Annotated in this window: 54 protein-coding genes (2 of these 54 only partly in view); 25 read left to right on the top strand and 29 right to left on the bottom strand. The window is 68.0% G+C overall.

Annotated elements, in window-relative coordinates; translation table 11 throughout:
• Positions 1–959 carry the 3' portion of an adenylosuccinate lyase gene (gene purB / locus JW364_RS07770; protein ID WP_058251227.1) on the top strand. The gene continues 469 nt to the left of window position 1, outside the view, so the window shows 959 of its 1,428 coding nt (coding positions 470–1,428); its start codon lies beyond the left edge, outside the window; its stop codon occupies positions 957–959.
• A gap of 257 nt (positions 960–1,216) precedes the next feature.
• Here purB and JW364_RS07775 read toward each other — a convergent pair whose 3' ends face one another.
• Positions 1,217–1,504 carry a SelT/SelW/SelH family protein gene (locus JW364_RS07775; RefSeq protein WP_065629099.1) on the bottom strand — a complete coding sequence of 96 codons (288 nt, stop codon included), beginning with the start codon at positions 1,502–1,504 and terminating at the stop codon, positions 1,217–1,219.
• Between the two features lie 89 nt (positions 1,505–1,593).
• Between JW364_RS07775 and JW364_RS07780 the strand changes: the two genes are divergently transcribed.
• Together JW364_RS07780 and JW364_RS07785 are read left to right on the top strand one after the other, a co-directional pair.
• Complete coding sequence (locus JW364_RS07780; RefSeq protein ID WP_205333415.1) at positions 1,594–2,490, top strand: phosphoribosylaminoimidazolesuccinocarboxamide synthase; 897 nt, start codon at positions 1,594–1,596, stop codon at positions 2,488–2,490.
• Entirely contained in the window at positions 2,490–4,658 is a 2,169-nt protein-coding gene (locus JW364_RS07785) for a S9 family peptidase (protein WP_165630584.1), read from the top strand. The genes JW364_RS07780 and JW364_RS07785 overlap by 1 nt, the downstream gene beginning before the upstream one ends.
• 173 nt (positions 4,659–4,831) lie before the next feature.
• Here JW364_RS07785 and JW364_RS07790 read toward each other — a convergent pair whose 3' ends face one another.
• Both JW364_RS07790 and JW364_RS07795 read right to left on the bottom strand, forming a co-directional pair.
• Positions 4,832–6,379 (bottom strand): DHA2 family efflux MFS transporter permease subunit, encoded by a 1,548-nt coding sequence (locus JW364_RS07790; RefSeq protein WP_165630583.1) that lies wholly within the window; start codon positions 6,377–6,379, stop codon positions 4,832–4,834.
• 132 nt (positions 6,380–6,511) lie between these two features.
• On the bottom strand, positions 6,512–7,018 hold the full coding sequence (locus tag JW364_RS07795) for a MarR family winged helix-turn-helix transcriptional regulator (protein ID WP_165630582.1): 507 nt from the start codon (positions 7,016–7,018) through the stop codon (positions 6,512–6,514).
• Between the two features lie 126 nt (positions 7,019–7,144).
• Between JW364_RS07795 and JW364_RS07800 the strand changes: the two genes are divergently transcribed.
• The 4 genes from JW364_RS07800 (at position 7,145) to JW364_RS07815 (ending at position 9,960) form a co-directional block, all read left to right on the top strand.
• Positions 7,145–7,627 (top strand): glutathione peroxidase, encoded by a 483-nt coding sequence (locus tag JW364_RS07800; protein ID WP_137810230.1) that lies wholly within the window; start codon positions 7,145–7,147, stop codon positions 7,625–7,627.
• A 95-nt stretch (positions 7,628–7,722) separates the two neighbouring features.
• On the top strand, positions 7,723–7,962 hold the full coding sequence (gene purS, locus JW364_RS07805; protein WP_010844201.1) for a phosphoribosylformylglycinamidine synthase subunit PurS: 240 nt from the start codon (positions 7,723–7,725) through the stop codon (positions 7,960–7,962).
• A gap of 10 nt (positions 7,963–7,972) precedes the next feature.
• Entirely contained in the window at positions 7,973–8,653 is a 681-nt protein-coding gene (purQ, locus tag JW364_RS07810; protein WP_058251220.1) for a phosphoribosylformylglycinamidine synthase subunit PurQ, read from the top strand.
• 14 nt (positions 8,654–8,667) lie between these two features.
• The gene (locus JW364_RS07815; RefSeq protein ID WP_165630581.1) at positions 8,668–9,960 is read left to right on the top strand and encodes a M18 family aminopeptidase; all 1,293 of its coding nucleotides are present in this window, start codon (positions 8,668–8,670) and stop codon (positions 9,958–9,960) included.
• A gap of 135 nt (positions 9,961–10,095) precedes the next feature.
• Here the strand turns inward: JW364_RS07815 and JW364_RS07820 are convergent, their stop codons facing one another.
• Together JW364_RS07820 and JW364_RS07825 are read right to left on the bottom strand one after the other, a co-directional pair.
• Positions 10,096–10,860 (bottom strand): lytic transglycosylase domain-containing protein, encoded by a 765-nt coding sequence (locus tag JW364_RS07820; protein ID WP_165630919.1) that lies wholly within the window; start codon positions 10,858–10,860, stop codon positions 10,096–10,098.
• A gap of 218 nt (positions 10,861–11,078) precedes the next feature.
• On the bottom strand, positions 11,079–12,389 hold the full coding sequence (locus JW364_RS07825; RefSeq protein ID WP_137810228.1) for a PQQ-binding-like beta-propeller repeat protein: 1,311 nt from the start codon (positions 12,387–12,389) through the stop codon (positions 11,079–11,081).
• Positions 12,390–12,506: 117 nt separating this feature from the next.
• Here JW364_RS07825 and JW364_RS07830 point away from each other — a divergent pair, with 117 nt between their 5' ends.
• On the top strand, positions 12,507–12,980 hold the full coding sequence (locus JW364_RS07830; RefSeq protein ID WP_165630580.1) for a DUF1772 domain-containing protein: 474 nt from the start codon (positions 12,507–12,509) through the stop codon (positions 12,978–12,980).
• Between the two features lies 1 nt (position 12,981).
• On the opposite strand, the gene JW364_RS07835 is transcribed toward JW364_RS07830, so the two are convergent.
• The 3 genes from JW364_RS07835 to JW364_RS07845 form a co-directional block, all read right to left on the bottom strand.
• The gene (locus JW364_RS07835) at positions 12,982–14,313 is read right to left on the bottom strand and encodes a VOC family protein (protein WP_165630579.1); all 1,332 of its coding nucleotides are present in this window, start codon (positions 14,311–14,313) and stop codon (positions 12,982–12,984) included.
• Complete coding sequence (locus JW364_RS07840) at positions 14,310–14,804, bottom strand: RNA polymerase sigma factor (protein WP_058251215.1); 495 nt, start codon at positions 14,802–14,804, stop codon at positions 14,310–14,312. Before JW364_RS07840 ends, JW364_RS07835 begins: the two co-directional genes overlap by 4 nt.
• A 118-nt stretch (positions 14,805–14,922) precedes the next feature.
• Positions 14,923–15,792: an alpha/beta fold hydrolase gene (locus JW364_RS07845; RefSeq protein ID WP_165630578.1), complete on the bottom strand. Its 870-nt coding sequence runs from the start codon at positions 15,790–15,792 to the stop codon at positions 14,923–14,925.
• A gap of 68 nt (positions 15,793–15,860) precedes the next feature.
• Here JW364_RS07845 and JW364_RS07850 point away from each other — a divergent pair, with 68 nt between their 5' ends.
• Positions 15,861–16,463, top strand: coding sequence for a TetR/AcrR family transcriptional regulator (locus tag JW364_RS07850; RefSeq protein WP_165630577.1), 603 nt, complete (start codon positions 15,861–15,863; stop codon positions 16,461–16,463).
• A gap of 13 nt (positions 16,464–16,476) precedes the next feature.
• Here JW364_RS07850 and JW364_RS07855 read toward each other — a convergent pair whose 3' ends face one another.
• From JW364_RS07855 to JW364_RS07870, 4 genes are all read right to left on the bottom strand, one after another.
• The gene (locus tag JW364_RS07855) at positions 16,477–18,045 is read right to left on the bottom strand and encodes a GMC family oxidoreductase (RefSeq protein WP_159370090.1); all 1,569 of its coding nucleotides are present in this window, start codon (positions 18,043–18,045) and stop codon (positions 16,477–16,479) included.
• On the bottom strand, positions 18,042–19,568 hold the full coding sequence (locus JW364_RS07860; protein ID WP_068970472.1) for an aldehyde dehydrogenase family protein: 1,527 nt from the start codon (positions 19,566–19,568) through the stop codon (positions 18,042–18,044). The genes JW364_RS07855 and JW364_RS07860 overlap by 4 nt, the downstream gene beginning before the upstream one ends.
• Positions 19,565–21,754, bottom strand: a complete 2,190-nt coding sequence (betT, locus tag JW364_RS07865; protein WP_068970473.1) for a choline BCCT transporter BetT — start codon at positions 21,752–21,754, stop codon at positions 19,565–19,567. The genes JW364_RS07860 and betT overlap by 4 nt, the downstream gene beginning before the upstream one ends.
• Before the next feature lie 73 nt (positions 21,755–21,827).
• Positions 21,828–23,450, bottom strand: coding sequence for an HNH endonuclease signature motif containing protein (locus JW364_RS07870; protein ID WP_068970500.1), 1,623 nt, complete (start codon positions 23,448–23,450; stop codon positions 21,828–21,830).
• A 632-nt stretch (positions 23,451–24,082) separates the two neighbouring features.
• Between JW364_RS07870 and JW364_RS07875 the strand changes: the two genes are divergently transcribed.
• Positions 24,083–26,623 carry an ATP-dependent Clp protease ATP-binding subunit gene (locus JW364_RS07875; protein WP_058251205.1) on the top strand — a complete coding sequence of 847 codons (2,541 nt, stop codon included), beginning with the start codon at positions 24,083–24,085 and terminating at the stop codon, positions 26,621–26,623.
• Positions 26,624–26,772: 149 nt separating this feature from the next.
• Entirely contained in the window at positions 26,773–27,639 is an 867-nt protein-coding gene (locus JW364_RS07880) for an enoyl-CoA hydratase-related protein (RefSeq protein WP_068970474.1), read from the top strand.
• A gap of 4 nt (positions 27,640–27,643) precedes the next feature.
• Here the strand turns inward: JW364_RS07880 and JW364_RS07885 are convergent, their stop codons facing one another.
• Positions 27,644–28,018, bottom strand: coding sequence for a hypothetical protein (locus JW364_RS07885; RefSeq protein ID WP_058251203.1), 375 nt, complete (start codon positions 28,016–28,018; stop codon positions 27,644–27,646).
• A gap of 356 nt (positions 28,019–28,374) precedes the next feature.
• Between JW364_RS07885 and JW364_RS07890 the strand changes: the two genes are divergently transcribed.
• Positions 28,375–28,872: an HNH endonuclease gene (locus JW364_RS07890; protein ID WP_058251202.1), complete on the top strand. Its 498-nt coding sequence runs from the start codon at positions 28,375–28,377 to the stop codon at positions 28,870–28,872.
• Positions 28,873–28,899: 27 nt separating this feature from the next.
• On the opposite strand, the gene JW364_RS07895 is transcribed toward JW364_RS07890, so the two are convergent.
• From JW364_RS07895 to JW364_RS07905, 3 genes are all read right to left on the bottom strand, one after another.
• A complete protein-coding gene (locus tag JW364_RS07895; protein WP_068970475.1) occupies positions 28,900–29,562 on the bottom strand; it encodes a DUF305 domain-containing protein in 663 nt (220 codons plus the stop codon).
• Entirely contained in the window at positions 29,559–31,034 is a 1,476-nt protein-coding gene (locus JW364_RS07900; RefSeq protein WP_189340055.1) for an LVIVD repeat-containing protein, read from the bottom strand. The genes JW364_RS07895 and JW364_RS07900 overlap by 4 nt, the downstream gene beginning before the upstream one ends.
• A gap of 250 nt (positions 31,035–31,284) precedes the next feature.
• Positions 31,285–31,611 (bottom strand): hypothetical protein, encoded by a 327-nt coding sequence (locus tag JW364_RS07905; protein WP_068970477.1) that lies wholly within the window; start codon positions 31,609–31,611, stop codon positions 31,285–31,287.
• Between the two features lie 160 nt (positions 31,612–31,771).
• Between JW364_RS07905 and JW364_RS07910 the strand changes: the two genes are divergently transcribed.
• Both JW364_RS07910 and JW364_RS07915 read left to right on the top strand, forming a co-directional pair.
• Positions 31,772–32,617 (top strand): 3-hydroxybutyryl-CoA dehydrogenase, encoded by an 846-nt coding sequence (locus JW364_RS07910; protein ID WP_068970478.1) that lies wholly within the window; start codon positions 31,772–31,774, stop codon positions 32,615–32,617.
• Positions 32,618–32,759: 142 nt separating this feature from the next.
• Complete coding sequence (locus tag JW364_RS07915) at positions 32,760–33,626, top strand: oxygenase MpaB family protein (RefSeq protein ID WP_068970479.1); 867 nt, start codon at positions 32,760–32,762, stop codon at positions 33,624–33,626.
• On the opposite strand, the gene JW364_RS07920 is transcribed toward JW364_RS07915, so the two are convergent.
• The gene (locus JW364_RS07920) at positions 33,623–34,909 is read right to left on the bottom strand and encodes an MFS transporter (protein ID WP_068970480.1); all 1,287 of its coding nucleotides are present in this window, start codon (positions 34,907–34,909) and stop codon (positions 33,623–33,625) included. The genes JW364_RS07915 and JW364_RS07920 overlap by 4 nt on opposite strands.
• A gap of 62 nt (positions 34,910–34,971) precedes the next feature.
• Here JW364_RS07920 and JW364_RS07925 point away from each other — a divergent pair, with 62 nt between their 5' ends.
• Positions 34,972–35,664 (top strand): SDR family NAD(P)-dependent oxidoreductase, encoded by a 693-nt coding sequence (locus tag JW364_RS07925; RefSeq protein WP_159370094.1) that lies wholly within the window; start codon positions 34,972–34,974, stop codon positions 35,662–35,664.
• Positions 35,665–35,778: 114 nt separating this feature from the next.
• On the opposite strand, the gene JW364_RS07930 is transcribed toward JW364_RS07925, so the two are convergent.
• Together JW364_RS07930 and JW364_RS07935 are read right to left on the bottom strand one after the other, a co-directional pair.
• Positions 35,779–36,327, bottom strand: coding sequence for a DUF2716 domain-containing protein (locus JW364_RS07930; protein ID WP_159370095.1), 549 nt, complete (start codon positions 36,325–36,327; stop codon positions 35,779–35,781).
• A gap of 61 nt (positions 36,328–36,388) precedes the next feature.
• Positions 36,389–36,793, bottom strand: a complete 405-nt coding sequence (locus JW364_RS07935; protein WP_159370096.1) for a hypothetical protein — start codon at positions 36,791–36,793, stop codon at positions 36,389–36,391.
• A gap of 163 nt (positions 36,794–36,956) precedes the next feature.
• On the opposite strand from JW364_RS07935, the gene JW364_RS07940 reads away from it, so the two are divergent.
• Positions 36,957–37,235 (top strand): hypothetical protein, encoded by a 279-nt coding sequence (locus JW364_RS07940; protein ID WP_139114201.1) that lies wholly within the window; start codon positions 36,957–36,959, stop codon positions 37,233–37,235.
• 68 nt (positions 37,236–37,303) lie between these two features.
• Here JW364_RS07940 and JW364_RS07945 read toward each other — a convergent pair whose 3' ends face one another.
• The 3 genes from JW364_RS07945 to kstR form a co-directional block, all read right to left on the bottom strand.
• Positions 37,304–37,765 carry a MaoC/PaaZ C-terminal domain-containing protein gene (locus JW364_RS07945; protein WP_058251191.1) on the bottom strand — a complete coding sequence of 154 codons (462 nt, stop codon included), beginning with the start codon at positions 37,763–37,765 and terminating at the stop codon, positions 37,304–37,306.
• Positions 37,762–38,772 carry an alpha/beta hydrolase family protein gene (locus tag JW364_RS07950; RefSeq protein ID WP_065629288.1) on the bottom strand — a complete coding sequence of 337 codons (1,011 nt, stop codon included), beginning with the start codon at positions 38,770–38,772 and terminating at the stop codon, positions 37,762–37,764. The genes JW364_RS07945 and JW364_RS07950 overlap by 4 nt, the downstream gene beginning before the upstream one ends.
• A 124-nt stretch (positions 38,773–38,896) precedes the next feature.
• Complete coding sequence (gene kstR / locus JW364_RS07955; protein WP_065629124.1) at positions 38,897–39,547, bottom strand: cholesterol catabolism transcriptional regulator KstR; 651 nt, start codon at positions 39,545–39,547, stop codon at positions 38,897–38,899.
• Between the two features lie 134 nt (positions 39,548–39,681).
• Between kstR and JW364_RS07960 the strand changes: the two genes are divergently transcribed.
• From JW364_RS07960 to JW364_RS07990, 7 genes are all read left to right on the top strand, one after another.
• Complete coding sequence (locus JW364_RS07960) at positions 39,682–41,889, top strand: acyl-CoA dehydrogenase (RefSeq protein ID WP_165630576.1); 2,208 nt, start codon at positions 39,682–39,684, stop codon at positions 41,887–41,889.
• 123 nt (positions 41,890–42,012) lie between these two features.
• Positions 42,013–43,167: an acyl-CoA dehydrogenase family protein gene (locus tag JW364_RS07965; protein ID WP_165630575.1), complete on the top strand. Its 1,155-nt coding sequence runs from the start codon at positions 42,013–42,015 to the stop codon at positions 43,165–43,167.
• Entirely contained in the window at positions 43,157–44,320 is a 1,164-nt protein-coding gene (locus JW364_RS07970) for an acyl-CoA dehydrogenase family protein (RefSeq protein WP_068970485.1), read from the top strand. The genes JW364_RS07965 and JW364_RS07970 overlap by 11 nt, the downstream gene beginning before the upstream one ends.
• Complete coding sequence (locus JW364_RS07975; protein ID WP_205333416.1) at positions 44,317–45,378, top strand: bifunctional MaoC family dehydratase N-terminal/OB-fold nucleic acid binding domain-containing protein; 1,062 nt, start codon at positions 44,317–44,319, stop codon at positions 45,376–45,378. Before JW364_RS07970 ends, JW364_RS07975 begins: the two co-directional genes overlap by 4 nt.
• A complete protein-coding gene (locus JW364_RS07980; RefSeq protein ID WP_240198815.1) occupies positions 45,375–45,830 on the top strand; it encodes a MaoC family dehydratase in 456 nt (151 codons plus the stop codon). Before JW364_RS07975 ends, JW364_RS07980 begins: the two co-directional genes overlap by 4 nt.
• Positions 45,830–47,002, top strand: a complete 1,173-nt coding sequence (locus JW364_RS07985; RefSeq protein WP_205333417.1) for a lipid-transfer protein — start codon at positions 45,830–45,832, stop codon at positions 47,000–47,002. The genes JW364_RS07980 and JW364_RS07985 overlap by 1 nt, the downstream gene beginning before the upstream one ends.
• 64 nt (positions 47,003–47,066) lie before the next feature.
• Positions 47,067–48,701, top strand: a complete 1,635-nt coding sequence (locus JW364_RS07990) for an AMP-binding protein (protein WP_205333418.1) — start codon at positions 47,067–47,069, stop codon at positions 48,699–48,701.
• On the opposite strand, the gene JW364_RS07995 is transcribed toward JW364_RS07990, so the two are convergent.
• Together JW364_RS07995 and JW364_RS08000 are read right to left on the bottom strand one after the other, a co-directional pair.
• Positions 48,702–49,346 carry a LysE family translocator gene (locus JW364_RS07995; RefSeq protein WP_205333419.1) on the bottom strand — a complete coding sequence of 215 codons (645 nt, stop codon included), beginning with the start codon at positions 49,344–49,346 and terminating at the stop codon, positions 48,702–48,704. It abuts the gene before it with no gap.
• A gap of 184 nt (positions 49,347–49,530) precedes the next feature.
• Entirely contained in the window at positions 49,531–49,875 is a 345-nt protein-coding gene (locus JW364_RS08000) for a nuclear transport factor 2 family protein (RefSeq protein ID WP_065629130.1), read from the bottom strand.
• A gap of 124 nt (positions 49,876–49,999) precedes the next feature.
• On the opposite strand from JW364_RS08000, the gene JW364_RS08005 reads away from it, so the two are divergent.
• A complete protein-coding gene (locus tag JW364_RS08005) occupies positions 50,000–50,827 on the top strand; it encodes a MerR family transcriptional regulator (RefSeq protein WP_205333420.1) in 828 nt (275 codons plus the stop codon).
• A gap of 34 nt (positions 50,828–50,861) precedes the next feature.
• On the opposite strand, the gene JW364_RS08010 is transcribed toward JW364_RS08005, so the two are convergent.
• Complete coding sequence (locus JW364_RS08010; protein WP_205333421.1) at positions 50,862–52,157, bottom strand: SLC13 family permease; 1,296 nt, start codon at positions 52,155–52,157, stop codon at positions 50,862–50,864.
• A gap of 13 nt (positions 52,158–52,170) precedes the next feature.
• Complete coding sequence (locus JW364_RS08015; protein WP_205333422.1) at positions 52,171–53,829, bottom strand: MFS transporter; 1,659 nt, start codon at positions 53,827–53,829, stop codon at positions 52,171–52,173.
• A 219-nt stretch (positions 53,830–54,048) separates the two neighbouring features.
• Here JW364_RS08015 and JW364_RS08020 point away from each other — a divergent pair, with 219 nt between their 5' ends.
• The gene (locus JW364_RS08020) at positions 54,049–54,246 is read left to right on the top strand and encodes a hypothetical protein (RefSeq protein WP_065629132.1); all 198 of its coding nucleotides are present in this window, start codon (positions 54,049–54,051) and stop codon (positions 54,244–54,246) included.
• A 52-nt stretch (positions 54,247–54,298) separates the two neighbouring features.
• Here JW364_RS08020 and JW364_RS08025 read toward each other — a convergent pair whose 3' ends face one another.
• The 3 genes from JW364_RS08025 to kstD all read right to left on the bottom strand — a co-directional run.
• Complete coding sequence (locus tag JW364_RS08025) at positions 54,299–54,730, bottom strand: hypothetical protein (protein ID WP_058251180.1); 432 nt, start codon at positions 54,728–54,730, stop codon at positions 54,299–54,301.
• Between the two features lie 125 nt (positions 54,731–54,855).
• Positions 54,856–55,719, bottom strand: a complete 864-nt coding sequence (locus JW364_RS08030; protein WP_068970491.1) for a MaoC/PaaZ C-terminal domain-containing protein — start codon at positions 55,717–55,719, stop codon at positions 54,856–54,858.
• Positions 55,720–55,723: 4 nt separating this feature from the next.
• Positions 55,724–56,430, bottom strand: partial view of a 3-oxosteroid 1-dehydrogenase gene (kstD, locus tag JW364_RS08035; RefSeq protein WP_068970492.1) — the 3' portion only. It continues 1,033 nt past the right edge of the window; 707 of the gene's 1,740 nt are visible here — the last part of the coding sequence; its start codon lies off the right edge, out of view — the gene reads right to left on this strand; its stop codon occupies positions 55,724–55,726.

Raw genomic sequence — 56,430 nt, forward strand, 5'->3', positions numbered from 1 at the left:
CCACGCTCGGCAAGCGGTTCGCCTCGGCCGCCGACGAGCTGATGATCGCGCTCACCCGGTTGCGCGAACTCATCGACCGCTACCCGCTGCGCGGGATCAAGGGGCCGATGGGCACCTCGCAGGACATGCTCGACCTGCTCGGCGGCGACGCGGTGAAGCTCGCCGACCTCGAGGGCCGGGTCGCCGATCACCTCGGGTTCGCCCGCTCGTTCACCTCGGTCGGCCAGATCTATCCGCGGTCGCTCGACCACGACGTGGTGTCGGCACTCGTGCAGCTGGCGGCCGCGCCGTCGTCGCTGGCCCACACCATCCGGCTGATGGCGGGCCACGAGCTGGTCACCGAGGGCTTCCAGCCCGGTCAGGTCGGCAGCTCGGCGATGCCGCACAAGATGAACACCCGCAGCTGCGAACGCGTCAACGGGCTCGCGGTCGTACTCCGCGGATACGGCTCGATGGCCGCCGAACTGGCGGGCGCGCAGTGGAACGAAGGCGACGTCTTCTGCTCGGTCGTCCGTCGTGTGGCCCTGCCCGACGCGTTCTTCGCGATCGACGGACTGATGGAGACCTTCTTGACCGTTCTCGACGAGTTCGGTGCCTACCCGGCCGTGATCGCCAACGAACTCGACCGTTATCTGCCGTTCCTCGCGACCACCAAGGTCCTGATGGCCGCGGTGCGCGCCGGCGTCGGGCGGGAGACCGCGCACGAGGCGATCAAGGAGAACGCGGTCGCGGTCGCGCTCGCCATGCGGGAGGAGGGACGCGAACCCGACCTCCTCGACCGGCTCGCCGCCGACGACCGCATCCCGCTCGACCGCGCGCAGCTCGACGCGTTGCTGGCCGACAAGACGGCCTTCGTCGGTGCCGCCGAACAGCAGGTCGCCGACGTCATCGCGGCCGCGGAGAAGATCATCGGGCAGTACCCCGACGCCGCGGGCTACTCGCCGGCGCCGATTCTGTAGCTCTCCGCCATCTCACTCCGGCGCGCTGACGTCGGAGTGCCTGCTACCCCCTGCTCCCTGAGGAGCGCGACCCCGTCTGCTCCCTGAGGTGCGAGGAAAGCGACCCCATCTGCTCCCTGAGGTGCGAGCGAAGCGAGCCACGAAGGGCTCCGCAACGTGTCTCACCAGGCCCTTCGTGGCTCGTCGCTATCGCTCCTCACACCTCAGGGAGCAATGGGGTCGCTCCTTTCGGATTAGGGAGCAGAAGGTCGGCTCTGTCACTCGGGGGTCGAGACGTCGGAGTGCCCGAGGTTCCAATCCGGGAGCGCGGTGTCGCGCACGCGACGCTTGAGTTCGGGAGCACCGGGGAAGCCGCCGTCGCGCTTGCGTTCCCAGATCTGGGTGCCGTCGACGTCGATGGCGAACACCCCGCCCGTGCCAGGGACGAGGGTCACCGAGCCGATCTCGGTGCCGAAGGTGTTCAGCAGTTCCGAGGCCATCCAGGACGCTCGCAGCAGCCAGTTGCACTGCGTGCAGTAGGTGATGGTGATGTGCGGCTCGCTCATCGGTCCAGGATCGCAGACCCCGGGGCCCACGGCCGGACGGGTGGTCCCTGCCGCCCCGCGGGGTCACCTCACCCTCTAGGGTCGAGTCCATGCGTCCTGAACTGCAGTCCTACCGTCATCTGGCGTCGGGGAAGGTCCGCGAGATCTACGAGATCGACGCCGACACCCTGCTGCTGGTGGCGTCCGACCGGATCTCGGCCTACGACCACATCCTCAGTCCCGCGATCCCCGACAAGGGGCGCATCCTGACCGCGATGAGCTTCTACTGGTTCGACGAGCTAGGCGTGCCCAACCACCTGGCCGGCGGACCCACCGACGAACGGATCCCGGCGTCGGTCGTAGGCCGGTCGATGGTGGTCCGTCGACTGCCGATGGTGCAGGTCGAATGCGTTGCCCGCGGCTACCTGACCGGCTCGGGCCTGCTCGACTACCAGGCGACCGGGTCGGTGTGCGGCGTCGAACTGCCGGCGGGACTGGCGGAGGCGAGCAAGCTCCCCGAACCGATCTTCACGCCGGCCACCAAGGCCGAGCAGGGTGAGCACGACGAGAACATCAGTTTCGAGCGGGTCGTCGAGCAGGAGGGGGAGGAGTTGGCGCAGGCGCTACGATCGGCCACCCTCGACATCTACGCCCGCGGCGCCGCCGTCGCCGCCGAGCGCGGAATCATCCTGGCCGACACCAAATTCGAGTTCGGCCGCGGGGCCGACGGTGAACTCGTCCTGGCCGATGAGGTGCTCACCCCCGACTCGTCGCGGTACTGGGAGGCCGCCACCTACGAGGCCGGCAAGGTGCAGCCCAGCTTCGACAAGCAGATCGTGCGAAACTGGCTCACCGGTGCCGAATCCGGGTGGGACCGGGCCTCCGATGTCGCGCCGCCGCCGTTGCCCGACGACGTCGTCGACCGCACGCGGCAGCGCTATATCGATGCCTACGAATGGATCTCGCGAAAGTCCTTCGCGGACTGGCCCGACGCAGAGGTGATCTGATGACCGACGAGAAGACCATCATGAACGCAGCGCCGGTCACCGCGCCGGTGGCCAAGAAGGTGCCCACCGAACGCACCCACCACGGCGACACCTTCGTCGACGACTACGAATGGTTGCGCGACAAGGACGATCCGGAGGTCATCGCCTACCTGGAGGCGCAGAACGCCTTCACCGAATCACACACCGCGCAGCTGGCGGACCTGCGCACGCAGATCTTCGGTGAGATCAAGAGCCGCACCAAGGAAACCGACATGTCGGTGCCCAACCGGCGCGGGCGGCATTGGTACTACGGGCGAACCCATGAGGGCAAGCAGTACTCGACGTCGTGCCGGTGCCCGATCCGGTCCGAGGACGACTGGACCCCGCCAGAGGTGGGCGACGACCCGCTGCCCGGCGAGGAGATCCTGCTCGACGCCAACGTCGAGGCGGAGGGTCACGATTTCTTCAGTCTCGGGGCGCTGACCGTCAGCGACGACGGCAACTGGCTCGCCTACAGCATCGACATCGTCGGGGACGAGCGATACACCCTGCGCGTCAAGGACCTTCGCACCGGGGAGCTCCTCCCCGACGAGGTTCGCGACACCTCGGGGGGTGCGGTGTGGTCGGCGGACGCCCGGCACGTGTTCTACTCGACGGTCGACGCCGCCTGGCGCCCGGACACGGTGTGGCGTCACGACATCGGTGCCGGGACGGCCGACGTCAAGGTCTTTCACGAGCCCGACGAGCGGTTCTGGGTCGGGATGGGCACCACCCGGAGCGACAAGTACCTCGTCATCGGCGTCGGGTCCAAGATCACCTCGGAGAGCTACCTGCTCGCCGCCGACGATCCGACGGGTGAATTCCGCAGCGTCACACCGCGGGTCGACGGGGTCGAGTACAGCGTCGAGCACGCCGTCATCGGCGGCGAGGACTATCTGGTCATCGTGCACAACGAAGTCCGCGACGGGCAGAAGGCGGAGAACTTCGCCATCGACCTCGCGCCGGTCGCCGACCCGTCGGACCGTCGTCCGCTGATCGCGCACGACCCGCAGCGACGGATCGAGGACCTCGACGCCTTCGCCGACTACCTGGTCCTGTCCTACCGCCGAGATGCGTTGCCGCGTCTCGCGATCGCCGATCTGCGGCAGATCGACGGCATCCCGGTCGAATCGGATTTCCGCGAGGTGACCTTCGACCAGGAACTCGGCTCCGCGGGCCTCGGCGCCAACCCGGAATGGCGTGCCCCGAGGCTCCGCATCGGATATGGCAGTTTCATCGAACCGGCGGAACTGTTCGAGCTCGACGTCGCCTCCGGCGAGCGGACCCTGCTCAAGCGGCAGCCGGTGCTCGGCGGTTACGACCCGGCCGACTACGTGCAGTCGCGGGAGTGGGCCGTCGCCGAGGACGGCACCCGGATCCCGCTGTCGGTGGTGCGGCGCAAGGAAACCGACGCCGCCAAGCCGGCGCCCCTGCTCCTCTACGGCTACGGCTCCTACGAGGCGAGTATCGACCCGTACTTCTCGGTGGCGCGACTGTCGATGCTCGATCGCGGCATGGTCTTCGTCCTGGCGCACATCCGCGGTGGCGGGGAGATGGGGCGCTACTGGTACGAGAACGGCAAGGAACTCAGCAAGCGGAACACCTTCACCGACTTCGTGGCCGCGGGACGGCATCTCGTCGACACCGGGTGGACGACACCGCAGCAGATGGTCGCGGAGGGCGGGTCCGCGGGCGGTTTGCTGATGGGTGCGGTCGCGAACCTCGCGCCCGAGTTGTTCAACGGGATGCTGGCGTCGGTGCCGTTCGTCGACGCGCTGAACTCGATCCTCGATCCGTCGTTGCCCCTCACGGTGATCGAGTGGGACGAGTGGGGTGACCCGCTGCACGACCCGAAGGTCTACGAGTACATGAAGACCTACACGCCGTACGAGAACGTCGACGCGAAGCCGTATCCGCCGATCCTCGCCTTGACCTCGCTCAACGACACCCGGGTGCTGTTCACCGAGGCGGCGAAATGGGTTGCGCGACTGCAGGAGAAGACCACCTCGGACAACCCGGTACTGCTCAAGACCGAGATGTCCGCCGGCCACGGCGGCGTCAGCGGACGCTACAAGCAGTGGGAAGAGGTCGCGTTCGAGATCGCGTGGATCCTGCAGCAGTCGGGCGCGCTCGATACTCCCGCTGGTTGAGCTCACCCTTCCGCTGGTTGAGCTCACCTTCCGCTGGTTGAGCTCACCTTCCGCTGGTTGAGCTCACCTTCCGCTGGTTGAGCTCACCTTCCGCTGGTTGAGCTTGTCGAAACCACAAAGCCCCACCGACCCGGGAGTCGGTGGGGCTTTGGTTTGCGATCAGCAAGAGATGATCAGTGCATCATGATCGGACCGCGGTCCATGTCCTCTTCGGTGAGAGGCGACGCGATCTTTTTGCGGGGCAGGAAGAACGCGGGGATCAGGGTGAGGACGATCAGGACCACCGAGATGGTGAACGTACTCGAGAACACGTCCGCGGCCGTCTCGAAGAACGACTCCGGCAACGGGTTCGGCACGCCCGGCGGCAGCGGATCGTCGGAGGTGTTCGCCATGATCGCCAGTCCCGCCTCGGGTCGGCTCGCCAGACTGCTGGCCAGGATCACCGAGATGACGGCCGTACCGATCGACGTGGCCGACTGCTGGATGACGTTCAGCAGCGTCGAACCGTCCGGGACCTGCGGGTTGCTGAGTGTCGCGAGAGCCGCGGACATGATCGGCATCATCGTCATGCCCATGCCGAGACCCTGCACGAACAGCGAACCGCAGATCAGCCAGTACGAGGTCTCGGCGCCGAGGAACATGAACGTAATCAGACCCAGCACGATCAGGACGATGCCGGCGAGCACGAACTTGCCCGGACCCATCTTGTCGGTGAGACGGCCGGCGATCGGCATGGTGAGCATGGCGCCGATGCCCTGCGGGGCCAGCAGCAGACCGGCGGTCAACGTGGACTCGCCGCGCACGCCGATGAAGTACTGCGGGAACAGCAGCGCCGCACCGAAGAACGCGACCATGAACAGCACCATCGTGATGACGGAGATGCTCAGTGTGCGGTTCGCGAAGAGCCGCAGGTCGAGCAGCGGGTTCTTCTTGCGCAGGGCATGCACGATGAAGGCCACGATCAGCAGTGCACCGATGATGGTCGGCACCAGAACCGATGCGGTGACGAAGGTGCGGTGCTCGGCGCTCGAGGAGATACCGAACAGGAACAACGCGAGACCCGGCGACAAGAGCAACAGACCGACGACGTCGATCGAGGGGCGGCTGGTCTCCGCGTCGTCGCGCAGGACGATCCACGAGTAGACCAGCGCGATGATGCCGATCGGGACGTTGATCAGGAAGATCCAGTGCCAGCTCAGCTGCTCGATGAGGACGCCGCCGAGGATCGGGCCCGAGATCGGACCCAGGAGCATCGGGATACCGAGAACGGCCATGACCGAACCGACGCGCTCGGGGCCGGCGGCCTTGGTCAGCATCATCATGCCGATCGGCATCAGCATGCCGCCGCCGAGTCCCTGGATGACGCGGAAGGCCACGAGCATGCCGATGTTCGGCGCCAGCGCGCACAACACCGAACCCACCGTGAACAGGACCAGCGAGACGAGGTAGACGCGCTTGGTGCCGAAACGCGATGCCGCCCAACTCGACAACGGGATCACCGCCGCCAGTGCCAGGGTGTAGCCGGTCGCGGTCCAGGCGGCGCCCGCGGCGTCGGTGCCGAACTCCTGCTGGAAGGTGTTCTGGGCGACCGCCACCACGGTGACGTCGAGGATCGACATGATCGCGCCGAGCACGACCACGCCCGCGACCAGCAGGACGTGACGGTCCAGCTTGGTGTCGGGTGGGCCGTCGTGCAGATGGCCACCTGTGGATGAGGTCATTCGCGTGTTCCTATCGGTCGGGCGAGAAATGGGCGTGCCGCGGCCATCCGCGGCAGAGAAGTCTGTGGGGCTCGTTCGACCCGTGAGGGTCGGTGGTCAGAGATCAGGGAGCGACGAGGTAGGAGAGGGGAGTCACGAGGCCTGCCGTCCGTCGGTGGGCAGACAGAAATGGTCGACGCCGTCGTCGACGATGGGACGCAGTGCCGCGCAGAGGTTGTCGCGCATGTCTGCGGGCAGGTTGGCGACGAAGTGCCGGATGGTCCCGCGCTTCACGGCCAGATGGGTCTCGAGGTAGCGCCGGCCCGCGTCGGTGAGGGAGATGCGCTTGACCCGACGGTCGGACGGGTCCTCTCGACGGTCGACGAGACCTCCGGTCACCAGCTTGTCCACCGTTCGGCCGGCGGCCGCGAGGGACAGCTGAACGTGATCGGCGATCGCGTTGACCGGCATCGGCCCGGGTTGACATGCAAGCGTGGAGAGGATCCGGAGCTGCGAGAACGTGACCTCGCTTGCCGCCAGACTCTCCAGCGCCTCGGGCCGGCTCAGATCGAGGAGCCGCTCGAGGAAGGTGTTGAGCGCCGACGACGCAGCGTTCACCGACTCGTCGGCGCCGCTGTTCGACCTGCATTCTCCGGACACCGAAAGATGCTAACCCGAATGCAACTATTGCCGAAACGCAATTAACGGTGACCTTGCGCATACCGTGGCGGCACCTGTGACCCGGGTCTCCCGAAGGCGGCGCGGGCGCCGTCTAATCTGGCAGCCATGGCCAACATCAAGGACATCCCCGTTACCGCTCTGGACGGCTCCGACGTCTCGCTGAAGGACTTCGGCGGACCGCTGCTCGTGGTGAACGTCGCCAGCAAGTGCGGCCTCACGCCGCAGTACGCCGGCCTGGAGGAACTCGCCAAGACGTATGGAGACAAGGGACTCACCGTCGTCGGGGTCCCCTGCAACCAGTTCATGGGGCAGGAGCCGGGTACCGCCGAGGAGATCGCGACCTTCTGCTCGGCGACCTACGGGGTGACCTTCCCGCTGCTGGAGAAGACCGATGTCAACGGCGAGGCGCGTCACCCGCTCTACGCCGAACTCACCCAGCACGCCGACGCCGACGGGGAAGCCGGCGACATCCAGTGGAACTTCGAGAAGTTTCTCGTCAACGCCGACGGTGAGGTGGTCAACCGCTTCCGTCCGCGCACCGAGCCGACCGATCCGACGGTCGTCGCCGCCATCGAATCCGTGCTCTGAGCCGATTTGGTGCACCCGGTAAGCTGACCGGCGTGAACTGATCGGGAGAACACCGGTCAGGCGACAACCGACCAGCAGACATTGAGGAGCGGTCCATGGCGCGAGTGGTGGTCGACGTGATGCCCAAAGCCGAGATTCTCGACCCGCAGGGGCAGGCCATCGTCGGCGCCCTGGGCCGGCTCGGGTTCAGCGGGATCGGCGACGTCCGTCAGGGCAAGCGCTTCGAGCTCGAGGTCGACGACACGGTCGACGACACGACGCTGGAGCGCATCGCCGAGGAGTTGCTGACCAACACCGTCATCGAGAACTTCAACGTCTCGCGCGTCGCGGAGTAGAGAGCAGCACATGACAGCACGCATCGGGGTCATCACCTTCCCCGGCACCCTCGACGACGTCGACGCCGCCCGCGCGGTCCGGCTGGCCGGCGCCGAGCCGGTCGCGCTGTGGCACGGCGACGCCGACCTGAAGGGCGTCGACGCGATCATCGTCCCCGGCGGATTCTCCTACGGCGATTACCTGCGCGCGGGGGCCATCGCCCGCTTCGCTCCGGTGATGGGATCCGTCGTCGAGGCAGCCGGCAAGGGGATGCCGATCCTGGGTATCTGCAACGGTTTCCAGGTGCTCTGTGAGGCCGGGCTGCTGCCGGGTGCCCTGACCCGTAACGAGGGCCTGCACTTCATCTGTCGCGACGAGTGGCTGCGCGTCGAGTCGAACACCACGGCCTGGACGACCCGCTTCGAGCAGGGTGCGGAGATCCTCATCCCGCTCAAGTCCGGCGAAGGACGTTACGTGGCCTCGCAGCGCAAGCTCGAGGAGCTGGAGGGTGAGGGGCTCGTCGTGTTCCGGTTCCCCGAGCGGAACCCGAACGGTTCGTCCCTCGACATCGCCGGTATCTCGAGCCCTAACGGGCGGATCGTCGGCCTGATGCCGCATCCCGAGCACGCCACGGAGCCGCTCACCGGACCCAGCGACGACGGCCTCGGCCTGTTCTACTCGGCGATCGACTCGGTCCTCGCCTCGGCGTGAATGCGCGTTCGTCGATGAGTGCGTCCGCCAGGATTCCGACCAGCGCGACCGCACGCGGCCTCGGCGAGTTCGTCGACGCCTCGCCGTCGCCGTTCCACGTCTGCGCGACGGTGGCCCGCGAACTCGAAAGTGCCGGGTACACAAGGCTGTTCGAGGATCAGCCGTGGGCGGATGCCGGCCTCGACGCCCCGTCGGCGCGGCACTACGTCATCCGTGGCGGCTCGATCATCGCCTGGGAGACCGGGCAGACCGGCACCTTCCGCATCGTCGGCGGACATACCGACAGCCCCAACCTGCGGCTCAAGCAGCATCCCGACCGCTCGTCGGCCGGAGTCGCGATGGTCGCCCTCGAACCCTACGGCGGCGCCTGGCTCAATTCCTGGCTCGACCGCGATCTCGGCCTCTCCGGCCGCCTCGCGTACCGATCGGGGAACTCGGTGGCGCACACGCTGGTTCATGTGACCGAACCGGTGGTGCGGGTACCCCAACTCGCCATCCACCTGTCCGAGGACCGGAAGGGCGTGTCGCTCGATCCGCAGCGGCATGTCAACGCGGTGTGGGGAATCGGCGACGACGTCCCCGACGTCCTCGGCTGGGTGTCGGAGTACGCGGGCATCGACCCGGACGCGCTCCTCGGCTGGGAACTCATGACCCACGACGTCGCGCCGTCGGCGATCATCGGAGCCGACGGAAACCTGCTCAGCGCACCGCGATTGGACAACCAGGGCACCTGCTACGCCGGTCTGCGAGCATTGCTCGACCCCGGGTCGTCGAACCACACGAAGATGTTGGTGCTGTTCGACCACGAGGAAGTGGGCAGCGGATCCGAGCGTGGGGCCGCCTCGGACTTCCTGGGGTCGATCTGCGAACGAATCGTGCTCGCGCGCGGCGGATCACGCGCGGACTTCCTCCAGACGATGGCCGCGAGCGTCTGCCTGTCCGGCGACATGGCGCACGCGACCCACCCGAACTATCCCGAGCGGCACGAACCCGGCCACCGCATCTCGATCGGCGGCGGCCCGGTGCTGAAGGTGAACCAGAACCTGCGCTATGCGTCGGATGCGGTGGGAGAGGCCGTCTTCGCGCTCGCGTGCGACGCCGCGGGCGTCCCCATGCAGCGATATGTCCATCGCGCGGATCTGCCGTGCGGGTCGACGATCGGGCCGATCACGGCATCACGCACCGGGCTCACGACGATCGACGTCGGCGCGCCGCAGCTCGCGATGCACTCCGCGCGTGAGCTCATGGGCGCCGACGACGTGCCGATGTATTCGGCTGCGCTGCAAGCGTTTCTGACGCAGGACTAGGAACGACGCGCGAGCAGGCGAGCGCCTCACCTCGCTCCCTGAGGAGCGAGCCTGCGAGCGTCGCCTACCGCTCCCTGAGGAGCGCCCGGAGCTTGCGGAGGGCGCGTCACGAAGGGTCCTGCTGAGGTAGCGGGATCAGTATTCGCGGGCGAACCCGAGGACCTTGTTCACGTACTCCATCGAGTTGTTGTACCGCAGGACAGCGGTCACCAACGAGGACGAGTCCCGCAGGTCGAGATCGTCGTCGCACAGGTAGTTCGCGGTGGTCAGCGCGGCGTCGAAGATGTTCTGCGGGTCGGACTTGCCGTCACCGTTGCCGTCGGCGGCGTACATCTTCCACGTCGACGGCAGGAATTGCATCGGGCCGACCGCGCGGTCGTAGACCGGGTCGCCGTCGAGTTCGCCGCCGTCGGTGTCACCGATGACCTGGTTGCCGGCGAGGGAGCCGTCGAGGCGCGGACCGAAGATCGCGCTGCGCAGGACGCCGTCGGGGTTCACGTTGCCCTGGTCGGCGTGGTGGGACTCGACCCGGCCGATCCCGGCGATGACCTTCCAGTCGATGCCGCAGCGCGGGTGGGTGCTCGTGACGGACTTCGCGGCCGCCTCATACGCGTCGTAGTTGGTCACCGGGACCGCACCGGTCGTCACGCTCGCCGGACGGACCGGCGGCGGCGGGGGAGTGGGTGCCAGTGGGTGTGCCTTCACAGCCGGTGTCACGGACGGTGGCGTGGTCGGGGCCTCGGACGTCACCTGCGGCGCGGACACCGGCGTGGGGGCCAGCGTGTTGCCGGAGAGTTCGGCCCCGGCGGTCGCCGCGCCGGCCAGAACGCCCACCGGTAGCAGAGCGGTGGCCCACAACGGTGTGCGTGACCTCTTCCGTGGCTTGGAGTGCTTACCCAAAACTGATCGACCTCGCGTGTACATCTCGTGGTTCGTGGTTGCGGAACCGAGCCGACCGTACACGCGGCCGTGAGCAAAGCGTTACCTTGTCGTGATCAATTCAGGTCTGGACACCACCACCGATTTGTGTCTTTGCAGGTGAGGCCGGAAGCTCGGCCCGGCATGTGAAACGGCCCACAAAGGGGATTGAGACCCTCGGGTTAACGGGAAGACCGGGGTCAATTCGGGCGGAGCATCGACAGGGTGCTGCCTTCGCTGACGACGATGTATCCGTCGACGACCCGCACGAGTCCGGGGGAAGACAGGCCGCGCTCCCAGGCCGCGGTGTTCGCCGGGGTGAGCCCGGTCAGCAGGCCCTGGTTGACGACGACCATGGTGGTGCCGCTGGACCCGACGCACCGCGGGTTGGCGAGGATCGGCTGCTGCGGTCCCGGCGGCGGTCCGCTGCCGATGTGCGTGCCGTCGGCGAGCGCGTAGGTCGTCCGCGAACCGTCCAGGCGACCGAAGTTCACGAGGGACCCGCACGCGATGGCATTGGCCTTGGACAGTTCACCGTCGCGGATCTGCCACAGTGCCCCCGGACGTGCCGGGTCGCGGACCTCGTACTGCCCCTCGGCGGCGAAGACCAGGTTCGCCGCGTTCAGGACCGGGAGGGTCGACGGCCCGGGCAGCACGCTCAGACCGTCGGCCTCGGCGACCGGATCGGCGTCCACCCGGCCGTTGACGGTGGCGTAGGTGACCACCTTCTCCTCGCCGTGCGTCTGGTGGTCGACGGTCACCCCGGTCGGGTAGAGCTTGATGCTGCACTGATCGCAACCGATGCGGTCCTCACCGGTGGCGGGGTTGACCAGGTGTTCGCTCGCGTCGGCGGTCCTGATGACCACGGTGTCGCCGGTGACCTCGATACCGACGACCGGTGCCGCGAAGGTCCGAGCCCAGATGCCGTTGCCGGCCGGTGTGTTCAGGGTGACCTGGTGCCCGACCCGGTTGACGCGCAGGAAGTTGTTGCCGAGGCCCTCCACCGATTTGGTGTCCAGGTATTCGGCGGTGCGGGTCGGGATGCCGGCGTCGTCGACGAGGTAGAAGCCGTCCTCGAGTGGGGTGCCGAGCTGTACCGCGCAACCGACCTGGCCGGCTTCGTTGACCGCGCAGTCGCCCTGCCCCGCGTTGATGGGGCTGTCCCACAGCAGGTTTCCCGATCGCCGGTCCACCATCACGAACGAGCGCCCCAGCCCGGAGGGGTAGGTGATGAGCCATCCCTCGTCGGAGGTGTCGGCGATCTCGATGGTGACCTCGCCGGAGTAGTCCGGTAGATCCTCCTGCCCGACGATCGTCCAGGCGGTCCCCGGTTCGCGTTCGTAGCCGCGCAGCTCGCCGTAGGCGTAGTCGCCGTCGTCGGTCTGGGCGGTGCCGCTCGCCAGCACCACGCCGCCGGTCACGACCAGCGCGGCGCACAGGGCGAAGACGACGGTCCCGATGCCGAAGGGCAGACGCGCGGACAGGGCCCGGACGCGGGAGCGAGAGGACATGGGTAAGAGTCAACCATGACGGTGGTGGCCGCTCCGGAGCCGGGAGCCGGACGGTGGAGCAGGAATTTCGCCGGTCCGATCATGGTTTTCGCGCCCGCAGGGCACTGGACTGTTCCCATGGACCTGTTGCGTGAAGTGTTGGTGACCCTGACGGTCGTGACCACCGGCCTCAGCGCCGGCGTACTGGCGGGGTTCGGGTATGCCGTGATCCCCGGCCTGACCCGGGCCGGCGCCGACGTCGCGGTCGCGGCGATGCAGCGGATGAACAGCGCGATCCTCAACCCGCTGTTCGCGGTGATCTTCGGCGGCGGCGTGGTGTTCGGCGCGCTGACCGTCTGGGTCTCGTGGGGTTCTGGGCTCCGATGGTGGGTCCTGACCGCGACGGTCCTGACCGCGCTCGGTGTCGTCATCACGATGGTCGTCAACGTCCCGGCCAATGACCGCCTCGACGCCGCGGGTGTTGTCCGCGGCGACGAGGCGGTGCGGGTCTGGACGCGGTTCACCGCCGTCTGGGTGCCGTGGAACATCGTGCGGTCCGTGCTGACCACCGCTGCGGCGGCGGTGCTCGTCGTCGGGTTGACCGTGGGGTGACTCAGAACAACTGACCGAGGTAGAACTGAGCGCCCTGGTCGTCGGTGCACCGCGCCGAGATGCCGTAAGGGGCCGCGTTCGGTTCCTCGAGCACCGTGCCGCCCGCGGCCCGGACACGTTCGACCGTGGCCACGACGTCGTCGGTCGTCCACATCGGCACCGCCACCGAGCTCTCGGCGCCGCCCGCGAGCCCGACCTGCGGTCGCGAGTCGTCGACCTCCCAGCCGTCGTCGATGCGTCCGCCGTGGAACGTCCAGCCGAGGACCGATCCGTAGAACGCGCGGAAGCGTCCGCTGTCGGGCGTCAGCACCGTCAGGTAGGTCATGGCCCCGGGATCGCGCGGGTGTGCCTGCGGCCGTTCGTCGGCGGGGTTCGCGGCGTAGACCGCGAACCGGACGCCCTGATCGTCGACGGCGTCGACCAGGCGATGACCGTCGGGACTCGAACCGAACTCGCCCCGCCCGCCCGCTGCGACGATGCGCTCATGTGCGGCCTCGAGATCGTCGACGGCGTACGCGCAGAAGATCGTCGGTGCGCCGTCGGTCTCGAAGATGCCGAGGCGATGGCTGACGTTGGTGACGCGTCGGCCCTCGGCGTCGAACTCCCAGCCCAGGACGTCGGCGTAGAAGCGTCGGGCGCGGACGGCGTCGGGGGTGTTCAGCGACATGTAACCGATGTCGCCCTGATGGACCATCTCGGTACCCACGGTCTTCGACGGTCCACTCAGCATCCAGCGGTGGCCGAACGGGTCGACGATCACCGCGGTGCGGGTGCCGTGGGCTTCGTACGGCTCTCGGGTCACCGCGGCTCCCGCGCGGGCGGCCGACGCGACCGCGTCGTCGGTGTCGTCGACGGCGACCATCAGGCTGACCGAGACCTGTCCGGGTGCGGGCGCCCGGAGTCCGAGGTCCGGGAACTCGGCGGCGAGATAAACGGCGCCGCCGCCCAGTTCGAGTTCGGCGTGACCGATCACGCCGTCGGACATCACGATCGGCTCGCCGCGCAGCCGGGCGCCGAGCGTGTCGACGTACCAGTCGATCGCGGCCTGCGGTTCGGCGACGACGAGATACGGGAGGGCGCCGGGGCGTTCGACCGTCGGTTCCGGTCGGGCGGGCGCCTCGGTCCGGACGGTCTCGGTTGCGTCGAGTTGTGTTGCGGTGGCCATGACGACTCCTTCGGGTAGGGTCGCCCCGCGCTCGAGGCGGTCCCGCAGCGCGGCGGCGAAATCCAGGTCGGGACGGACCGGATCGTCGAAGCCCGGCGTGCGCGCTGCGTTCAGGACGTGCAGCGGATCTCGTGCTGCGTCGAAGCGCGAGCTGTTCCGGGTGCTCATGCGTGACCTCCTCTCCCGCTGGGCTGGGGTTGTGTTTCGGGGTAGGCGGCGCGGAACGCCCGCTTGGCCCTGGTGAGAAGCGCCTCGGTGGCGCCGACCGTGCGGCCCAAAATCTCCGCGCACTCGCCGACGGGGAGATCGTCGACATAGCGCAGCGTCAGCACCGAACGGTGGATCGGCGACAACTGGCCGAGCGTGTGATGGGCGACCATCCGGTCGAGTTCGGTGTCCCACGGGTCGTCCCCGTGGTCGGGCAGGTCGTCGACCGGTTCCGGCGTGCGCTGTGCACGTCGCCAGTGGTCGGCGAGCTTGTGCCGGGCGATCCCGATGAGCCACGGAGTGGTCGGTTCGGTGTCGCGGCGTCGTCGGACGGAGTCCATGGCGGCCAGGAAGGTCTCCGAGGTGACGTCCTCGGCGGTACGACGATCCGTGCAGCGCCGCACGACGAAGCCGTACACCTCCGGCAGTGCCTGGTCGTAGACCGCCAGCAATCCCTCTGGTCCCCGGGCCGAAGAAACCGGTTGGTCGCTGCTCACATCTCTATCGTCGCGGCCGGACCCGATGATCCGACGCCCGTGGCGAAAAAAACTCGCGCCGTTCTCCGGGCGGTCACGGAGCGGTGCGTTCTCCGACGGTGAGCTCGATGATCTCGTCGGCCAGAATCTGTGGCTGGTCGAGTGAGACGAAGGTCCGGGCGTCGGGAACCTCGACGAACGGCGCCCCGCCCGGGAAGACGGCGGCCAGGCGGCGTCCGTGGGCCGGGGTGAAACACCGGTCGTCGCGACCCCACACCATTCGAACCGGGAGGTCGACGCGCGACATCCGCGGGGTGATCTGCGCCAGTTCGGCGGGGCGGATGCCGCGGAGGAACGCGATGAAGTCGTTGCGGATGCGTACGTCGCGCTGTAGCGGTTCGAAGACCGAGCCGGTGAGGGCGGGATCGGGATCGTTCAACAGCAGACCGACGCCCAGCGCGGAATGGCGCAGTGCACGCAGGCGCATCGCCTCGGCCAGCGGTTTCAGCAAAAGTCGGTGCTTCATCAGCGCGAAGTACAACCGGAACGGCTGCGGCGGAAAAAGATCGAAGGCATCGCAGTTGGTGAACACCAGCCGGCTGACGAACGCGGGATCGTCGTCGAGAGCGAATTGGGTGATGGCGCCACCGGAGTCGTTGGCCACGAGGGTCGCGTCCGACAGGCCGAACCGGTCGACGAACTCACGTAGGAGCTTGCTCATCCCGCGCGGCGAGCGGTCGGCTCCGGGTCCGAGCGGGATGCGGTGCGAGCCCAACGGCATGAGGGGCACATGGCACCGGAATCCGCGCTCGGCGAGCAACCGTGCCGTCGGTTCCCACAGCCGATGGTCGACCACGGCCCCGTGCACGAACACGACCGGCGGATGCGCCGAGTCGTCCGGACCGTAGGTCGCGTACTCGAGGGCGCCGGACGGAAGTTCGACGGTCGGCAATGCAGTCGTCATGGCGAGACCCGCTTCTCGTAGACTCGGTAACTTACGAACACTCAGTACGAAAGTTACGTGCAACCTGTATGAAAGTCAACCGTCGTACCCAGGCCGAGCGGACCGCGGCGACCCGCGCGTCGTTGATCGGCGCCGGCCGGAAGCTGTTCGGCGAACGCGGCTTCGCCGACGTCGGCACCCAGGAGATCGTCGCCGAGGCCGGCGTGACGCGCGGTGCGCTCTACCACCAGTTCGACGACAAGAAAGGGCTGTTCGTCGCCGTCTACGACGACGTGGAACAGTCGATCGTCGCGCAGATCGCGGCGGCCGTGGGGGAGCGCGCCGGCGAGGACCCGCTCGCCGCGCTGAAGACGGGTATGCGTCTGTTCCTGCGGCTGTGCACCGAGCCGGAGGTGCATCGGATCACGCTCGTCGAGGCGCCGTCGGTGCTCGGATGGAGTGAATGGCGTGCTCGCGGAGAAGAATTCGGATTCGCACTCGTCGAAGGCCTGATCGCGGCCGCGATCGCCACGGGCCAGGCGGTCGAGCAGCCCACGCGCCCGCTGGCCCACGTCGCGATCGGCGCGCTCGACGAGGCGGCGCTCTTCGTCGCCGCCGCCGACGATCGCGAGGCCGCCACCGAACAGGTCGCCGCCGTCCTGGAACGGATCGTCGACTCCTTCGCGACCTAGTCGCTCCTGGCGGTCAGCTGCTGTCGGCGCGCACCAGCTCGGCGCAGCGTTCGCCGACGAGCATCACGGTGAGGTTCGGGTTCACCGTCGTGTGTTCGGGGAACACCGATGCGTCGGCCACCCGAAGTCCTGCAACGCCTTTCACGCGGAGTTCGGGATCGAGGGGTGACAGCTCGTCGTCGGGCGCACCCATCCGCACGGTGCCGACCGGATGGTAGACGGTGTTGTGGGTGCGGGTGATGTAGTCGGCCAGTTCCGCATCGCTCGCGGCGGCGGGGCCCGGATAGAGTTCGCGCGCAACCCACGTCGCCAGCGGCTCCGCGGCGGCGATCTCCCGCGCCCTGCGCAGGCCCGCGATCATGATCCGCATGTCGTAGCCCTCGAGATCGGAGAAGTACCGCGGGTCCACGCGGGGCTTGTCGCGGAAGTCACGGGAGCGCAACCGCACCGTGCCCCGTGACCGCGCGTGCGTCACGTTCGGTGTCAGGCAGAAAGTGTTGTCACTGGTCGGATAACCCTGACGAAGGGTGTGCATGTCGAACGGCACGCTGCCGTAGTGCATCATCAGGTCCGGCCGGGTCAGACCCGCATCGACGGTGGTGAAGATGCCCGCCTCCCACCACTGGGTCGACTCGCGGACCATCGGCTTCGCGGTCTCGAACCCGATCACCCCTTCGGGGTGGTCCTGCAGGTGTTCACCGACCCCCGGCGCGTCGACGAGGGCCTCGATCTCGTGCTCGCGCAGGTCGTCGGCCGGCCCGATTCCCGAGAGCATCAGCAACTTCGGGGAGTCGATCGCCCCCGCCGACACGATCACCTCGCCCCGGGCCTCGATCCGTGTCGTGCGACCGAACGCGTTGTCGGTGATGTCGACGCCCACGGCACGCAACTCGCCGTCGACCCGCTCGATGACCACCCGTTTTGCCCACGATCCGGTGCGGATGGTGAGGTTCGGCCGGTCGAGGTGCGGGTGCAGATAACTGACCGACGACGAGGCGCGCACACCGTCGGGTCGTCGGTTGATCTGGAAGAAGTTGGCGCCGTTGACAACCGTGCTGCCGCTGTTGAACTCGACGCGGGGGATGCCGACCGACTCGCAGGCCTCGAGCAGGGCGACCCCGCACGGGTCGTTCGGCGGCACCGTCATGAGGTGGACCGGACCGCTGCGACCGTGGTGCGCGCCCGGCGCGTCGTTGGTCTCGATCTGCGGGTAGAGGCGGTACAACTCCGCCGAACCCCATCCGGCGCACCCGAAGTCACGCTCCCACGAGTCGAGGTCCTCGCGCGGCGCCCAGAAGGCGATGCAGCTGTTGTGCGAACTGCACCCGCCGAGGACCTTCGCCCGGGCGTGGCGCATGAAGTCGTTGCCGTTCTCCTGCGGTTCGATGGGATAGTCCCAGTCGTAACCGGATTCGAGGAGTTCCATCCACCGGTCGAGCCGCAGGATCGCGTCGTCGCCGACATCGGACGGACCCGCCTCCAGCAGGCACACCGAGACCGAGGGGTCCTCGGACAGCCGCGACGCCACCACGGCACCCCCGGAGCCGCCGCCGACGACCACGTAGTCGTAGGTCTCGCTCATCGTCGCTCCTCGCCGTCTCCGGACCGGTCCGCGAACCAGCCGGTCACGCCCGGTCGGAGATTCTCGTAGACATGTTTGGCCTCGCGGTACTCCGCCAGACCGGACGGTCCGAGCTCCCGCCCGAAGCCCGACTGGCCGTAACCGCCCCACTCGGCTTCCGGCAGGTACGGCCCGAAGTCGTTGACCCACACCGTTCCGGCCCGGATTCGTCCGGCGATGCGGCGGGCGCGTGCCGCGTCGGCCGACCAGACGGCCCCCGCGAGACCGTAGACGGTGTCGTTGGCCAGGGTCACGGCCTCGTCCTCGGTGGCAAAGGTCTCCACGGTGACGGTCGGTCCGAACGCCTCGTCGTGCACGCAGGCCATCGAACGGTCGGCGCGATCGATCACGGTGGGCAGATAGAACCATCCGTCGTCCAGGCGCCCCGAACCCGCATCGCCCGTGGCGAACGCGCCACCGGTGCGGATGATCGCGCCATCCGCACGAGCCTGTTCGACGTAGGCGTGCACCTTGTCTCGGTGTGCCGCCGAGATGAGCGGTCCGGTCTCGGTGCCCTCGGAGTAGGGCAGGCCCAGCCGGATCTGCTCCGCGCGGCGGACCAGCTCATCGACGAAGCGATCGTGTGCGGACTCCTCGATGATGAGCCGGGCTCCGGCCGAACAGACCTGCCCCGAATGCAGGAACGCCGCGTTGAGCGCGTTGTCGACCGCTGCCGCGAGGAGTTCGTCGGTGGCGCAGGCGTCGGCGAAGACCACGTTCGGGTTCTTGCCCCCGAGTTCGAGCGCGACCTTCTTCACCGTCGCCGCCGCCTCGCGGGCGATGACCCGGCCGGTCACGAGCCCACCGGTGAACGAGACCAGGTCGACGTCAGGATGAGACGACAGCGGAGCGCCGGCCTCGGCGCCCGCGCCCAGGACGAGGTTGCCCACGCCCGCCGGGAGACCGACCTGCTCGAGGACCTGCATGAGCAGGATCGACGTGTGCGGGGTGAGTTCGGCGGGCTTGAGCACGAAGGTGTTGCCTGCCGCCAGTGCCGGCGCGACCTTCCACGCCGCCTGCAGCAGCGGGTAGTTCCACGGTGTGATCAATCCGCAGACGCCGACCGGTTCGTACACGATGCGCGAATCGGCGTCGGGTGACCCGGTGTCGACCACACGCCCGGCGTCGGCCGCCGCGAGCTTGCCGAAGTACCGGAAGCAGTTCGCGATGTCGGTTATGTCGATGTCCGACTCGTAGGGCCGCTTGCCGGTGTCGAGGGTCTCGGCGCGGACGAACTCGTCTCGGCGCTCGGCGATCTGGGCGGCGACGCGGAGAAGGAGGTCCCCACGGTCGGCGGCGGGTGTGGCGCTCCACTCGCCGGCGTCGAACGCGCGGCGGGCCGCCGCGATGGCCTGCTCGGTGTCGGACACCCCGGCCTCGGCCACCACGCCGACGACTGAGTTGTTTGCGGGACACCGGATCTCGCGGGTCTCGCCGGAAGCGGAGGGCCGCCAGCGGCCGCCGATGTAGAGGGTCTCGCTCATCGAGCCGGTGCTCCTTCGGAACTGCTGTCGGGAATGTCCGTGTCGCTGTCGGGCACGGTACCGTCGCCGGCGGCTGCATCGGGTCCGGGGTCGTGGTGATCACCGGCTGCATCCCGCAGATGCAGGTAGCCGAGATGGCGTTCGTACTGGTCGAGGATGTCACCGATGATCTGGTCGCGGGTGTACCCGGTGAGCGAGTAGCCCTGGGACCCCTCGGTGAGATACACCTCGCACCGGAAGTATCGATCGTCGGATCGCTGGGTCCGGACCGCGTACGTCGGGGTCGGCGCCGAGACCGGCCAGACGCAGTACTCGAACCGGGGGACCTCGGCGAGTTCGACGATCAGGCGCGGCGACGGCAGCCCTTCGTTCTCGGCCGACTCGTCGACCGTCGCGGTGATCCCCTCCCGGCCGAATTGTTCGGCGACCTCGGTCATGGCCGGTACGACGTTGGCTTCGATGAACTTCCGGGTCGCAACCCGGCCGGGGAAGCGCAGGGTGCCGATGAGTCGCTGTCGCCAGCTGCCGTGTTCCGTCGGGCCGCGCCCGACGGCGATCACCTTGGGCAGCGTCGTCCGGAAGCTGTCGAGTTTCACCGACTCGTTGCGGACGGCACGGAGCAGTGAGATGCCGATGAGCCCGAGGACGAAGGAGAACGGCAGGCCCATGATCACCGTCGCGGCCTGCAGGGTGAGGATGGACCCGTCGCCGCCGCCGGCGAACAGCATCGACAGGGTCAGCAGACCGATCGCCACCGACCAGAAGATACGAAGCGACCGTGTGCAATCGGCCATCGGGTCGTCGAGGCGGCTGGTGAAATTGCCCATCACGAGCGAGCCGGAGTCGGCGCTGGTCACGTAGAACAGCAGGCCGGTGATGGTTGCGATCCCGATGAGCAGCGTCGAACCCGGGTACTGATCGAGCAGCGAATAGAACCCGGCCTCGGGTGTGGAGGCCGTCGTCTCGGCGAAATCCGCATCGCCGCGGGCCACCTGCAGGGCACTGTTCCCGAAGATCGAGATCCACACCAGGATGAAGCTGAACGGGACCACCAGCACGCCGAAGATGAACTGCCGCAACGTGCGTCCGCGCGAGATGCGGGCGAGGAAGAGTCCGACGAACGGCGCCCAGGCCACCCACCACGCCCAGAAGAACAGGGTCCAGCCGTCGACGAAGGCGCGGGCGTCGTTGCCGGGCGGCGGGTTCATCTGGTCCCAGGCGAAGGTGTCGAGTGTCCGGTCGGCAAATGTGGACACATAGTCGCCCGCGTTCTGGACGAGCCCGTTGAGCAGGAAGTCCGCGTCTTTGGCGACCGTGATGTATATGAGCAGGCAGATGGCCAGGATGACGTTGATCTCGGAGAGGCGTCGAATGCCCCTGTCGACACCAGAGGTCGCAGACGCGGTCGCGATCACCACAGCCAGGACGATCAGGCCGATCTGGGCCGCCTTGCCCTGCTCGATCCCGAAGATCTCGTTCAGCCCGAAGTTGAGCTGGACGACCCCGATCCCCAGTGAGGTGGCGATGCCGAAGATGGTGCCGAGGACGGCCGCGACGTCGATCGCGTCGCCCCAGCGGCCTTCGACACGTTTGCCGAAGATCGGGTAGAGCGCTGCCCGGATCGTCAGCGGGAGATTGTGCCGGAAGGCGAAATACGCGAGTGCGCCACCCATGAGCGCGTACATCGCCCAGCCGGTCACGCCGTAGTGGAAGACCGTCCAGGTGACCGCCTCACGTGCCGCTTCGTTGGTCTCCCCGGCCCCGGTCGGCGGGTTGAGGAAGTGGGTCACGGGTTCGGCGACCGAGAAGAACATCAGATCGATGCCGATGCCCGCGGCGAACAGCATCGACGTCCAGGTGAAGAGGCTGTACTCCGGACGCGATTCCTCCGGTCCGAGCCGGTAGCGCCCGTACTTGCTGAGGCCGAGGAACACCACGAGACCAACGATGGCGGTGGCGAGGATGAAGTACCACCAGCCGAACCAGCGGGTGATGAAGTCGCGTACGTCGTTGATCGTCGACTCGGCCGCTGCCGGTGCCGCCAGCGCCCAGACGGCGAAGGCGACCACGATGACAGCCGAGGCTATGAAGACGGTCAGATTGACCCGGCGCGTGGGCAATCGCCGCTCGCCGGTCTTGGTCTCGGCATGGACCGACGTGGACGGTCGAGCGGCGTCATCACTCATGGACCACGACGCTAGTCCGATCGCCGATGGGGCGGACCGTTTGGACGGATCCGTGTGAGTTGTTCTACCCGGTTCAGTGGGTGGCGAGTAGCTCCATCAGGTGTGCTTCGACGAGGGAGGGGCGGACCTGTCGTCGGCCGGGTCGGGGTGGTCGGACGTCGATGACGTGGCTGATCGTCGCCCATGAGCGGCGTGCGTCGTCGTGGGTGTGGCCGTCTGGGCGTGGTTGATCGCCGGGCCGGGTTGGTGGTCCGTGGATCTCGTCGCGCACGGTGTTCAGATGTTGTGCGAACCGCCTGGGTATGTCGGGTCGACGGTTGAGGCGTTCGGGGTTGGGTGGCGCCCCGGGTTCAGCATTCAACCGCCACATGCAGCGACCTTCGTCGGGCCCGGACCGGACGATGCGGGTGGTGTACTGCCCGGGCTTGTCGCCGACCATGCGGTTGTGGCGTGGGCACGCCGGGGCGAGGTCGTCGATGTCGGTGAGACCACCCTTGGCCCAGTCCTTCTGGGCGTGATGCATGTCGACGTGGGTGGCGGGCTGATCACACCCGGGTGCCGAGCACACTTCGCCGTCGGGGCGGGCGAACGAGACGAGGCGTTGTTCGCGCGTGGCGAGACGTTTCCCCCTACCGAAGTGCAGCGGCACGGTGGTGTGGTCTTTGAAGATCGCCAACCACGGTTGGATGTCGGCGGCCATTGCGATCAGGTCCGGGATGGGCAGCAGGGTGCCGGTGGCGGTGGTCGCGAGGCCGGCTTCACGAATCAGATCAGCGAGGTCGGCTTTGATGATCAGCTGCATCGGCAGCCCACGATGCGTGGTGCCGAGAGTGCCGTCAGCAAATTTGGCGGCCAGTGCGGCGTCGAGGGCGTCGTGATTGGTCTGGGCGGGGGTGCGGCCGTCGCGGTCGGCGGCGGCTGTCAGGGTGTCGGGGTCGGCGGTGCCGGCCGGTCCGCAGGGCGACTGTGGGTCGTCGGGGTTGTTGAGTCCGGGTTTGCCCCAGACGGCGAACATCATCGTCAGCCGGGCGTGGAGTTCGGGAGTTAGGGTGCCGGAGATGGTGGCGGTGCCATCGGCGCGTTGCCGGCCGATCCACAGGCCGCGGCGCCGTTTCTGGTCCGAATCGTCGGCGAGGGTGCCGTCGGGGTCGAGGTGAGCGAGCAGCCGGGCACCGAGTTGGGTGATGTCAGCAGGCGTGTGGTCGACGGCGATCTCGGCCATCTGTCGTTCGGCGGCGACCTTGATGTCGTGGTCGACGGCTACCGGGATGCGGTCGAGGACATCCAGGGTGGCCTGCACGTGCCCGGAGCCAACAGCTCCCACAGCGAACGCCTCGGCCAGCGTGGGGTGTTCGGGCTCCAGAATGTCGCCGCCCAGGCTGGTCCGGTGGGAGGTGGCATCCATCTGTATTCGGCGCCGCACCGGGTTGGACACCCGCAGCCGGTGGGTCATGAACTGCATGAGTGTCCTGCAGCCTGCCTTGCGGGGGAGGTCGCGGGCCTCGACCTGATCGATCTGCCGGTCACCGGCCACGGTCAGCCGGGCGATCGCTTTCTCGGTGTCGGCCGCCAGATCGGCCAACTCGGTATCGGTGCACGGCGCCAGGTCCACGGTCTGTAGTTCGTCGAGGATGCGGTGGAGGTCGGCCACCAGCTCGACGGCACGTGGTTGCGCCGTGGTGGTTTCGTCAGACATGGTCACCTCCCCCGAGTACCGTTGCTGCGAATGTACGTTCGAGTGTACACGGCCATCGGTCGCCGTCAATACCAAAAATGTTGTCGTGCAACAGAACTGAGCGCCTACATCTTGTCGGTGTCGTGTGATAGGCGTCCGCCGCGTGTCGTGGCCGTGCTCGCCGTGTACCGGGCCGTACCCGGATGCACCCTGCTGCTCGTTGGTGTGCGACGGTCGCAGTCAAGCGAGGGCCAGATCTACCGAGGCCCGGCAGCGGCCCGGGTGGTCCCCATTCGCCTCCTGTGGTCTCGTCGGCCGGCGGTTTCCGCGATACCCGGCTGCTGTCGGGCACAACGCGGGCGCCGCGTCGCGGGTCCCAGCGCCCGGTGGGGGCGCATCCCGGGCCGTCGGCGGCCCGTTCGCTCTCGGCGTAGACGGCGGGGAACACAGCCCCGGCCTGCGCAGTTGTACTGGGCACATCCCCGCCGCAACGGGGGATCCATGCACTCTGCGCAGGCGTTAACTGCAGGTGCACCCCAGACGACCTCTAGAGTGGAAGCAGGCTGGTCGTCGTCTATCCGCACCGGTTGTCCTCCGGGACCTCCGAGGTGGTCTCCGCGGCGGCCGGGGCGCTAGCAATGTGAGGGAGAACAATGTTCGAACGGTTCACCGACCGCGCGCGTCGGGTTGTGGTTCTGGCCCAAGAAGAAGCGCGCATGCTCAACCACAACTACATCGGTACCGAGCACATCCTCCTCGGCCTCATCCACGAGGGCGAGGGCGTGGCGGCCAAGGCGCTCGAGTCGCTCGGGATCTCGCTCGAAGGGGTTCGCAGCCAGGTCGAGGAGATCATCGGCCAGGGTCAGCAGGCGCCGTCGGGACACATCCCGTTCACCCCGCGTGCCAAGAAGGTGCTGGAGCTCTCGCTGCGCGAGGCCCTGCAGCTCGGCCACAACTACATCGGTACCGAGCACATCCTGCTCGGCCTGATCCGCGAGGGCGAGGGCGTCGCTGCCCAGGTGCTGGTGAAGCTCGGCGCCGACCTCAACCGGGTCCGCCAGCAGGTCATCCAGCTCCTCAGCGGATACCAGGGCAAGGAGCCGCAGGAGGCGGGCACCGGCGGTCGCAGCAGCGAGTCCGGCACCCCGTCGACCTCGCTGGTCCTCGACCAGTTCGGTCGTAACCTGACCGCCGCGGCCTCCGAGGGCAAGCTCGACCCGGTCATCGGCCGGGAGAAGGAAATCGAGCGGGTCATGCAGGTGCTCAGCCGCCGCACCAAGAACAACCCGGTGCTGATCGGTGAGCCCGGCGTCGGCAAGACCGCCGTCGTCGAGGGCCTGGCTCAGGCCATCGTCAACGGCAAGGTCCCCGAGACCCTCAAGGACAAGCAGCTCTACACCCTCGACCTCGGTTCGCTGGTCGCGGGCAGCCGCTACCGCGGTGACTTCGAGGAACGCCTCAAGAAGGTGCTCAAGGAGATCAACACCCGCGGCGACATCATCCTGTTCATCGACGAGTTGCACACGCTCGTCGGCGCAGGTGCCGCCGAGGGCGCCATCGACGCCGCCAGCATCCTCAAGCCGAAGCTGGCCCGCGGCGAGTTGCAGACCATCGGCGCGACGACCCTCGACGAGTACCGCAAGTACATCGAGAAGGACGCCGCACTCGAGCGTCGCTTCCAGCCCGTGCAGGTGGGCGAGCCGTCTGTCGAGCACACCATCGAGATCCTCAAGGGCCTGCGCGACCGGTACGAGTCGCACCACCGCGTCTCGATCACCGACGGCGCGCTGGTCGCCGCCGCCACGCTGGCCGACCGCTACATCAACGACCGGTTCCTGCCGGACAAGGCGATCGACCTCATCGACGAGGCCGGCGCGCGCATGCGCATCCGCCGGATGACCGCGCCGCCAGACCTGCGTGAGTTCGACGACCGCATCGCCGATGCGCGCAAGGAGAAAGAAAGCGCGATCGACGCTCAGGACTTCGAGAAGGCCGCCAGCCTCCGCGACAAGGAGAAGCAGCTGGTCGCCGAGCGCGCCGAGCGCGAGAAGCAGTGGCGCAGCGGTGACATGGACGTCGTGGCCGAGGTCGACGACGAGCAGATCGCCGAGGTCCTCGGCAACTGGACCGGCATCCCGGTGTTCAAGCTCACCGAGGAGGAGACCACGCGTCTGCTCCGCATGGAGGAGGAGCTGCACAAGCGGATCATCGGGCAGGAGGACGCAGTCAAGGCGGTCTCGAAGGCGATCCGTCGTACCCGTGCCGGCCTGAAGGATCCGAAGCGGCCGTCGGGCTCGTTCATCTTCGCCGGTCCGTCCGGTGTCGGTAAGACCGAGCTCTCCAAGGCGCTGGCGAACTTCCTCTTCGGCGAGGACGACGCCCTGATCCAGATCGACATGGGCGAGTTCCACGACCGCTTCACCGCGTCGCGTCTGTTCGGTGCCCCTCCCGGGTACGTCGGCTACGAAGAGGGCGGGCAGCTCACCGAGAAGGTGCGCCGCAAGCCGTTCTCGGTGGTGCTGTTCGACGAGATCGAGAAGGCCCACTCGGAGATCTACAACACCCTGCTGCAGGTCCTCGAAGACGGTCGTCTGACCGACGGTCAGGGCCGCACGGTCGACTTCAAGAACACCGTGCTGATCTTCACCTCGAACCTCGGTACCTCGGACATCTCCAAGGCCGTGGGCATGGGCTTCTCGTCGAGCGACGGAACCCAGTCGAACTACGAGCGGATGAAGCAGAAGGTCAACGACGAGCTCAAGAAGCACTTCCGCCCCGAGTTCCTCAACCGCATCGACGACATCGTCGTGTTCCACCAGCTCACGCGGGAAGAGATCATCCAGATGGTCGATCTCATGCTGACCCGCGTGGAGGGTGCATTGAAGAACAAGGACATGGCTCTCGAGGTCACCGACCGCGCGAAGGCCCTGCTGGCCAAGCGTGGCTTCGATCCGGTGCTGGGTGCGCGTCCGCTGCGTCGCACCATCCAGCGCGAGATCGAGGACCAGCTCTCGGAGAAGATCCTGTTCGGCGACATCGCTCCCGGACAGATCGTCCTGGTCGACGTCGAGAACTGGGACGGCGAGGGCGACGGCGACGACGCCCGGTTCGTCTTCACCGGCTCGGAGAAGCCGCGCATGGTTCCCGACGCACCGGTCGAGCTCACCAAGGCCGGCGAGGCCGACGCGAGCTGATAGCCGATCCGCGTGATCTGATCTGACACGATCGACGGCGGCGTCACCCGACAGGGTGGCGCCGCCGTTGTGTTGTGCCCGGCTGGTGCGCGGCTCCGCGCATTGACACAGCCGACGCGGAGTGTCCCAGCGCCCGATAGCATCGATCTGTGACGAGCGATACATCAGAGGTCGGGCGCAAGTCCCGACAGGACCAGCCCACCATCACCGTCGAGCGAGATGGGGAGATCGCGATCTTCCGGCTCAATCGACCCGACCGGCTCAACGCCTTCACCATGCAGATGGGGGAGGAACTGCGGGCCGCGTTCGACGAGACCGACGCCGACGACTCCGTTCGTGCCGTCGTGCTGACCGGCAACGGCCGCGCGTTCTGCGCCGGCGCCGATCTCGAGGCGGGCGGGTCGACGTTCGACGCCTCGTCAGTGGTGGACTCAGACGAGGTTCCGGCGGACGAGGGCGGGAAGTTGACGCTGCGGATGTTCGCCTCGCTCAAGCCGATCGTGGTGGCGGTGAACGGTCCGTCGGCCGGCGTCGGCGTCACGATGACGCTGCCCGCCGACGTCCGGATCGCCTCGGAGGACGCGAAGTTCGGGTTCGTCTTCGCCGCCCGCGGCCTGGTGCCCGAAGCCGCGTCGAGCTGGTTCCTGCCGCGGCTCGTCGGGTTGCCGACCGCACTGCAGTGGACGATCGGCGCGAAGATGGTGCCCGTCGCCGAAGCCCATGAACGCGGGCTGATCCAGCAGGTGGTCCCCAAAGACCAGGTGCTCGAGACCGCGATCGCCGTCGCCCGCGAGATGACCGCGAACAGCGCCCCCGTCTCGGCGGCGCTGACCCGACAGCTGTTGTGGCGGATGGCCGGTGCGCCCAGTCCGCTCGATGCCCACCACGCCGACTCGAAGGCGATCTTCTACCGCGGGCAGTCCGGTGACGTGTACGAAGGCGTCATGTCGTTCCTGGAGAAGCGTCCGGCGACCTACCCCAACACCGTGTCGGAAGATCTACCCGAGATCTTCTGATCACTCAGTCGAGGGTCCCGGCCTGGATGCCGATCTCGAGTACCACGAAGATCATCGCCAGCTGGATGGCGCAGCACCACGCAGCGGCCGGCCAGGCCGGGAGTCCTCGGCGCACGCGGCGGACGACGAGGGTCACCGACACCGCCACCAGCACCACGGCCGACCCGATGCCCACCCCGATGGCCACCTCGGTCCAGACCGGACTCCCGCACTCCTCGTAGGCGCACGCGTCGGTGACGAAGACCGTCAGACCCGCGACGGCGATCGTGATCAGCGCCAGCACCGCGTGCACCAGTCCCAGCACCACCGACGCGAACGCGTCGAGGGTCGACACGGGTGGCTGCGGAGGGGGATTCTCGGCGGTCTCCTCGGTGGGCATCCGCCGACGATAGCGCCGGACATTGTCCCGCGGGACCGGCACGCGGTGAAAAACTCCTGCAAACAGCCCGTGTGAACTGGGTGAACATCCGAACACGCCGGACATAAACGGTGGCAGCGTCCATCGACCGCGGTTATCGTGGCGACAGAGCAGGCCAGACCAACGAGAGGAGGTGACGCAGATGTCGATGGGTGACAAGGCTTTCGCCGGCGAGTGGCGGACGGCCCCCTCCGACCGTCCGTGCGGACTGAAGTCCGACGGAAGGCCGGGACCGATCACATCACGCGTCACCAGTTCCTGAGGTCATGAACCTCGGTGGTCGGCGCACTCACTCGCCCACGCATCGAGGAGCTGTCATGACCATCTTCGTCACCAACGCCGGACTGCAGATCCTGGCGCGCGTCACCTGGCGTCGCGCCGCGGTTCTGTTGACCACCGAGGTCGCGCGGAACGTCGAGGGCACGCCGCTGGTCCGCGTCGTCCATTCGCCGACGCTGTCCCTGCCGATCCACAAGGTGGTGGCGATCAAGCGAGATGCCTACCGCCCGTTCGCCGGTAAGACGATGGACTCCTACGCGTCGAACGCGACCATCCTGCGGCGCGATCAATGGATCTGCGCCTACTGCGACGGTCCCGCCGACACCGTCGACCACATCGTCCCGGTCTCGCAGGGTGGGCCGAGCACATTCGGAAACCAGGTCGCGGCGTGCAAGTCCTGCAACGGTTTCAAGGCCAACCGGACGCCGCGCAAGGCGGGGATGGCCCTACGGCACGCCCCGTTCGTCTACGACCCCTGGGCCGCGGACCAGAAAGAGGTGTGGGAGATGTTCATCCTGCATCCGAAGACGGACTAGACGTTCGATCCGTTGCCGCCCCTGCCATCAGGTCGGCAACGGGTCGGCGCCACGTTCCGCGAGCAGCATCGTCATCAGACCGATCTCGTCGCCCTGGTCGCCGATCATCATGAGCGCGAGGTCCTTCGTCGCGGAACCGGTCCGCTCGTCGTTGTATGCCGCCTGGGCCATCGACATCCCGCCACGGTGGTGCCGAATCATCAACTGCAGGAACAAGATCTCCGCCTCGCCGGGTGGCAGGGTGGAGAGACTGCCGATCTCGTCGATACTCGCCATGCCGGGCATCGGCCGAGGGGATTCGTCGTGATGGGTGCCCTCGTGGTGAGGGTCTCCGCCGGACATCCAGGACATCGGCTCCGGCGCGGTCACCGGTTCGTCGAACCACAGCAACCAGCCACGCATCGTGGCGGTTTCGGCGGTCTGCGTGTGGACGATCCGGTCGGCGACGCCGCGGATCTGCGGCGCGACTCCGGGCACCGCACCGATCGTCCGCGACATGAGGATCGCCTGGTCGTGGTGCGCCGACATGTCCTGCGCGAAGCCGATGTCGGACACGCTCATCGCGGATGAGTCGTGATCGCGTCCCTGCCACACCGCCCCGACGACGACACCCATGGTGACGAGCAGGGCCGCGGTCACGCCGAGGACCATCGCGCGCACCAGCGGGACGCCGAGGCGAGAAGCGCTCATCCGATCGAGGAGTTCTGGTCCGGCGGTGGCGTGTACACCGCGGGACTCAACCGCAACACCTGGAAGCCGCCGTCGGAACAGGTGACCCGCAGCTCGTTTCCGCGGAACTCGGGTGGGGACATGCACCAGTCCGTCGACATGTCACCGCCGACGATCATCCCGCTACGTGGACCGACCATCTCGTTCAACCGGACCTTGCCGTTCGCGATCGACATACCGAGGCTGAGGAATTCGACGGCGGGCAAGCCCATCAGCGAGCCGACGACGTGCGGCGAGTTGGGCGACTCCGCGATCGTGGTGCCCTTGCGGGCCGGCGGGTTGTAGTAGGCGATCTCGCGAATCCGGTCGAAGTCGCGGATGTCGAAGACCCGGATACCCGACGATTCCCAGCCGCACGCGAGCGCGGTGGGATCGGTCGCCCGGTCGACCGTGCAGTAGTGCGGATTGCTGCTGAACAGCGACCCGCCGGTCGACGACCGCAGATTGGTGTCGAGGTGCTCGGGGAGATTGATCTCGAGTTTGATCTGCGCGGTGTATCGGGGCTTGTTCACCCGCGTCACGTCGAAGATCTTGACGCCGCCCGAACCTGCTTCGTCGGCGGTGACGATGTGGGGCCGGCCCCGGTAGGTGATCGGGATCGAGTGCTGGTTCAGCTGGCCGTCCGGCCAGAGATAGGCCGCGGTGTGCGGGACCTGCGGGTGCGGCCGTCGCTCCTGGACGTCGCTGACGTCGAGCACCGTCACACCCGCCATGTTGGACAGGTACATCCGGTTGCCATCTGGCGACATGCCGAAGCCGTGACCGAGGAACGAGTGGAGCCCCTGCCAGATCACGCGGGGCGACCGGGGATCGGCGATGTCGATGGCACTGAGGTGCCCGGGGAACACCCCGGACGCCCAGTAGGTGCGGCCGTCGGGGGAGAAGCCGCCCTCGTGCGAGGTGAACGGCAACGGCGTCGTCGTGCCCGGGCCCGTGTTGAGGAGTCTGGGGCGGGTGCAGTCGGAGATGTCGTATACGGCGAAGAACCCGCCGCCCCAGAGCAACGGCACCGACGTCGCGGCCAGGAGCTTGCGTTCTTTGTTGACCTTCAGCGTCTCCCACGTGCCGCCGCGCATCGCCGGATCCGTCAGGGACCCGACGACTCGCGGCGCGCTCGGGTCGGATGCGTCGATGACCTGTACGCCCGGCGGGTTCACCCAGTTGTTTCCGGGGAACAGGCTGCCGGTGTAGCTGCAGTGCTCGAAGTTGGCCGAGACGATCCCGCCGCCGGCGCCGCGGACACCGCCGATCCGTGTGATGTTGCATCGGTAGCCGCGCATGCTGCGTCCGGACAGGCGGTCCTCGGCGCTGACGTCCCCCTGCAGGCCCGGTTCGGGGAGCGAGCCCGGTCCGCAGTCCGCCTGGGGAACCGCGACCTCGGAGATGTCGGGGAAATAGTGGTTGGCCGCGCCGGCCGGTGCCGCCACCAGCATTGTCGAGAGAAGTGTCGCGCCGGCCAGGAGGCAGGTGACGGCATGGCGACGGCGGCGCCGGCGGACCCCCGAACGGACCCTGTGTCGCGCGTCGAAACGAGTAGGCATCATCGCATCCCCCGATCGTGATCTGAGACACGCTAGTGGGCGAGCCGAGACGACATCGGCGAATCGTCGAATTCGAACGGACGAACAGAGCCGGCCCGGGGTTTCCGGGCCGGCTCGTGTCGGGTGCAGGGTGCGTCAGACGTCAGACGGCGTCGCCGCCGTCGATGCTGCCGAAGTCACCGACCTCGACATTGCCCTCGCCGTCGACCGCGGTGTCGAAGGTGCCGTCACCGTCGGTGTCGGCGACGGCGATGTCGGTGAGGCCGTCGGCGTCGGTGTCGGCCTCGATCACGTCGATCTCGCCGTCGGCATCGGTGTCGTAGGCGATCGAGTCGGCCTGGCCGTCGCCGTCGGTGTCGAGGATGGCGTCGGTGGTGCCGTCACCGTCGACGTCGGTGAGTGCGGCGTCGACGGCTCCGTCGCCATCGGTGTCGACGAGAACGGCGTCGGCAGGGATCTCGGTGCTCATTGGTATGTCCTTCCAAGTGGGGTGAGTGCTTCTGGGCGGTTCATGTACTTGGAGGCGACGTCGGGGACGAATGTTCCCGGGGTGCCGGGAGTCGTTCGGATGACCGATCCGGCGACCGACTACCGTTTGGTCTCGTATCACTCGACTTCGGAGGTTCACTGTGCAACAGATCGGCGTCATCGGCGGAGGCACCATGGGAGCGGGCATCGCGGAGGTGTGTGCGAAGGCCGGCAGCGATGTCGTGATCGTGGAGGTCAAGCAGGAGTTCGCCGACGCCGCGCGGGCGCGGGTGGAGAAGTCGCTGGCCAAGGCGGTCAGCAAGAACAAGCTGGCGCAGGACGACGCCGACGCCGCCCTCGGACGTCTGCGGGTGACGACCGACTACGCCGACCTCGCCGATCGCGAGCTGGTGATCGAGGCGGCCCCGGAGATCGAGGAGCTCAAGCGGCAGATCTTCGCGAACCTCGACGAGGCGACCGGCGCGAACACCATCCTCGCGACCAACACGTCGTCGATCCCGATCATCAAGGTCGCGACCGCGACGAAGACCCCCGAACGCGTTGTCGGCGTGCACTTCTTCAACCCGGTACCGGTGATGCCGCTGGTCGAGATCATCTCCACGCTGACCACCGCGCCGGAGACGGCCGACGCCGTGAGCGCATACGTCACCGACACCCTCGGCAAGACCGCGGTCCGCGCGGGTGACCGCTCCGGCTTCATCGTCAACGCGCTGCTCATCCCGTACCTGTGCCAGGCCATCCGGATGTTCGACTCGGGCTACGCCTCGGCCGAGGACATCGACCTCGCGATGAAGGGCGGCTGCGGCTACCCGATGGGTCCGCTGACCCTGCTCGACACCATCGGTCTCGACGTGACGCTCTCCGCCGCGGAGTCGCTGTACGCGGAATTCGCCGAACCCCACTACGCGCCGCCGGCGCTGCTGCGTCGCATGGTCGATGCCGGCCGCCTCGGACGGAAGACCGGTCACGGTTTCTACACCTACTGACAGCTGGATCGCCGACGCCGAGCCCCGGCTCACCTTCGGGTGAGCCGGGGTTCGGCGTATGGCGGAGTCTTTCGGCTCCGGGATTGTCGGCCCGCGTGCTCCCCGCTAAGCTGACAGCAATCAGACAACAAGCGTTATCAGAATGGGTGGGGTCATGACGCAATCCGATGAGCGGATGTCGCGGGTGGAGATGGACAACATCGACAGCAGCTTCTTCGCGCGTTCCCTGCTCTCGATGGGGCAGACGATGAGCACGACGAACGTCATCATGCAGCTCGCCAATCCGGCGGTCGGCTACGGTGTCGCGCACAGCAAGGTCGAGAACGGGCGGCTCGACAAACATCCGGTCAAACGCGCACGGACCACCGCGTCGTATCTGGCGGTCGCGATTCTCGGCAACGCCGACGACCGGCGCCGGTACCGGCACGCCGTCAACCGCCAGCACGCGAAGGTGCGCTCCGACGAGAACAGTCCCGTGGAGTACAACGCGATGAACACCGACCTGCAGCTCTGGGTCGCGGCGTGCCTCTACTTCGGGTGGGAGGACATCTACGAGCGTGTCCACGGACCGCTGCAGGGCGCGGATCGCGAGAAGTTCTACCAGCAGGGCAAGGTCTGCGGGACGACGCTGCAGATGCCGGCCGAGGCGTGGCCCGCCACGCGCGACGAGTTCACCACCTACTGGGACGACCAGGTCTCGCGCATCGAGATCAGCGACGAGATCCGGGACTTCCTCCTCGACATCGCCAATTTCGGTTACGCGCCGGAACGCATCCAGGAGAAGTACGGTCCGGTCAAACTGCGGCGGACCATCGGCTATCTGCCGCAGCCGTTCCGCGACGCACTCCGGGTCGAGTGGACCGACGAGGATCAGGCGTGGTTCGACGGCTACGTCGGCCGGTTGGTGGAGAAAGAGCGTCGCACTCCGCTGTGGGTGTCGCAGTTGGGTTTCCGGCTCCTGCTGGCCGATGTCCGGCTTCGGGTCAAGATGGGGCGGCCGCTCGTCTAAGAGGCGCCGGCGCCGCTCCGGCGCGCGGCCAGGAAGGCGAGTGTTCCGGCGCCCAGGCACGCAACGGCGCCGACCGCGAGACCGACGCGCGCGCCGAATGTCTCGATGATCGCGCCGACGATCGGACCACCGATCGGCGTCGAGCCCATGAACGCCACCGACCACAGCGCCATCACCCGGCCCCGCATCCGCGGTTCGGAATTGAGCTGCAGGGTCGCGTTTCCCGTCGACATGAAGGTGACACTCAACCAGCCGACCCCGAAGAGTGCGCAGATCGCCGTCGGGAGGTTCGGGGCGAGTGCGGTCGCCGCGACGGCGACCCCGAAGCCGAAGGCCGCCAGCGTGAGTGGGCGCAGTCCGGTGTTCCCGCGAGCCGCGACCACGAGTCCGCCGACGACCGCACCCACTCCCATCGCCGACGTCATGAAACCGAGGGCTTGCGGCCCGCCGTCGAACACGAAGTCCGCGGCGGCGGGCAGCGTGACCGGGAAGTTGTACGTCAGGGTGCCGACGAGCGCCATCGTGGCGAGCGGGATCCACAGCACAGGACGACTCCGCACGTATCGAAGACCCTCGCGCAGCTGGCCTTTGGCGCGCGGAACCGGTGATTCGGCGGTGATCTTCGATGAGTCGAGCGCAAGCAGCGACGCGACCACGGCGATGAAGCTGACCGCGTTGATCGCGAAGCACAGACCGGAACCGACGAGGGCCAGGATCACCCCGGCCACCGCCGGGCCCACGGCGCGAGCGGCGTTCACCATGACCGAGTTGAGGGTGACCGCGTTGCGGATGAGGTCCTTGCCGACGATCTGATGGATGAACGCCTGTCGCGCCGGCTGTTCGAAGGCGTGGCCGAGCCCGAGCATCACCGCCAGCACGCCGACGTGCCAGACCTGCACCACCCCGGTGAGGGTGACGGCGGCGAGCGCCGCGGCCAGCAGCCCCATCATCGACTGCAGGACGATGAGCAGGCGTCGGCGGTCGACGCGATCGGCGATAACGCCCGCGTACGGCCCGATGAGCAGAACCGGTAGCGCCTGCAGAGCGACGATGAGTCCCAGGACGGACGCCGATCCGCTCAGCGTCAGCACGAGCCACGCCTGCGCCGTTGCCTGCATCCACGAACCCGTCATCGAGACGGCCATGCCGGCGTAGAACAGGCGGTAGTTGGGGATGCGCAACGACGCGAACATGCTCGTCCGGTCGGCGTCGTCGGGGCGACGACCGCCCGGTTCGCGCTCCCGCGGCACGTCTCCGATCTCGGGAACACGGTCGTCGGTCATCGACGACCATCGTAGGCGCGTGCGCCTCCACCCAGGGGTCCGCCTCCAGTAGGGTCGGCGGGATGACGCAGACGGTGATCGTGTCGGGCGGGACGGGCGGCCTGGGGTCGGCGGTCACCCGCACGTTGCTCGACGACGGATGGCGCGTGGTGGTGCCCGGGCGCACCGAAGCCGGGTTGTCACGCCTCCCGGAATCGGACCGGTTGGTCGGTGTGCACGCCGACCTCTTCGACGAGGCGTCGGTCGCCGAGGTCGTGGCGATCGCCGCGAGCGACGCGTCGGCGCCGGTCACCGCGGTGGTGAACCTGGTGGGCGGGTTCGCGATGGGGGAGCGGGTCGACGCGACGCCGGTCGACGAGTTCGAGCGACTGCTCCGGCTCAACCTGCGGCCGCTGTATCTGCTGTCCGCGGCGGCCATTCCGACGATCATCGAGGCCGGCGGCGGGTCGATCGTCGGGGTGTCGGCGAAGGCGGCGTTCGCGCCCTTCTCCGGTGCGGCGGGCTACATCACGTCGAAAGCAGCGGTGTGGGCGTTCATCAGTGCGCTCGCCGCCGAGTACAAGTCCGACGGCATCCGGGCCAATGCGATTCTGCCGTCGGTGATCGACACCCCGGGCAACCGCGCCAGTCAACCGGATTCGTCGCGGGCGGGCTGGGTGTCGCCCGAGTCGATCGCTCAGACGATCTCGTTCCTGGTCTCCGACGCCTCGAGTGCGATCACCGGCGCGCAGGTCCCCGTGCCGGGCGTCGGCTGAGCCGGAGAACCGCTGGTGCGCAAGAATCTGCGTTGAGCGATGGTGTAATCGATCGCACCGCAGACGATTCAACGATGCCTGCGTGGAAGTCGCATGCGGGATCGCATCTGTCGACTACCCCGGCAGCGGGTCACCGTTCTCGCGCTTGCGCGGGAGCCATGTTGCGAGGGTCCGGCCCAACGTCTGAACCAGCTCGGAACCGAACACGCACAGCGTCTTCTCCCACGGATGTCCGAATGTGCCAGTGCTGAAGTCGGGCCGAGCGAAGATGTAGTAGTCGCCGTTCGGGAACACCGGCACCGGCCACTCTGCGTCGAACGTCTCGGCATGTGCCGCTGCATTGAGCCGATAGCCGGGATGCTGCCAGTCGAGCACAATCCAGTAAGGATCGTCCTGCACGTGGACGAAGCAACGCTGCGCCTCGGCGTTGATCGCATCGAATTGGGCGCTCCACACGCCGGGAGAGTTCTCCGGGACAGACAGGTCGAAGGTTACCGACGGAGCAGGATCGACAACTGCGGGCCAGTCTGTCGGGTAGATGCTGGGCCGGAACGATCGAAACCGATCACGGAACAACTCCCACGCCACGTCCTCTTCGTCTCGGGGCAGGTAGCTCCATCCCGGCGGTAGCGGGTTTCCGTGGTCGAGGGCCCAACGCATCATCGGACCATCGTCGCAGAGCGTAGCGGGCGGAACACCTTCATCACGTTCCGCCACAGCACTCTCAGACGACATCCGATGGTGCGCGGCGCCAGACGAAGAGACCCACCGCGACGAGGATCTGCCCGCAGATCAGCGCGGCGGGGAGGGCAAGCAGTTCCCAACCGGTCGTGCCGAAGTTCGTCGCCCACACGACGATCGCTGCGCCGAGCGCTAGGGTGGTCAACTGGCCGAGGGTCGTGAGGATCGACGCCACCGTGCGCGAGCGTCCCCGAAAGACACACGCGCCGCCGACGATCAGTGCAACGAAGGCGCACAGCAAGCCGATCAGCGTCGGGAACACCACCATGTACTCGAAGCCGCCTGAGACCTCGACAACACCTGACAGAACGAGTGATGGCACGACGAACGACAAGATGACCACCGTGCACAGCACCGAGATGATCGAGGCGAATCGCAGTGTCTTCATCCAGTCACGGTATCTGCGGTACGGATTCCATTCGGTTCTCCGTCCGTCGTGTCTCGTCCCCCCACGGCCAGGGGTTCGTTCCGACCGTCGGCCCACGCGGATGTGGCCGGTCCACAGCAACGAAAACAGCCGTACTGCTGCCGTCAACACGTACATTGAGCATGTGCTGCTCGCCGAGGCCGGACTGTCGGAATGCGCGAGAGACGCTGCGTGCAGCGCTGACTTCAACCGGCCGTTCTACATCGCGTTCGCATTGCTGGTCTTGTTCTCGGTGTGGTTCACCCTGTCGATGTTCGCGACCGTCGACGTCGTCGGTCATCATCTCGGCCTACGAGGCAGTCTGTCGTGGGTGGGGGTCGTGTGGCTTGTCCCGGTCGTCGGAGCAGCTGTGTGGCGGCTGAGCCGGTGGCAATGGCTGGTCAGGCGCAACTCTCTCGAGTGACGCGAGGACTCGAACGTGATGGAAGCCGGAGACGTACGGTGAGAACCGCGGCAGCGCAACCGAAGATGTCAATCGCGATTGGGTCGCGCGTGCACATAGGCTTCGACGACGGTGCGCATCACCGGTTTTCCGTCACCGTTGCGCAGCTCCGCCGACGAGGTGACCAGAGCGCGGGCACGGTCATCGAACTCGATCGCGTCGATGACGGTCGACCCGGTGAGGGTGTCGCCGGGGCGGACGGGACGCAGGAATTCGACGTCGCCCAGTCGCTTGCCCGCGATCACCCGCCAATTGTTCAGCACGCCGGTGACATTGAGCCTCTGGTAGATCGACATCGTGTGCAGCCCACTGGCGATCAGCCCGCCGTAGGGGCCGCGTTCGGCAACGGCCTTGTCCACGTGGAAGTCCTGCGGATCCCATGCGCGGGCGAAGTCGAGCAGTTCGTCTTCGCTGACGTGATGCGTGCCGAACTCGAAGATCTGGCCCACGGACAGGTCATCGGCCCACAAGCGGTCCGATGCGTCGCTCACCTCAGGTCTGCCGCGATCTTCGGCCAGGTGGTCTCGAGGTCGCGTTCCCAGTAACCCCAGGAGTGGGTGCCGCTCGGCCGGAAGGTGACTTCGTGCGGCACCTTGAGCGCCCGCATGCGCGACACCATCTGCTTGGTGCACTCGTTGACCGCGGCCTCGATGATGCCGCCGATGACCATCTGGTTGGCCAGTGTCAGCGGATCGCCGGCGACCAGCGGTGCCTCGAGCCGGTCGAACTGTCCGGGCATGCCGGTGCCGCTGGTCATGTAGACCTTGGTGCCGCGCAGCTTGTCCGCGTGGATGTACGGGTCGTTGTCCCGCCACCCGGCCGAATTGACCGGTCCCCACATGTTGTTCAGGTTGCCCTGCCCGCGGTCGGCGACGACCATCCGGATGTAGGCCTGTCCCACCGGGTCGCTGGTACGCGCGCATCCGCTGTAGGCGGCGGCCGACCGGTAGAGCTTCGGTGCGGCGATCGCGAGGTTGAGCACCGATGTCCCGGCCATCGAGATCCCGGCGATGGCGTTGACCTTGGTGGTGTCGAATTCCTTGTCCACCAGCGGCGGGAGCTCCTTGGTGAGGAACGTCGTCCACTTGTTGCGGCCGAGTACCGGATCGTCGTGCTGCCAGTCGGTGTAATAGGAGAACGCGCCGCCGATCGGCGTGACGACGTTGACCTCTTTGTCGGAGAAGAACTTCGCGTACTGGGTCTTGGCCGCCCAGGTCGCGGAGTCCTCGCCGCCGCCGGCGCCGTTGAGCAGGTAGAGCGTGGGGCGCGACTTGGTGGTGTCCTTGGGGCGCAACACGTTGACGGGGATGAGTTTGCGCATCGCCGCCGAGTACACGATGAGTGTCGACTGCTGGGCGGAGTCGTGGACCACGGTGTCTATGCGAGCGCGATCGGGATCGGGGGTCGGCTCGGCCAGCGCGGCCGGAGCCCATCCGGCGGTCGCGACCGCAACGGCAGATCCGACGACGCACAGTCGTCGCAACCAGGAGGATCGCACCACTAGCCCCTTCTGTTAACAGAATTCTCAGACGTAACAAAGGTAGCCGAGTTCGACTGGCGCTCCCAAGTCGAGAAGGTGCTCGTCACCCAGTTGTGACGTCACGTTCGAGGGGAGAACCCGATTACTTGACGCGATCCTTGAGCAGGAGCCGGACGGTGAGTTCGAGCCGGTTCGTGACGTCGGTCGCCGACGCGCGACGGGTCAGCCACTGCACCAGGTTCGACATCCACACATCGGAGAGGACGCGCGCGATCGCGAGATCTTCCTCGGTGGGTTCGCCGTCGTCGACGATCGCTCCGGCGAGGAGCCGGTCGATGATCCCGGCGACCTGGTCGACCTCGGCGGTCGCCGACGCGTCGGCGAACATGAACGCACGCGTCATCGCCTCGGTGAGAAGCGGATCGCGCTGCATGGCGAAGGTGATCATGTCCAGGACATGACGGAGGCGGTCGATCGCGGTGTCGCCGCGCAACTGCGAACGATCGACCTTCGACTCGACTCGCTCGAACTCGCGGGCGAGCGCGGTGACGAGAAGGTGGACCTTCGACGGGAAGTAGCGGTACAGCGTCCCGACGGCGACGTCGGCCTTGTCGGCGACGGTGCGCATCTGCACGGCGTCGTATCCGCCCTTGGACGCCAGCGCGAGGGTGGCGTCGAGGATGCGGCGGCGGCGTTCGCGCTGCGCGGTGGAGCCGGCTTCGGGCGAGGCGGCCGGCGCCGCAGCCCCGTTGGGGGCGTCGACCGCGGCGTTGCCGGGTGCAGAACGGGCCATGTGCTCTCGAACATCCTCACGTGATCAAACGTCTCAATGGGTGGATCGTGGGTGGCTACCCGATCCGAGTACACCCATGGCATATTAGAACAGGTTCTAATTATTCGGCACAACTCGACATACAGGGATTGCCAGTGACAATCGCCACGTCTTCCGAGCAGATCGCGGTCCGTGACAGCATCGCGTCCTGGGCGCGCTCCACCAGTGTGACCGACATCGTGCGGTCCGACCTCGACAAGCCGAGCGACCAGTGGACCGGTCTATTTTCGCAGATCGCCGATCTGGGCGTGTTCGCCGCCGCGGTCCCCGAGGCGTCCGACGGTCTCGGCGCGAGTTTCCTCGACGTGGCCGCCATGCTCGAGCAGTGTGGGGCCGATCTCGTCCCCGGCCCGCTCGGTCCGACGGTGACCGCAGCGATCGCGCTGGCGGTTCGCCGTGCGGATTCGCCGCAGGGCGACACCGACCGGTCTGCCGGACTGCTGGGCGAGGTGCTGGCCGGGTCGGTGCCGGTGGTGACGCCCGCGACGAGTTACGCCGGGGTGGCCCTCGAACTGTCCGGCGGCGACCTCGACCTCGGACTCGTCGGCGGGTACGTCGAGGGGTGCGCCGTGCTGGTCGAATTCGGGACCGACGATCGGGAACGGTCCTGGTGGATCCTCCCGCCGGGTGCGGGAGTCGCCGACGTCACGCCGCAGACCCCGCTCGACGGAACCGCGTCGGTCAGCCACGTGACACTGTCCGGGGTCGCCGTCGAGGACCTCGTCGAACTGGGCGACGGGACGTTCGTCGCGGGCCTGCTGTCGGCGGCGCTCGCCGCTTATCAGAGCGGCGTCACCCGGTGGGCTCTCGACACCGCCGTCGAATACGCGAAGGTCCGCACCCAGTTCGGGGTGCCGATCGGGTCGTTCCAGGCGATCAAGCACATCTGCGCCGAGATGCTGTGCCGCAGCGAACGCGTCACCGCGGTCGCGTGGGATGTCGCCGGCGCGGTCGACGACGTGCTGGCGGCCGGGGCGGGGGACGGGCTCGCTCCGGCCCTCGAGCAACTCGAGATCAGCAGGCTGGCGGCCGACGTCGTGGTCGGTCGCGACCCGGTCGCCAACACCAAGGACTGCGTTCAGGTCCTCGGCGGCATCGGGTTCACCTTCGAGCACGATGCCCACCTGTATCTGCGCGCCGCACTCGCCGCGCAGGCGTCGCTCGCGAACGCGTCGTCGCACGCCGCCACCCTCGCCCGGCGCGGGCTCGCGGGGGCGCGACGGCGCTTCCGTCTGGACCTCTCGCAGGTCGAGGACCGGCGCGACGAGGTCCGCACCACCGTCGCGAGGATCGCCGACGCCGAACCCGATGATCGTCGCCGTCTCCTCGCCGAGACCGGCTACCTGACCCCGCACTGGCCGGCGCCGCACGGTCTGGGGGCGGATGCTGCGATGCAGCTGCTGATCGACACCGAGCTCGAGGCGGCCGGGATCGACCGGCCCGACCTGGTGATCGGCGCATGGGCGATCCCGACGATCCTGGAACACGGCACCGACGCGCAGCGCGAGCGGTTCGTCGCCCCGACGCTGGCCGGCGACATCGTGTGGTGCCAGCTGTTCTCCGAACCCGAGGCCGGCTCGGACCTGGCCGCGTTGCGCACACGGGCGGAACGGGTCGACGCCGGCTGGCGCCTGGACGGCCAGAAGATCTGGACCTCGCAGGCGCACAACGCCCAGTGGGCGATCTGCCTCGCGCGCACCGATCCCGAAGCGCCGAAGAACAAGGGCATCACCTACTTCCTCGTCGACATGGGTTCGCCTGGCATCGACATCCGGCCGCTGCGCGAGCTCTCCGGGCGGGCCAACTTCAACGAGGTCTTCCTCGACGGTGTGGTCGTGCCGGACGACTGTGTCGTCGGCGAGATCAACGGCGGCTGGCGGCTGGCCCGCACCACCCTCGCGAACGAGCGGGTGGCGATGGGCGGTACCGGCCTCGGCAAGGAGATGGAGTCGCTGCTCTCGCAGGTGCGGTCGATGGATCGGGAGCTGACCGCCGAGGAGCTAGCGTCGCTCGGCACCCAGCTCGCCGACGCCCACGTCGGCCGGGTCCTCGACGCGAGGGCGGCGACCAGGCAACTGGCCGGGCTCGACCCCGGTGCGTTGTCGAGCGTGCGCAAGCTGATCGGCGTCGAACATCGCCAATCGGTACCCGATCTCGCGCTGCGGCTCCTGGGGGTCGCGGGTCTGGCGGCGACCGAGGCGTCCGACGCGGTCCTGCAGAACCGCTGCCTCTCGATCGCGGGCGGCACCACTCAGATCCTGCGCACGGCCGCGGCGGAACGCATTCTCGGTTTGCCGCGGTAACCGGCTGCGGCGAAAGTGCCGAAACCGCAGATAAACGCCGATTCCGACACCCTTGCGCGCGGACTCTGATACAACTAGAACAGGTTCTAGTTCTTGACGGGTTCATGGTGAGGGAGGCACAGGGTGGACTTTGCCCTGGACGGCACGGCGATCGCGGTTCGCGACGTCGCCGAGGACGTGTTCGCGCGACGACAGCCCGACTGGGAGTCGACGTTCGGTGGGCGTCATTCCGGTGGGACGGCAGCGGCCGAGCAGGAGGCGACCCGCGGCGGGTTCGAGGCCGATGGCTGGCAGGCGCTCGTCGACGCCGGACTGCTCGCCCTGCCCCTTCCGGCCTCGCTCGACGGTGACGAGGTCGACGAGTCGGGTCTGCTCCCGTTGTTCCGCCGGATGGGCCGGGCCGCGGCGGTGACGCCGGCGCTCGGATCGCTGACCGCGGCGCTCGTGTTCGCCAGGGCCGCCGCCCACGACGGCGAGGGATCGGTGTGGGCGCGGTTCGGGGGTTCGCTCACCGGCGGCAGTTGGGTGTCGGTGGCGATCGGCGAACACGGCGACGCCCTGACGGCGCATCCGCGGACCTCGGTCCGTGACGGGCGGCTCACCGGCACGAAGGTCGGCGTCCTGCACGCCGACGGTGCCTCGCTGTTCCTGGTGGCCGCCGATGCCGGTGTCGTCGCCGTCTCGCCCGCCGCCGACGGGGTCACCATCACGCGCACGCCGACCTCGAGCGGCTGGGGCGAGTACACGGTGGCCTTCGACGACGTACCCGTCGACGACGCCGACATCGTGGTCCGCGACCTCGCGATCCTCCGTGATCGCTACCGCCTGGCGCTGTGCGCCTACGCCGACGGCCTGGTCGCCGGCGCCACCCGACTGACCGCCGACCACGTCTCCACGCGCGAGCAGTTCGGCAAGCCGATCGCCTTGTTCCAGGCGGTGGGCCAGCAGCTCGCCGACATCTACGTCGTCGGCCGGTCGATGGAACTCGCGACCACCTCGGCGGCCTGGCGGTTGTCCGAAGGTCTGGACGCCGCAACCGATCTCGCGATCGCCGCCTACTGGCTGGCCGAGGAGGTCCCACCGACCACGCGGACGATGACCCACCTGCACGGCGGCATCGGCGTCGACATCACCTATCCGCTTCACCGCTACTTCTCGCTCACCAAAGACCTCGCGCGTCTGGTGGGCGGAGCGCACGTGCGGCTCGACGAGCTCGCCGACATCACCGACGTCCCCGCCGACGACACCCGTATCGCAGAGGTGCCCGATGTTCATTGATCTCACCCCCGAACAGCGCGCGCTGCGCGCGGAACTGCGCGAGTACTTCGCCGACCTCGTCACTGCCGACGAGGCAGCGGTGATGCTGACCGAACGCCACGGCCCGACCTACCGCAAGGTCATCAAGCGGATGGGTGACGACGGCTGGCTGGGCGTCGGCTGGCCGACGGAGTTCGGCGGCAAGGGTTTCGGTGAGATCGAACAGCAGATCTTCACCAACGAAGCCGTGCGCGCCGACGTCCCGCTGCCGGCGGTGACGTTGCAGACCGTCGGGCCGACGCTGCAGGTCCACGGCACCGAGGAGCAGAGGCAGAAGTTCCTGCCCGCGATCCTGGCCGGTGATGTGCACTTCGCCATCGGGTACACCGAACCCGAGGCCGGCACCGACCTGGCGTCGTTGACCACCACCGCCGTCCGCGACGGCGACCACTATGTGGTCAACGGCCAGAAGATCTTCACGACCGGCGGTCACGACGCCGACTACATCTGGCTCGCCGTCCGCACCGATCGGGATGCTCCCAAGCACAAGGGCATCTCGATCCTCATCGTCGACACCTCCGACCCCGGTTTCACGTGGACGCCGATCATCACCGCCGACGGCGCGCACCACGTGAATGCCACCTACTACCAGGATGTTCGGGTTCCGGTGTCGATGCGGGTCGGCGAGGAGGGGGGCGGGTGGAAGCTGATCACCACCCAGCTCAATCACGAGCGCGTCATGCTCGGCCCCGCCGGTCGTATCGACGGACTCGCGGCCCGGGTGCGTGCCTGGGCGCAGCGGCCGGGCCCCGACGGGACGGTCATCGCCAAGCATCCCGACGTCCGTCGCGCGCTCGCGACCATCGACGCCTACGGCCGCATCAACGAGTTGCTCAACTGGCAGGTGGCCGCGACAGGTGAGGCCATCTCGATGGCCGACGCGGCGGCCACCAAGGTGTTCTCGACCGAACGCATCCAGACCGTCTGCCGGATGGTCGACGAGATCATCGGGCGCTACGGCGATTTCGCCGATCCGGAGACCGCGGCGCTGGTGAACTGGCTCGACGTCCAGGAGAAGCGTCACGTCGTCATCACGTTCGGCGGTGGCGTCAACGAGGTCATGCGCGACATGATCGCGACCGCCGGCCTCGGACTCCCGCGGGCCAAGCGGTGAGCGCGCCCGAGCTCGCCCGCGACGGCGTCGCCGGAGACGAGGCGATCCGAGCCGCCGCGCAGGAGATCATCGACGCCGGACCGAGCGTACCGGTCGCCGGGCGGGACCCGATCAATCAGCCCATGATCAACAACTGGGTCGAGGCGATGGGCGACACGAACCCCGTCTACACCGACGACGCGGCGGCCCGGGACGCCGGCCATCCCGGCATCGTCGCGCCGCCCGCGATGGCGCAGGTGTGGACGATGCGCGGCCTTCACGGGGTGCGGACCGCGGACGATCCGCTGGGTCGCGCGAGCGAACTCTTCGACGAGGCCGGCTTCACCTCGGTGGTGGCGACCAACTGCGACACCGTCTATCACCGCTACACCCGCCCGGGCGAGGAGGTCGCGCTGTCGGCCGAACTCGTCGAGGTCGTCGGGCCGAAGAACACCGCGCTCGGCGAGGGCTGGTTCTTCACCACCCGCAACGTCTGGTCGGTCGGCGGAGACGACGGGGCGCGTGAGGTCGTCGCCGAGATGCGGTTCCGCATCCTGAAGTTCCGCCCCGCCGCACGCGCTGCCGCCGAGCCGGTTTCCGACGCCGGGGTGCCCGACGATCTCGACCCGGCTCGCTTGCTCAAGCCGAGCGCGTCGAGGGACACCGCCTTCTTCTGGGAGGGCGTCGCCGCCCACGAGTTGCGCATCCAGCGCGACGGCGACGGTGCACTGCGGCATCCGCCGGTCCCGGCGACCTGGAAGCCGCGCGAGGCCGACGGAACCGTCCCGCCAACGGATTACGTGGTCGCGGCCGGTACCGGCACCGTCTACAGCTATGTCGTGCATCGAGCGCCGAAGGTGCCCGGGCGGCGGTTGCCGTTCGTCGTGGCCCTCGTCGAACTCGACGAGGGAATCCGTATGCTCGGTGAGCTCCGGGGCGTCGAACCCGAGGAGGTGGCCATCGGCATGCCGGTGCGCGCCACCTATCTGGATTTTCCGGCCGATGACGAGGCCGGGACCCCGGCCTGGACCCTGCACGCGTGGGAGCCGGCCGTGCCTACCGAAGGGGATCCCGCATGACGAGCGTTGCCACCGACCCCGCTGCCGTCGGAACGACGCTGCCGGCGTTGACGATCGAGGCGACCCCGACGTTCGTCGTGGCGACCGCGCTCGCCACACGCGACTTCCAGGACGTGCATCATGATCGCGATCTCGCGCAGGCGAAGGGGTCCAAGGACATCTTCGTCAACATCCTCACCGACACCGGGCTGGTCGAGCGGTTCGTGACCGATTGGGCTGGCCCGACCGCCCGAATCCGCTCCATCGCGCTGAAACTCGGTGTGCCCTGGTACGCCTACGACACGGTCGCCTTCACCGGCGAGGTCACCGCGGTCGACGCCGGGGTCATCACCGTCGCCGTGACCGGGACGAATTCGCTGGGCAAGCACGTCATCTCGACCGTCACGCTGACGATCGGTGCGACCGAACCCGACACGGTCGGTTCGCCCGCGGGTCGAGGGGAGGGACTCTGATGGGATCACTGTCCGGTCAGGCGGTCATCGCCGGCATCGGCGCCACCGAGTTCTCCAAGGATTCCGGACGCAGCGAACTACGACTCGCCGCGGAGTCGGTGTCGGCGGCGATCGCCGACGCCGGTCTCACACCCGCCGACGTCGACGGTCTCGTCACGTTCACGATGGACACCAACAGCGAGATCTCCGTCGCCCGGGCCGTGGGGATCGGGGACCTGACCTACTTCTCGCGCATTCACTACGGCGGTGGTGCGGCGTGTGCCACGGTGCAGCAGGCCGCGATGGCGGTGGCCACGGGTGTCGCCGACGTCGTGGTGGCATATCGCGCGTTCAACGAACGGTCGGGACTGCGCTTCGGGCAGGTCAATTCGGCGGTGGCGAACCAAGAGAACTCCTCGGGCACCGAGAACGCCTTCACCTACCCGCACGGGTTGTCGACACCGGCCGCGTTCGTCGCGATGATCGCGCAGCGCTACATGCACGACTTCGGCGCCACCAGTGAGGATTTCGGGCGGATCGCCGTCGTCGACCGCAAACACGCGGCGGTGAACCCGGACGCGTTCTTCTACGACAAGCCGATCACCCTGGAAGACCACCAGAACTCGCGGTACATCGCCGAGCCGTTGCACCTCCTCGACTGCTGCCAGGAATCCGACGGCGGTGTCGCGCTGGTGATCGTGTCCCCGGAACGCGCGAAAGACCTGCCGCACAAGCCCGCCGTGATCGCGGCCGCCGCGGCCGGCAGTGCTGCCGACCAGTACATCATGACCAGCTATTACCGGGACGAGCTCGCCGGTCTGCCGGAGATGGGGCTCGTCGGCCGGCAGCTGTGGTCGCAGTCGGGTCTGAACCCCGACGACATGGACATGGCGATCCTCTACGACCACTTCACCCCGTACACACTCCTGCAGCTCGAGGAGCTGGGATTCTGCGGTCGGGGCGAGGCCAAGGACTTCGTCCGGGAACCGGGTGCCCTCGAGGTGGGTGGCCGGTTGCCGCTGAACACGCACGGCGGCCAGCTGGGCGAGGCCTACATCCACGGCATGAACGGGATCGCCGAAGGGGTCCGGCAGATCCGCGGGACCTCGGTCAACCAGGTCGAGGCGGCCGAGAAGGTCGTCGTGACCGCCGGGACCGGCGTTCCCACAAGCGGATTGGTGCTGACCGCATGACAGCTGACTATCCGATGCACTTTTTCTCCACCAATTCACTCCGTAGAACCAAGGAGCGCGCACGATGAAGTTCAACCTCGCCGATGTCTTCGAGACCGTCGCCGACTCGGTGCCCGAGCGGATCGCGCTCAGCTACCAGGGCCGCCAGATCAGCTACGCCGAACTCGACACCCTCTCCAACCAGGTGGCACATCTGTTCGCCGGCGCGGGGATCGGTGCGTTCGACAACGTCGCGCTGTTCCTGAAGAACAGCATCGGCCACGTGACGAGTCTGCTGGGGCTGCTGAAGGTGCGCGCGGTCCCGGTCAACGTGAACTACCGCTACACCAACGCCGAACTGCAGTACATCTTCGACAACTCCGACTCCCGCGCGATCATCGTCGAACTGCCGGAGCACCAGCGCAGCGTCGCCGCGCTGCTCGCCGAGACCCCCACCGTGCGAACGGTGTTCGTCCTCGGGGACATCGTCGAGGAACTCCGTGCGGCGGTCGCCGACCTGCCCGACGGGCGCGTCGTGGAGATCGTGTCGTTCGCCGACGCGGAGTCCAAGCCCGACGGCCGGGACTTCGAGCCGCGCAACGGCGAAGAGCTCTACCTGCTCTACACCGGCGGCACCACCGGGTACCCGAAGGGCGTCATGTGGCAGCACGACGACTTCTTCCGCAAGCCGCTGTCGGGGGGCAACCCGTACGGCGAGGCCCGCAAGGATCTCGCGGAGATCGGCACGGCGGTCAAGGATTTTCCGCCCATCGCGTTCCTGCTCGCGGCGCCGCTCATGCACGGCGCGGCGTCGTACTCGTTGTTCACGTTCTTCACCCTCGGTGGCCGGCTGGTCATCCAGCGCGACTTCGACCCCGAGGCGATCGTGACCGAGATCGAGAAGGAGAAGGTCAACATCGTCCTCATCGTCGGCGACGCCATGGGCATGCCGCTCGTCGAGGAGCTCGAGAAGCGGAAGGACTCCGTCGATCTGTCGTCGATGTTCTCGATCACCTCCGGCGGCGCGATCTGGTCTCAGCACGTGCGGGACCGGATGCTCGCGGTGAAACCGGATCTGGTGCTGCGCGACAACTTCGGCGCCTCGGAGTCGGGTAACGACGGCGAGATCATGATGGACGAGAACGGGAATCTGAAGGTCCCGCCGACGGACCGGATGATGGTCGTCGACGAACGGCACAACAAGATCGAGCCCGGCTCGGGCGAGGTCGGTTACATCGCGCGCATCGGCAACGTCCCGCTCGGCTACTACAAGGACGAGGAGAAGACGGCGAAGACCTTTCCGACGCTGGCCGACGGCACCCGGATCTCGATCCTGGGCGACATGGGCACCGTGGAGGCCGACGGTTCGATCGTGTTCCTCGGACGTGGTTCGCAGTGCATCAACACCGGCGGCGAGAAGGTCTACGCCGAGGAGGTCGAGGCGGTGCTGCACGCGCATCCGGCGATCGCCGACGCACTCGTCGTCCCGGTTCCCGACGAGAAGTACGGCCAGCGGGTCGCGGCGGTGGTCAACGTCGCCGACGGGGTCGACGAGCCCTCGTTGGAGGAGATCCAGGACCACTGCCGGGAGACCCTCGCCCGCTACAAGGTGCCCCGCACGGTCGTCTTCGTCGACGAGGTCAAGCGGACCCCGGCCGGCAAGGCCGACTACCGCTGGGCCAAGGCCGCGGCCGCAGCGAACGAGGCCGCCCCGGTCTGATCAGCCCTCGAGTGCCAGGCGCACTCCGAGCCCGATCAACGCGACTCCGCCGATCGCTTCGACGCGACGGCGGATTCGTGCGCTCTGCAGCCATCCGGCGATACGGCCCGCGGCGCCCACCAGCACGGTGAAGTACGCGGCGGTCAGCGCGATGTAGATGGCCCCCAACCCTAGGGTCGTCCATCCCGTCGAGTAGCCGTCCGGCACGAAGCCTGGCAAGAGACTGATGAACAGGATGCCGATCTTCGGGTTGAGGATGTTGGTGAGCAGGCCGGCGGTGAAACCGGAGAACAGCACTCCCGCCCTCTGGCCCGCGGGCGGCTCGACCGCGTCCTGCGATGCCGCGAGATCAGGTGCGGCGCGCAGCAGCGCGCGGACCGAGCTGATACCCATCCACACGAGGTAGCCGGCCCCGACGATCTTGAGGATCTCGTAACCGGTCTCGCTGGCCTGCAGCAATGCCGACAGGCCCAGGACCGCGGCGGTGACCCAGACCATCAGTCCGCACACGATGCCGGCGGCGGTCCGGAAGGCTTCGCCGCGTCCACCGCGGACCACTCCGCGCAGGACCACCAGGGTGTCCGGACCCGGCAGCAGCACGATCAGCGTCGCGGTGACGATGAAGGACAAGAGCGCGGCGAGCATGAAGGTCATGGTAGGAACCGGGGCGCGGGCGAGCGCGCCGGGGGCGGTGGCCCGCGGACTGTCGAGGGCCCGCGGGGCGCCCGGATGACTACGCCTGGAACGGGGAATTCGTTTCTGGACGCCGCCGCGGCGAATGCCACCCCGAAGCCGCCCGGTGTCCCCCCGGTGATGAACCATCGTCGGGTCACGGCTCGATCACCAGCCGGCTGATCAGGGCGCCGTCGAGAACGAATCGGTAGTGCAGATCGGCAACGCCTCCGGGGAAGTCGCCCTGCAGATGTTGTCCGACGTCGACGGTGTCGCCGGTCGCGGTCGCGCCGGTGAACTCGGACGTGTAGGTGTACTCACTGCCGCTGACCGAGGCGGCCAGCCAGGCGCTGATCTCGTCGCGTCCCGCGTGGTCGTGGCCCTCGTCGGTCACCACCGCATCGGCGGTGAACATGGCGAGCGCCTGGTCGTCGTCCCGCGCGTCGAGCGCGGTCATGAAAGTCCTGATCGTGTCGGGGAGTGCATCCCATTCTGTGTTCATGACCCCACCGTGGGGCTTCCCCCAAGGGGAGGGTCAACCCAGCATGCTGCAGTGTTGACCTTGCCCCGGGGGAAGGTTGCACGATGTTCTCACCTGGCACACCGGATCACCGAAGAGCACGCACATGGGGGCACGGGTCTCGATCGGTGACTTCGCGGTGATGACCGGCCTGAGCCGGAAGGCGTTACGGCACTACCACGACATCGGCATTCTCGAACCGGTCCAGGTTGACTCCGACACGGGCTATCGCTTCTACGACACCGGCCAGGTCGACCACGCGCACATCATCCGCCGGTTCCGCTCTCTGGGCATGTCCATTCCCGACATCAAGGCGCTGCTGAGTGCCGTCGACGCCGCGACTCGCACCGAGATCATCACGACTCATCTCGAGCAGATGGAGGCGCAGCTCCAGCAGACTCGGGACAGCGTCGGCGCCCTGCGCGAATTACTCTCGCCGGTACGCACCCCCGCGTCGATCGCGGTGCGTCACGAACCCGCGCTTGCCGTGTGGTCCGTCGGCGGCACCATCGACACCGCGGAGATCGACGACTGGTTCGCGGTGACGCTGAGCACGCTGCGGGACGCGGTCGCCACGGCGGCCGGCGCGCCGGTGTCGGTCGTGCCCGGGGGTCTCTACGACCGCGCCCTGTTTCTCGAAACACGCGGCGAGGCAACCATGTTCGTCCCCGCACCGCCATCCGCCACCCCTCCGGAAGGTGTCCGTGCCGAGGTTCTGCCGGCGGCCGAGTACGCGGTGCTCGCCCACTCCGGCGGTCACGACGGCATCGACCGCAGCTACGGGGCCCTGGGCACATTCGCGAACGAGCACCTGATCAGCCGTCAGGGCCCGATCCGCGAGCACTACCTCGGCGGCACGATCGCCGATCCGACCGCGTTCACCACCACCGAGATCTGCTGGCCGATCCTCGGCACGAGCACACCGTCGGAATGACATCAGCCCGACACCGGGGGCCGCAGGCGGCGCGTCAGGTCAGCCGCAGCACGCCCCACAGTGCGAACACCGCGACGACGAGCGTGGCAGGAACGGTGAGTGCGCCGAGGCGTAGGTACTCGCGCGAGGTCGGGGCGCCCGTGCCCCCGCCGGAGCCGTCGCGGTGCATGATGTCGCGCCACAGCAGGTTGGCCAGCGACCCGAAGTAGGCGAGGTTGGGTCCGAGGTTGACGCCGAGGAGCATCGCCAGGACCAGGCCGGGTTCGTGGGCGACGAGCGGGATGAGCAGCAGGGTGGCGGGCAGGTTGTTCACCAGGTTGGCGAGGACCGCGGCCAGCGCGGCGACCGCGAACAGCGCGAGGAGTGATGAGTCATCCGGGATGAGGTTGCCGATCCAGTCGCCGATCGGGCCGGTTCGCACCGGGAGGATGACGACACCGAGCACGGCGACGAATCCGAGGAACGGGATGTTCAGGGCCTGCAGCGTCTCCTGCACAGTGGGCAGCGGTGCGTCGAGCAACCGCGGCACCGTGAAGGCGACCGCGCCCACGCCGGCCACCGCGGCCAACGGGACGCCCAGCGGTTCGGTCACGACGAAGGAGAGCAGCAGCAAGCCGAGCATCACCAGCATGAGGGTGGGGCGGGGCGGAGCATCCACCGGAGCCGGATCGCCGGCGATCGAATCGGCTGCCGGGGCAGCGCGCGCGAGCGAGTCGGCGAAGTACATCCGGAAGATGAGGTATTCGACGACGATCGCGGCGATCCAGGGTGCCAGCATGACGCCGGTGAAGCCGAGGAAGGTCAGCCCGGTCGCGGTGAACGCCAGGAGGTTGGTCAGGTTCGACACCGGCATGAGGGTCGACGCGGTGTTGGCCAGGTGTGCGTTCGCGAACGCGACCGGGGTCACCGGCGCGCCGATCCGCCGTGCGGTGGCGACGGCGACAGGCGTCAGCAGGACGATCGTAGTGTCGATACTGAGGACCGCGGTCGTCGTCGCCGCGGCCAGGAAGACGATGCGCAACAACCGATGTGGCGAGGCCCGACTCCACCGGGCCAGGAGGGCGCCGATCCAGGTGAAGACCCCGGCGCGGGCACAGGCGTCGGCGATCACCAGCATCGCGGCCAGGAAGCCGATGGTCGGCGCCATCGTGGCGATATCGTCGGCGGCCTGCTCGACGTCGGCCAGGCCGAGCGCGAGGAGCAGCGCGGCGACCGGTGCGGCCACCACAACGGCCGGAACACGCTGGGCGACAACGGTCGCGACGATCACCACGAGCAGGGCGGCGACTCCGACCAGGGTGCCGGCGATGCTGTCCGCGGTGAGTACCACCGGGACAGGCTACTCAGTCGCGGGCGTAGGTGTCGTCGCGGTCCTGGTCGGGGTCGGACTCGATGGTCGGCGGCACCTCGACGATGCGTCGCGGCGTGAGCCACAGCAGCGCGACCGAACTGACGAGCATGATCCCGCCCAGGACGAGGCAGGCGTACTCGAACGGCACGTAGAACGCCTCTTGACTGCCGTCGGCGATCTTCTCCGCGAGCGATGCGGCCTGACCGGACAACCGGTCCACGACGACCGTCGCCTCGGCGAGGGATCGCTCGATCAGCGTCCCGGCCTGGTCGGCCTGGGCGACCATGGCCTGGCCGCCGGCGGTGTCGCCGGCGGCGATGCGCTGCTCACCGGCGGCGGTCAGTTGATCGCGGGCCAGTTGTGCGGTCTCGCCGATGCGCGACTGGTATCCCGCGGCGACGATGCTGCCCGCGATCGCGATACCGATCGCCGCGCCGATCTCCCGGGCGGTGTCGTTCACGGCCGAGCCGACGCCCTGGTTGTCGAGCGGGGTGTTGGACATGATGGCCGTCGTGGCGGGCGCCGACGCCAGACCGATCCCGACCGCTATCAATGCGACCACGCCGGCGAGCGTCCAATACGTCTCGTACCGGAACGATCCGAGGAGGATCAGCCCGACGCCGGACAGCAGGGCGCCGGCGGCGATGACGAACTTGAGCGAATCCAGTCGTACGGCAAGCCAGTTCGCGATGAGCGTGGTGAGGCCGACGCCGGCCACGAACGGCATCAGCGCGACCGCCGACTGCAGCGGGGTGTAATCGAAGACCAGCTGCAGCAACTGCAGCAGCAGGTAGAACATGCCGAACGAGGCGAGGAACTGGACCGCGACCGACAGCGCCCCGGACCCGAAGGCGCGGTTGCCGAGCAACCGGACGTCGAACAGCGGCGACGTCGAACGCAGTTCCACGGCGACGAACCCGCCCGCGAGCAGGACGCCGCCCACGATGCAGATCAGGACAACGGGATCCGCCCAGCCCCGATGAGGTGCCTCGAGCAGACCGAGGACGACGCCGGTGATGGCCAGGACCGAACAGACGGTCCCCGGGATGTCGAAGCGACCGGGGTCGCTGTCCTTGGAGGTGCCGATCGTCAGGCACAGCGCGGCCGCGACGGCTGACGCCGCGGCGAAGGTGATGAAGATCGAGTGCCAGGAGAAGAACTCCAGGAGAAGCCCGGTGACCAGGAAGCCGGCGATGGCGCCGCCGCCGGCGATCGCCGACCAGATGCTGATCCCGACCGCGCGTTGACCTTCCGGCATCCCGGACGTGATGAGGGACAACGTGGTGGGCATGATCAGCGCCGCAGCGGCGCCGGCGAAGCACCGGGCCAGGATCAGCTGGGTCGGGCCGTCCACCCAGATCGCCACCAGCGAGGCGATGCCGAAGAGGAGAAGGCCGGCGATCAGTACCTCACGGCGCCCCAGCCGATCGCCGATCGCGCCCGCCGGGAGCAGGAGCGCCGCGAGCGCCAGGGTGTAACCGTCGACGATCCAGGTCATCTGACCGGCGTCGGCGCCGGTGTCGATCGCGATGTCGGGCAGGGCCGTGTTGAGGGCGGCCATGGCGGCCACGACCATGCTGACCGACAGGCAGGCGACGAGGACAAGCCAGGCGGACCGGGCGTCGAGGCGGATGGCGGACGGTAATCTCATTCGGCGTCCTGCGCTTTCGGGGTCGGCATGCGGAACCGGTTCGGTCGGCACGTTCGCCGCCACCGCGGTGTTGCGGTTTCGTTATCGCGACACGCTATGTGGGCGCCGACGCTACTCGAGTAACTTGTGACACATTTATCACTGCAGTATCGATACCGGGCGAACGCGAGACCGCGCCGGTCCCCGTTGGCCCCGGACAACCGAAAGTGGTGACAGGTCATGGCCTCACCCCGAATCGCACGAACCCCCGCCGCTGCTACTCCCGCTGCCGCGACCGCGGCCGCATCGCCCGACGTCGCCCCGAACGGGACCGAGATCTCGCCCGCCCGCGTCCATGTGTGGCGTGTGCTGTCGATGCTCGCCGCACTCATCGGCGTCGTCGTGGCACTCGTGGCCATCGCGTCGTCAGCGGTCTGACCCGACCCTCTGGGGAGGTCGGTGCGACCGCCGACGACGCGCGCGCCGACTGCTAGGCGGCGTGCCGCTCGATGGCGGCACCCAGACGCGGCAGTGCCGCGATCACGTACTTCTTCCCCTTGCCGCGCAGCGAGTTGTACGCCTTCGCGAGTGCGGGCTTGGCGGTCTCGGCCTGCTGGTCGGTCACCGACAGCAGGGCCTCGGCCGCGGCATCTCCGTTGGCCGAGAGGTGATCGCCGAAGGCGACACCGGCAGGCTTGGAGTCCCAGAACGGCGCCAGCGCCTTCAGGAAGTCCTCGGCCATCTGATCGGTGGCGCTGCGCACAACACCGGGCTTCACCTTCTGCACCGCGGAGTAGGCGGTCTTCACAGCGGCGCCGCTCAGACCCGACTGGTCGGCCACCTCGGCGTCGATGACACCGACGAGGTCGGTCACCAGTGCACTGCGGTTGTCGGCGAGTAGGGGCGTCAGCGAATCGCTCATGGGCGTCTCCTCGGGGATATGCGACGTGGAACCTGCGGGCCGCCTCGCGGTCCGCGTGTGTAGCGTACTGGCCCCACCAGACAGCGGCTCGGGGCTGCTGCGCCCGAGCCGCCGCGGCGTCGGTACTACTGGCGACGTTCGCAGACCACATTGCCGAGGGCCTTCGCGCCGTCGCGTTCGACGACGGTCGCGGTGGCCAGCAACCGGGAGCCGTCCTCCCAGACCTCGACCGCGAGGGTCTCGCCCGGGAACACCACGCCCGCGAACGACGCCGAGTAGTCGGCGACCGCGGTCACGTCGCCGTCGAGGACCGCGTCGACGATCACGCGGCAGACCGTGCCGTACGTGCACAGGCCGTGCAGGATGGGCCGGGGAAAGCCCGCGCGGGAGGCGAATTCGGGGTCGGAGTGCAGCGGGTTGCGGTCTCCGCACAAGCGGTAGAGCAATGCCTGCTGGGGGAGCGTCGCAACGGTGAGGCGATGATCCGGCGCACGGTCGGGATAGTCGACCTTGGCCGACGAACCGCGTTCGCCGCCGAAGCCGCCCTCGCCCTTCGCGAAGATCGACGAGCGGGACGTCCAGAGGGTCTGCCCGCCGTCGTCGGTGGTCACCGACTCCTGCACGATCACTGCGGCCGACCCCTTGTCCTGGATCTCGGCGATCCGGGTGCGGGTGGTCGCCTTGCCGGCGGCCGGCAGCGGCCGGTAGGCGGTCACCTGCTGGCTGCCGTGGACGACCTTGGCGAGGTCGATGTCGATGCCGGGGAACGAGACCTTCGGGGGTTCGGTGGTGTGGAACCCGGCGGCCACGGTGGCGAAGGTGGGCAGCACCTTCGGCGTCGCGTCGTGGATGTACTCGAGCCCGGTGGTGTCCATCGGGTCCGCTGCGGCACCCACCGCAAGGTTGTAGAGGGCGGCGTCGGACGCCGACCATTCGAAGCTCACCTCGGGCAGTTCGGTACCGAGGGCGACGGAGAGGTCGATGGGCATCGGGTCAGGCTCCTGTCGATGTCGGGGTGGCGGCCTTGGCGGCGATGTCGGTGGCGGCCAGGTATCCGAAGACCATGGCCGGACCGATCGTCGCGCCCGGGCCGGCGTACGTGTGCCCCATGACCGGCGCGCTGGTGTTGCCCGCCGCGTAGAGACCCTCGATGACGGAGCCGTCGGCCCGCAGTGCCCGACCCGAGGCGTCGGCGTTGATCCCGCCCTTGGTGCCGAGATCGCCCGGGACCATCTTGACCGCGTAGAACGGACCCTTGCTGACCTCGCCGAGGCTCGGGTTGGGCTTGTTGGTGATGTCGCCGTAGTAGTGGTCGTAACCGCTTGTGCCACGGCCGAAGTCTTCGTCGACACCCTTGCGGGCAAAGCCGTTGAACCGCTCGGTGGTCGCGGTGAGCGCGTCGGCCGGGACGCCGATCTTGTCGGCGAGTTCGCTGATGCTGTCGGCCTTCACGACGACGCCCGACTCGAACCACTTCTTGGGCAACGGCTGTCGCGCGTTGATCCCGGCGAAGAGGTAGCGGTTTCGGCACCGCTGGTCGAAGATGAGCCACGACGGCACGTTCTCGCCGGGGCCCTCGCCCTGGCCGAACTCGCCGCCGTACATCTGGTGTACCGCTTCGACATACGGCAGCGACTCGTTCATGTAGCGCTGCCCGCGCGTGTTCACCATGAAGGTGCCCGGTACCGCCCGCTCCGACA

The sequence above is a fragment of the Gordonia sp. BP-119 genome, assembly GCF_016924115.1.
GTDB lineage: Bacteria > Actinomycetota > Actinomycetes > Mycobacteriales > Mycobacteriaceae > Gordonia > Gordonia hongkongensis.

What these genes read in the sequence shown, in the direction of transcription:
- JW364_RS07870 (WP_068970500.1), bottom strand. Translation starts at nt 23,450, where the DNA reads ATGTCTGACGAAACCACCACGGCGCAACCACGTGCCGTCGAGCTGGTG.
- JW364_RS07800 (WP_137810230.1), top strand. Translation starts at nt 7,145, where the DNA reads ATGGCCAACATCAAGGACATCCCCGTTACCGCTCTGGACGGCTCCGAC.
- kstR (WP_065629124.1), bottom strand. Translation starts at nt 39,547, where the DNA reads ATGGCCCGTTCTGCACCCGGCAACGCCGCGGTCGACGCCCCCAACGGG.
- JW364_RS07985 (WP_205333417.1), top strand. Translation starts at nt 45,830, where the DNA reads ATGGGATCACTGTCCGGTCAGGCGGTCATCGCCGGCATCGGCGCCACC.
- JW364_RS07930 (WP_159370095.1), bottom strand. Translation starts at nt 36,327, where the DNA reads ATGATGCGTTGGGCCCTCGACCACGGAAACCCGCTACCGCCGGGATGG.
- JW364_RS07825 (WP_137810228.1), bottom strand. Translation starts at nt 12,389, where the DNA reads ATGTCCTCTCGCTCCCGCGTCCGGGCCCTGTCCGCGCGTCTGCCCTTC.
- JW364_RS08025 (WP_058251180.1), bottom strand. Translation starts at nt 54,730, where the DNA reads ATGAGCGATTCGCTGACGCCCCTACTCGCCGACAACCGCAGTGCACTG.
- JW364_RS08000 (WP_065629130.1), bottom strand. Translation starts at nt 49,875, where the DNA reads ATGAACACAGAATGGGATGCACTCCCCGACACGATCAGGACTTTCATG.
- JW364_RS07915 (WP_068970479.1), top strand. Translation starts at nt 32,760, where the DNA reads ATGGGTGGGGTCATGACGCAATCCGATGAGCGGATGTCGCGGGTGGAG.
- JW364_RS07895 (WP_068970475.1), bottom strand. Translation starts at nt 29,562, where the DNA reads ATGAGCGCTTCTCGCCTCGGCGTCCCGCTGGTGCGCGCGATGGTCCTC.
- JW364_RS07970 (WP_068970485.1), top strand. Translation starts at nt 43,157, where the DNA reads ATGTTCATTGATCTCACCCCCGAACAGCGCGCGCTGCGCGCGGAACTG.
- JW364_RS07980 (WP_240198815.1), top strand. Translation starts at nt 45,375, where the DNA reads ATGACGAGCGTTGCCACCGACCCCGCTGCCGTCGGAACGACGCTGCCG.
- JW364_RS07900 (WP_189340055.1), bottom strand. Translation starts at nt 31,034, where the DNA reads ATGCTGGTGGCGGCACCGGCCGGCGCGGCCAACCACTATTTCCCCGAC.
- JW364_RS08015 (WP_205333422.1), bottom strand. Translation starts at nt 53,829, where the DNA reads ATGAGATTACCGTCCGCCATCCGCCTCGACGCCCGGTCCGCCTGGCTT.
- JW364_RS07855 (WP_159370090.1), bottom strand. Translation starts at nt 18,045, where the DNA reads ATGAGCGAGACCTACGACTACGTGGTCGTCGGCGGCGGCTCCGGGGGT.
- JW364_RS08020 (WP_065629132.1), top strand. Translation starts at nt 54,049, where the DNA reads ATGGCCTCACCCCGAATCGCACGAACCCCCGCCGCTGCTACTCCCGCT.
- JW364_RS07790 (WP_165630583.1), bottom strand. Translation starts at nt 6,379, where the DNA reads ATGACCTCATCCACAGGTGGCCATCTGCACGACGGCCCACCCGACACC.
- JW364_RS07785 (WP_165630584.1), top strand. Translation starts at nt 2,490, where the DNA reads ATGACCGACGAGAAGACCATCATGAACGCAGCGCCGGTCACCGCGCCG.
- JW364_RS07995 (WP_205333419.1), bottom strand. Translation starts at nt 49,346, where the DNA reads ATGCTCGCCGCGCTCTTGTCCTTCATCGTCACCGCGACGCTGATCGTG.
- JW364_RS07890 (WP_058251202.1), top strand. Translation starts at nt 28,375, where the DNA reads ATGACCATCTTCGTCACCAACGCCGGACTGCAGATCCTGGCGCGCGTC.
- JW364_RS07875 (WP_058251205.1), top strand. Translation starts at nt 24,083, where the DNA reads ATGTTCGAACGGTTCACCGACCGCGCGCGTCGGGTTGTGGTTCTGGCC.
- JW364_RS07925 (WP_159370094.1), top strand. Translation starts at nt 34,972, where the DNA reads ATGACGCAGACGGTGATCGTGTCGGGCGGGACGGGCGGCCTGGGGTCG.
- JW364_RS07835 (WP_165630579.1), bottom strand. Translation starts at nt 14,313, where the DNA reads ATGAGCACCCGGAACAGCTCGCGCTTCGACGCAGCACGAGATCCGCTG.
- JW364_RS08005 (WP_205333420.1), top strand. Translation starts at nt 50,000, where the DNA reads ATGGGGGCACGGGTCTCGATCGGTGACTTCGCGGTGATGACCGGCCTG.
- JW364_RS07905 (WP_068970477.1), bottom strand. Translation starts at nt 31,611, where the DNA reads ATGAGCACCGAGATCCCTGCCGACGCCGTTCTCGTCGACACCGATGGC.
- JW364_RS07845 (WP_165630578.1), bottom strand. Translation starts at nt 15,792, where the DNA reads ATGACGACTGCATTGCCGACCGTCGAACTTCCGTCCGGCGCCCTCGAG.
- purS (WP_010844201.1), top strand. Translation starts at nt 7,723, where the DNA reads ATGGCGCGAGTGGTGGTCGACGTGATGCCCAAAGCCGAGATTCTCGAC.
- JW364_RS07775 (WP_065629099.1), bottom strand. Translation starts at nt 1,504, where the DNA reads ATGAGCGAGCCGCACATCACCATCACCTACTGCACGCAGTGCAACTGG.
- betT (WP_068970473.1), bottom strand. Translation starts at nt 21,754, where the DNA reads ATGAGTGATGACGCCGCTCGACCGTCCACGTCGGTCCATGCCGAGACC.
- JW364_RS07815 (WP_165630581.1), top strand. Translation starts at nt 8,668, where the DNA reads ATGAGTGCGTCCGCCAGGATTCCGACCAGCGCGACCGCACGCGGCCTC.
- JW364_RS07850 (WP_165630577.1), top strand. Translation starts at nt 15,861, where the DNA reads ATGAAAGTCAACCGTCGTACCCAGGCCGAGCGGACCGCGGCGACCCGC.
- JW364_RS07860 (WP_068970472.1), bottom strand. Translation starts at nt 19,568, where the DNA reads ATGAGCGAGACCCTCTACATCGGCGGCCGCTGGCGGCCCTCCGCTTCC.
- JW364_RS07780 (WP_205333415.1), top strand. Translation starts at nt 1,594, where the DNA reads ATGCGTCCTGAACTGCAGTCCTACCGTCATCTGGCGTCGGGGAAGGTC.
- JW364_RS07920 (WP_068970480.1), bottom strand. Translation starts at nt 34,909, where the DNA reads ATGACCGACGACCGTGTTCCCGAGATCGGAGACGTGCCGCGGGAGCGC.
- JW364_RS07990 (WP_205333418.1), top strand. Translation starts at nt 47,067, where the DNA reads ATGAAGTTCAACCTCGCCGATGTCTTCGAGACCGTCGCCGACTCGGTG.
- JW364_RS08030 (WP_068970491.1), bottom strand. Translation starts at nt 55,719, where the DNA reads ATGCCCATCGACCTCTCCGTCGCCCTCGGTACCGAACTGCCCGAGGTG.
- JW364_RS07935 (WP_159370096.1), bottom strand. Translation starts at nt 36,793, where the DNA reads ATGAAGACACTGCGATTCGCCTCGATCATCTCGGTGCTGTGCACGGTG.
- purQ (WP_058251220.1), top strand. Translation starts at nt 7,973, where the DNA reads ATGACAGCACGCATCGGGGTCATCACCTTCCCCGGCACCCTCGACGAC.
- JW364_RS07885 (WP_058251203.1), bottom strand. Translation starts at nt 28,018, where the DNA reads ATGCCCACCGAGGAGACCGCCGAGAATCCCCCTCCGCAGCCACCCGTG.
- JW364_RS07830 (WP_165630580.1), top strand. Translation starts at nt 12,507, where the DNA reads ATGGACCTGTTGCGTGAAGTGTTGGTGACCCTGACGGTCGTGACCACC.